At 73.5% G+C, this 57671-nt stretch carries 47 protein-coding genes and 1 tRNA gene (1 of these 48 running past the window's edge); 19 read left to right on the plus strand and 29 right to left on the minus strand.

Going from position 1 to position 57671, the window contains the following annotated elements; all coding sequences use genetic code 11:
- Positions 1–256 precede the first annotated feature (256 nt).
- Both IE170_RS17965 and IE170_RS17970 read right to left on the minus strand, forming a co-directional pair.
- Entirely contained in the window at positions 257–1756 is a 1500-nt protein-coding gene (locus IE170_RS17965; protein ID WP_308428414.1) for a serine/threonine-protein kinase, read from the minus strand.
- Positions 1753–2373 (minus strand): hypothetical protein, encoded by a 621-nt coding sequence (locus tag IE170_RS17970; RefSeq protein WP_189810405.1) that lies wholly within the window; start codon positions 2371–2373, stop codon positions 1753–1755. The genes IE170_RS17965 and IE170_RS17970 overlap by 4 nt, the downstream gene beginning before the upstream one ends.
- A 219-nt stretch (positions 2374–2592) precedes the next feature.
- On the opposite strand from IE170_RS17970, the gene IE170_RS17975 reads away from it, so the two are divergent.
- Positions 2593–3312 (plus strand): hypothetical protein, encoded by a 720-nt coding sequence (locus IE170_RS17975; protein WP_189810406.1) that lies wholly within the window; start codon positions 2593–2595, stop codon positions 3310–3312.
- 53 nt (positions 3313–3365) lie between these two features.
- Here the strand turns inward: IE170_RS17975 and mfd are convergent, their stop codons facing one another.
- From mfd to IE170_RS17990, 3 genes are all read right to left on the minus strand, one after another.
- Positions 3366–6896, minus strand: a complete 3531-nt coding sequence (mfd, locus tag IE170_RS17980) for a transcription-repair coupling factor (RefSeq protein ID WP_189810407.1) — start codon at positions 6894–6896, stop codon at positions 3366–3368.
- 221 nt (positions 6897–7117) lie between these two features.
- Entirely contained in the window at positions 7118–9643 is a 2526-nt protein-coding gene (locus tag IE170_RS17985; protein ID WP_189810519.1) for an ABC transporter permease, read from the minus strand.
- Positions 9644–9699: 56 nt separating this feature from the next.
- Complete coding sequence (locus IE170_RS17990; RefSeq protein WP_223856690.1) at positions 9700–10476, minus strand: ABC transporter ATP-binding protein; 777 nt, start codon at positions 10474–10476, stop codon at positions 9700–9702.
- Between the two features lie 310 nt (positions 10477–10786).
- Between IE170_RS17990 and IE170_RS17995 the strand changes: the two genes are divergently transcribed.
- Together IE170_RS17995 and IE170_RS18000 are read left to right on the plus strand one after the other, a co-directional pair.
- Positions 10787–12322, plus strand: a complete 1536-nt coding sequence (locus IE170_RS17995) for an MFS transporter (RefSeq protein WP_373299010.1) — start codon at positions 10787–10789, stop codon at positions 12320–12322.
- A 46-nt stretch (positions 12323–12368) separates the two neighbouring features.
- On the plus strand, positions 12369–13316 hold the full coding sequence (locus IE170_RS18000; protein ID WP_189810409.1) for a hypothetical protein: 948 nt from the start codon (positions 12369–12371) through the stop codon (positions 13314–13316).
- Positions 13317–13541: 225 nt separating this feature from the next.
- On the opposite strand, the gene IE170_RS18005 is transcribed toward IE170_RS18000, so the two are convergent.
- The 3 genes from IE170_RS18005 to IE170_RS18015 form a co-directional block, all read right to left on the minus strand.
- The gene (locus IE170_RS18005) at positions 13542–14423 is read right to left on the minus strand and encodes a DivIVA domain-containing protein (protein ID WP_189810410.1); all 882 of its coding nucleotides are present in this window, start codon (positions 14421–14423) and stop codon (positions 13542–13544) included.
- Positions 14424–14558: 135 nt separating this feature from the next.
- Positions 14559–16955, minus strand: a complete 2397-nt coding sequence (locus tag IE170_RS18010; RefSeq protein WP_189810411.1) for an SUKH-4 family immunity protein — start codon at positions 16953–16955, stop codon at positions 14559–14561.
- A 7-nt stretch (positions 16956–16962) separates the two neighbouring features.
- Entirely contained in the window at positions 16963–17958 is a 996-nt protein-coding gene (locus IE170_RS18015) for an SMI1/KNR4 family protein (RefSeq protein WP_189810412.1), read from the minus strand.
- Positions 17959–18196: 238 nt separating this feature from the next.
- On the opposite strand from IE170_RS18015, the gene IE170_RS18020 reads away from it, so the two are divergent.
- A complete protein-coding gene (locus IE170_RS18020; RefSeq protein WP_189810413.1) occupies positions 18197–18757 on the plus strand; it encodes a YwqJ-related putative deaminase in 561 nt (186 codons plus the stop codon).
- An 11-nt stretch (positions 18758–18768) separates the two neighbouring features.
- Entirely contained in the window at positions 18769–19281 is a 513-nt protein-coding gene (locus tag IE170_RS18025; RefSeq protein WP_189810414.1) for an SUKH-3 domain-containing protein, read from the plus strand.
- Positions 19282–19392: 111 nt separating this feature from the next.
- On the opposite strand, the gene IE170_RS18030 is transcribed toward IE170_RS18025, so the two are convergent.
- Entirely contained in the window at positions 19393–20670 is a 1278-nt protein-coding gene (locus tag IE170_RS18030; RefSeq protein WP_189810415.1) for a sensor histidine kinase, read from the minus strand.
- Between the two features lie 131 nt (positions 20671–20801).
- Between IE170_RS18030 and IE170_RS18035 the strand changes: the two genes are divergently transcribed.
- The 7 genes from IE170_RS18035 (at position 20802) to IE170_RS18065 (ending at position 26933) form a co-directional block, all read left to right on the plus strand.
- Complete coding sequence (locus tag IE170_RS18035) at positions 20802–21716, plus strand: hypothetical protein (protein ID WP_223856691.1); 915 nt, start codon at positions 20802–20804, stop codon at positions 21714–21716.
- A gap of 7 nt (positions 21717–21723) precedes the next feature.
- Positions 21724–21794 (plus strand) — tRNA-Gln (locus tag IE170_RS18040).
- Between the two features lie 109 nt (positions 21795–21903).
- Positions 21904–23352 (plus strand): bifunctional UDP-N-acetylglucosamine diphosphorylase/glucosamine-1-phosphate N-acetyltransferase GlmU, encoded by a 1449-nt coding sequence (gene glmU, locus IE170_RS18045; protein ID WP_189810416.1) that lies wholly within the window; start codon positions 21904–21906, stop codon positions 23350–23352.
- A gap of 146 nt (positions 23353–23498) precedes the next feature.
- On the plus strand, positions 23499–24476 hold the full coding sequence (locus tag IE170_RS18050; RefSeq protein WP_125546207.1) for a ribose-phosphate diphosphokinase: 978 nt from the start codon (positions 23499–23501) through the stop codon (positions 24474–24476).
- Positions 24477–24694: 218 nt separating this feature from the next.
- On the plus strand, positions 24695–25282 hold the full coding sequence (locus IE170_RS18055; protein WP_189810417.1) for a 50S ribosomal protein L25/general stress protein Ctc: 588 nt from the start codon (positions 24695–24697) through the stop codon (positions 25280–25282).
- Between the two features lie 94 nt (positions 25283–25376).
- The gene (gene pth / locus IE170_RS18060) at positions 25377–25967 is read left to right on the plus strand and encodes an aminoacyl-tRNA hydrolase (protein WP_189810418.1); all 591 of its coding nucleotides are present in this window, start codon (positions 25377–25379) and stop codon (positions 25965–25967) included.
- 201 nt (positions 25968–26168) lie between these two features.
- Positions 26169–26933 carry an LAVTG motif-containing sortase-dependent surface protein gene (locus IE170_RS18065; RefSeq protein WP_189810419.1) on the plus strand — a complete coding sequence of 255 codons (765 nt, stop codon included), beginning with the start codon at positions 26169–26171 and terminating at the stop codon, positions 26931–26933.
- A 99-nt stretch (positions 26934–27032) separates the two neighbouring features.
- Here the strand turns inward: IE170_RS18065 and ppc are convergent, their stop codons facing one another.
- The gene (gene ppc / locus IE170_RS18070) at positions 27033–29714 is read right to left on the minus strand and encodes a phosphoenolpyruvate carboxylase (RefSeq protein WP_189810522.1); all 2682 of its coding nucleotides are present in this window, start codon (positions 29712–29714) and stop codon (positions 27033–27035) included.
- Between the two features lie 457 nt (positions 29715–30171).
- On the opposite strand from ppc, the gene IE170_RS18075 reads away from it, so the two are divergent.
- Together IE170_RS18075 and IE170_RS18080 are read left to right on the plus strand one after the other, a co-directional pair.
- On the plus strand, positions 30172–31155 hold the full coding sequence (locus IE170_RS18075) for an acyl-CoA desaturase (protein WP_189810420.1): 984 nt from the start codon (positions 30172–30174) through the stop codon (positions 31153–31155).
- Positions 31152–31826: a TetR/AcrR family transcriptional regulator gene (locus tag IE170_RS18080; RefSeq protein ID WP_114057854.1), complete on the plus strand. Its 675-nt coding sequence runs from the start codon at positions 31152–31154 to the stop codon at positions 31824–31826. The genes IE170_RS18075 and IE170_RS18080 overlap by 4 nt, the downstream gene beginning before the upstream one ends.
- Positions 31827–31914: 88 nt before the next feature.
- On the opposite strand, the gene IE170_RS18085 is transcribed toward IE170_RS18080, so the two are convergent.
- Complete coding sequence (locus IE170_RS18085; RefSeq protein WP_189810421.1) at positions 31915–32775, minus strand: trans-aconitate 2-methyltransferase; 861 nt, start codon at positions 32773–32775, stop codon at positions 31915–31917.
- Positions 32776–32950: 175 nt separating this feature from the next.
- Between IE170_RS18085 and IE170_RS18090 the strand changes: the two genes are divergently transcribed.
- Entirely contained in the window at positions 32951–33448 is a 498-nt protein-coding gene (locus IE170_RS18090) for a MarR family winged helix-turn-helix transcriptional regulator (protein WP_189810422.1), read from the plus strand.
- Here IE170_RS18090 and IE170_RS18095 read toward each other — a convergent pair.
- The 13 genes from IE170_RS18095 to rsmI form a co-directional block, all read right to left on the minus strand.
- A complete protein-coding gene (locus tag IE170_RS18095) occupies positions 33407–34180 on the minus strand; it encodes a response regulator transcription factor (RefSeq protein ID WP_189810423.1) in 774 nt (257 codons plus the stop codon). The genes IE170_RS18090 and IE170_RS18095 overlap by 42 nt on opposite strands.
- 495 nt (positions 34181–34675) lie before the next feature.
- On the minus strand, positions 34676–35638 hold the full coding sequence (gene galE / locus IE170_RS18100) for a UDP-glucose 4-epimerase GalE (protein WP_189810424.1): 963 nt from the start codon (positions 35636–35638) through the stop codon (positions 34676–34678).
- Positions 35639–35709: 71 nt separating this feature from the next.
- Positions 35710–36408 carry a response regulator transcription factor gene (locus tag IE170_RS18105; protein ID WP_189810425.1) on the minus strand — a complete coding sequence of 233 codons (699 nt, stop codon included), beginning with the start codon at positions 36406–36408 and terminating at the stop codon, positions 35710–35712.
- A 134-nt stretch (positions 36409–36542) separates the two neighbouring features.
- Positions 36543–38345, minus strand: coding sequence for an outer membrane protein assembly factor BamB family protein (locus tag IE170_RS18110; RefSeq protein ID WP_189810426.1), 1803 nt, complete (start codon positions 38343–38345; stop codon positions 36543–36545).
- A 40-nt stretch (positions 38346–38385) separates the two neighbouring features.
- The gene (locus tag IE170_RS18115; protein WP_189810427.1) at positions 38386–40008 is read right to left on the minus strand and encodes an outer membrane protein assembly factor BamB family protein; all 1623 of its coding nucleotides are present in this window, start codon (positions 40006–40008) and stop codon (positions 38386–38388) included.
- Positions 40009–40164: 156 nt separating this feature from the next.
- On the minus strand, positions 40165–41961 hold the full coding sequence (locus IE170_RS18120; protein ID WP_189810428.1) for an ABC-F family ATP-binding cassette domain-containing protein: 1797 nt from the start codon (positions 41959–41961) through the stop codon (positions 40165–40167).
- A gap of 28 nt (positions 41962–41989) precedes the next feature.
- A complete protein-coding gene (locus IE170_RS18125; protein ID WP_189810429.1) occupies positions 41990–43324 on the minus strand; it encodes an acyltransferase family protein in 1335 nt (444 codons plus the stop codon).
- A 111-nt stretch (positions 43325–43435) separates the two neighbouring features.
- The gene (locus IE170_RS18130; RefSeq protein WP_189810430.1) at positions 43436–44353 is read right to left on the minus strand and encodes a 4-(cytidine 5'-diphospho)-2-C-methyl-D-erythritol kinase; all 918 of its coding nucleotides are present in this window, start codon (positions 44351–44353) and stop codon (positions 43436–43438) included.
- Positions 44350–45252, minus strand: a complete 903-nt coding sequence (gene rsmA, locus IE170_RS18135; protein ID WP_189810431.1) for a 16S rRNA (adenine(1518)-N(6)/adenine(1519)-N(6))-dimethyltransferase RsmA — start codon at positions 45250–45252, stop codon at positions 44350–44352. Before rsmA ends, IE170_RS18130 begins: the two co-directional genes overlap by 4 nt.
- On the minus strand, positions 45249–46712 hold the full coding sequence (locus IE170_RS18140) for a resuscitation-promoting factor (protein WP_189810432.1): 1464 nt from the start codon (positions 46710–46712) through the stop codon (positions 45249–45251). The genes rsmA and IE170_RS18140 overlap by 4 nt, the downstream gene beginning before the upstream one ends.
- A gap of 113 nt (positions 46713–46825) precedes the next feature.
- The gene (locus tag IE170_RS18145) at positions 46826–47698 is read right to left on the minus strand and encodes a TatD family hydrolase (protein ID WP_189810433.1); all 873 of its coding nucleotides are present in this window, start codon (positions 47696–47698) and stop codon (positions 46826–46828) included.
- Positions 47699–47708: 10 nt separating this feature from the next.
- Positions 47709–48221, minus strand: a complete 513-nt coding sequence (locus tag IE170_RS18150) for a hypothetical protein (protein WP_373299011.1) — start codon at positions 48219–48221, stop codon at positions 47709–47711.
- Positions 48222–48381: 160 nt separating this feature from the next.
- On the minus strand, positions 48382–49275 hold the full coding sequence (gene rsmI, locus IE170_RS18155) for a 16S rRNA (cytidine(1402)-2'-O)-methyltransferase (protein ID WP_189810434.1): 894 nt from the start codon (positions 49273–49275) through the stop codon (positions 48382–48384).
- Between the two features lie 113 nt (positions 49276–49388).
- Between rsmI and IE170_RS18160 the strand changes: the two genes are divergently transcribed.
- Both IE170_RS18160 and IE170_RS18165 read left to right on the plus strand, forming a co-directional pair.
- Positions 49389–51155 carry a dolichyl-phosphate-mannose--protein mannosyltransferase gene (locus tag IE170_RS18160; protein ID WP_189810435.1) on the plus strand — a complete coding sequence of 589 codons (1767 nt, stop codon included), beginning with the start codon at positions 49389–49391 and terminating at the stop codon, positions 51153–51155.
- A gap of 225 nt (positions 51156–51380) precedes the next feature.
- Positions 51381–53009, plus strand: coding sequence for a penicillin-binding transpeptidase domain-containing protein (locus tag IE170_RS18165; protein ID WP_189810524.1), 1629 nt, complete (start codon positions 51381–51383; stop codon positions 53007–53009).
- An 11-nt stretch (positions 53010–53020) separates the two neighbouring features.
- Here the strand turns inward: IE170_RS18165 and IE170_RS18170 are convergent, their stop codons facing one another.
- Positions 53021–53314 (minus strand): hypothetical protein, encoded by a 294-nt coding sequence (locus IE170_RS18170; protein WP_189810436.1) that lies wholly within the window; start codon positions 53312–53314, stop codon positions 53021–53023.
- On the minus strand, positions 53307–53627 hold the full coding sequence (locus IE170_RS18175) for a hypothetical protein (RefSeq protein ID WP_189810437.1): 321 nt from the start codon (positions 53625–53627) through the stop codon (positions 53307–53309). Before IE170_RS18175 ends, IE170_RS18170 begins: the two co-directional genes overlap by 8 nt.
- Before the next feature lie 109 nt (positions 53628–53736).
- Between IE170_RS18175 and IE170_RS18180 the strand changes: the two genes are divergently transcribed.
- Positions 53737–54498 carry a helix-turn-helix transcriptional regulator gene (locus tag IE170_RS18180; protein ID WP_189810438.1) on the plus strand — a complete coding sequence of 254 codons (762 nt, stop codon included), beginning with the start codon at positions 53737–53739 and terminating at the stop codon, positions 54496–54498.
- Positions 54485–54952 carry an NUDIX domain-containing protein gene (locus tag IE170_RS18185; protein ID WP_189810439.1) on the plus strand — a complete coding sequence of 156 codons (468 nt, stop codon included), beginning with the start codon at positions 54485–54487 and terminating at the stop codon, positions 54950–54952. Before IE170_RS18180 ends, IE170_RS18185 begins: the two co-directional genes overlap by 14 nt.
- A 41-nt stretch (positions 54953–54993) precedes the next feature.
- Here the strand turns inward: IE170_RS18185 and IE170_RS18190 are convergent, their stop codons facing one another.
- The 3 genes in view from IE170_RS18190 to cbiQ are tightly spaced (at most 28 nt apart) and all read right to left on the minus strand, a layout consistent with a single transcriptional unit that may run on beyond the window.
- Positions 54994–56157, minus strand: coding sequence for a serine hydrolase domain-containing protein (locus IE170_RS18190; RefSeq protein WP_189810440.1), 1164 nt, complete (start codon positions 56155–56157; stop codon positions 54994–54996).
- 28 nt (positions 56158–56185) lie between these two features.
- A complete protein-coding gene (locus IE170_RS18195; RefSeq protein ID WP_223857189.1) occupies positions 56186–56962 on the minus strand; it encodes an energy-coupling factor ABC transporter ATP-binding protein in 777 nt (258 codons plus the stop codon).
- Positions 56959–57671: the 3' portion of a cobalt ECF transporter T component CbiQ gene (cbiQ, locus tag IE170_RS18200; RefSeq protein ID WP_189810442.1), read on the minus strand. 49 nt of this gene lie beyond the right edge of the window; the window shows 713 of its 762 coding nt (coding positions 50–762); its start codon lies off the right edge, out of view; its stop codon occupies positions 56959–56961. Before cbiQ ends, IE170_RS18195 begins: the two co-directional genes overlap by 4 nt.

The raw sequence follows: 57671 nt of genomic DNA on the forward strand, positions 1-57671 counted from the left end.
GGCCGGGGCCCGCCAGAGCAGGCGGACAGCAGGGGGGCCGCGACGAGCAGGGCGGCGGAGACGGAGAGCGCTGTGCGACGGTGCAAAGGAGCCTCCAGGGCCGGGAGATTGTGCGTCGGTGCACAAAGGCCGTGCGGTGATCGATGGTATGCAGTCGGGGTGGTCCGGGCCACCCGTTCGACCAACGAGTCCCCTGGTGTCGCGGGTACGCCCCGCCGCCGGGCCCCGCCGCCGCCCCCGGCCGGGCGGCGCGCGGTCAGCGGACCCGGGTCAGCCACTCCAGGGTGCGCCGGACCTCCGTGGAGAAGGGGTGGCCGGGGCCGTGCACGCGCTCCGCGTCGAACAGCAGCCGGGCCAGGGTGTCGTGGGCGGCGGGCCGGTCGCCCAGCGACAGCAGCAGGTGCCCGATCCGCCGCCGCACCTCCAGCGGCAGCCCCGGGTCCGGGTTGGCGTAGTGGTTCTCGAACAGCGGCAGCAGCGACCGGTACTCCGCCAGCGCCGCCGCCGGCTCGCCGAGCTGCTCCAGGCACTGCGCGGCGTCGTAGCGGAACCGCAGCGACTGCGGGTCGCCCGCAGGGAACTCGTCCGCCAGGCGGCGCAGTTCGGGCAGGGCGCGGCGGTACTGGCCGTCGTCCATCAGCGTGGCCGCGTACTGCTTGCGCAGGGACCGCACCACCGGCGAGTGCTCGCCGTGCTGGGCGGCCGCGGCCGGGAGGATCCCGCCGAGGATGTCCACGGCCTGCGTGAGGCGGCCCTGGTCGAGCAGGCTGCGCGCCTCGTCGACCGCGGCCCCGATGTCCGGCCGCGGCGGGGCCGTCGGCTGCGGCGGGATCGCCGTGCTCCGGTCCGGCCACGGCGCGTGCGGCCGCAGGAAGGGCCGGCTCGGGTCCAGGGACGCCGACGGCGCGCCCTGCTTGGGCAGCAGCGGCGCGAGGGCCTCGTACACGGCCTGCGCGGAGGCGGGCCGGTCCTGCGGGTCCTTGGCCAGCATGTGGAGCAGTACGGCCTCCAGCTGGTGGGGGATCTCCGGGCGGCCCCGGCGCACGGGCACCGGGGGCTCGTACAGGTGGCGGTGGAGGACCCCGAGCGCGGTGGATCCGGCGAAGGGCACGTTCCCGCTGAGCAGTTCGTAGAGCAGGACCCCGAGCGCGTACAGGTCGGTGTACGGGCCGACCGCGCCGCCCATCGCCTGCTCGGGCGCCATGTACGCCGGGCTGCCGATCGGCGTGCCGGTGCTGGTGAGGCGGGTGGTGTCGGTGTCCATCACCGAGGCGACACCGAGGTCGAGGACGAGGACAGTGCCGTCCGGGCGGACCATCACGTTCCGCGGCTTCAGGTCGCGGTGGACGATCGGCACCGCGTGCACCGCGGACAGCACCCCGCACAGCTGCGCGACCACCGAGACAGCCCACGGCCACGGGTAGGGGTCGTGCGCGGCCAGGTGGTCGGCCAGGTTCTCGCCCTCGACGTAGCCCATGACCAGGAACAGCTCGTCGCCGTCGCTGCCCGCGTCGTGGACCGTGACCAGGCCCGGGTGGTCCACCTGCGCCGTCACCCGGCACTCGCGCACGAAGCGGCGCCGCAGCTCCTCGGCCACGGAGCCGGGCCCCGCCACCTTGTCCGGGCGCAGCAGCTTGACCGCGACGCGCCGGTCCAGGCGCTGGTCGTACGCCGTCCACACCTGGCCCATGCCGCCCTGGCCCAGCAGCGAGGCCAGCCGGTAGCGCTCGCCGATGATCCGGCCGTCGTCCGTCACCGGCCCGTGCCCTCACCGTCGGCCGGGGGCTGGTTGGGGTGCGGGGTCTCCTTGCGCAGCAGCTCGCTCAGCTCGTCGAGTTCGGCGCGGACCTGCCCGATGCGCGGCGGGGTGACGGGGCCGGGGCCGGGCTGCGCCGGGCGCGGCACCGGGGTCGGCGTGTGGTGCACCGGCTGGTGCGGCTGCGGGTAGCCGTACGTCGGCCCGGCCGCCTGCTGCGGCGGAACGTAGGGGGCGGCGGGCTGCGGCGGGTACCAGGCGGCGGAGCGGGCAGCGGCCTTGGCCTCGTGGTGCCGGATGTCGGCGACGAGGAAGTAGATGCAGGTGGCGACACCGGTCAGGATCGTGCCGAAGGCGCCGGTGTTGCCCTGCCAGCCGTCGGTGTTCGGGGTCGGGTCGGCACCGATCAGGGCGAGCCAGCCGACGGTGAGCCCGAAGTTGACGGCGAGGAGGATCCAGTCGGCGGACTTGCGGGTGACGACCGCGAGCCGCAGCATCGTCGCCCATCCCAGGAAGCCGCAGCTGAGGACGGGCAGCAGGGCGAACAGCACGCGCAACGCCACCGCACCCCCGGAACTGGGCTGGGGCTGCTGCGGCGGGAGGCCGGGGCCGTGCATCGCTGCTCCTGACGGACCGTGTCGACAAGTTCAGGTCTGAGGGTATACAGCGTTTCCGGCCGCCAGTGAGGGGATGCGCGCAACCGTTGCAGCCTCGCTGCACACAGCCCCGCCCCGCGCCCCCTCCGGACGGACCCCGAGGACCGCACCGGCCGCCGGCCCGACCGGAACACCGGGCTAGCCTCATCCCTCCGACCACACTCCCAGGGGGGAACAACCATGATCGTCAGCCGTTCCAGAGCGGTTGCCGCCGCCGTCGCCGGCGCGGCCCTGCTGGCCGGCACCACGGCCTGCGGTCCCACGGACCCGCTCGCGGGCCGGGATCCCGCCGACGTGCTCCGCCGCGCGTACGAGACGACGCAGCGGGCCCACTTCAAGCAGGGCACCGTGTCGATGAGCACGGGCGGCCGGGACATCCGCGCCGACCTGGGGGCGGCCGACCCCGACTTCTGCGAGGGGTCCGTCACCGTCTACAGGGCCGGGACGGCGCAGCTGCGGATGGAGCGCGGCACGCTCCTGCTCAACGGCGACTCCGGCTTCCTTAAGGACCACTTCCGGGACCGGCCCGAGGCAGAGGCGGAGAAGGCGGCGGAGCGGGCCGCCGGCCGCTGGCTGAAGCTGTCCGCCACCGACCGGGCAGCCGCCCACCTCGTCGCGCTCTGCACCGCCGGCGCCGCTCCGGCCACCGCCTTCTCCCTGGACCGCACCGGCATCCGGCGCGAGCCCGACACCGCCTTCAACGGCAGCGACGTGGCGGTCTTCACCTCCACCGACGCCAACGGCTCCAAGATCACCGACGAGGTGGTGCTCGCCGACAAGCCCTACCTCTTCAAACGCAACCAGCAGACCGGCAACGCCTTCGACGCCGCCGAGTACCGCATCGTGCACATACCGCCGCTGAAGACGCCCGTCGCCCCCGGCGACACCGTGGAGCCCTGAGAACGGCCCGCGGCCGGAACCCCGCCAAGGGGCCCCGGCCGCAGGCCCGCGGGTCAGGAGCCCAGGACCGTCGTCAGGAACTCGCCCGTCCAGGCCAGGAGTTCCCGGCCGACCAGCGGCTTCCCGCCGACCCGGGCCGTCTTCGGCCGCGGCACCAGCACCTGCGACGCCGCCGGCTTCAGCACCGACCCCGGGTAGAGCCGCTTCAGCCGCAGCTCCTGCGACTCCCGCAGCTCCACCGGCCCGAACCGCACGTTCGGCCCCTGCAGGGTGATGTCGCCGACACCGCAGGCCCGCGCCAGCATCCGCAGCCCCGCGACCAGCAGCAGGTTCTCCACCGGCTCCGGCAGCTTGCCGTAGCGGTCGGTGAGCTCCTCCCGGACCGCCTTGACGTCCTCCTCGGAGTTCACCGAGGCGATCGCCCGGTACGCCTGCAGGCGCAGCCGCTCCCCCGGCGCGTAGTCGTGCGGGACGTGCGCGTCGACCGGAAGCTCGATCTTCACCTCCAGCGGCGGCTCCTCCTCCACCCCGCCCTCGACGGCCGCCCGGTAGTCGGCCACCGCCTCGCCGACCATCCGGATGTACAGGTCGAAGCCGACGCCCGCGATGTGCCCGGACTGCTCCCCGCCGAGCAGGTTGCCCGCACCGCGGATCTCCAGGTCCTTCATCGCCACGTACATGCCGGCGCCCATCTCCGTGTGCTGGGCGATCGTCGCCAGCCGCTCGTGCGCCGTCTCCGTCAGCGGCTTCTCCGGCGGGTAGAGGAAGTACGCGTACCCCCGCTCCCGGCCGCGCCCGACCCGGCCGCGCAGCTGGTGCAGCTGCGACAGGCCGAAGTTGTCGCCGCGCTCCACGATCAGGGTGTTGGCGTTCGAGATGTCGATCCCGGACTCGACGATCGTCGTCGAGACGAGCACGTCGAACTTCTTCTCCCAGAAGTCGACGACGACCTGTTCGAGCGCCTGCTCCGACATCTGCCCGTGCGCCGTCGCGATCCGCGCCTCCGGCACGATCTCCCGCAGCCGGGCCGCCGCCCGGTCGATCGACTCGACCCGGTTGTGGATGTAGAAGCACTGGCCCTCGCGCAGCAGCTCCCGCCGGATCGCCGCCCCGATCTGCTTCTCCTCGTACGGGCCGACGAACGTCAGCACCGGGTGCCGCTCCTCCGGCGGCGTCGTGATCGTCGACATCTCGCGGATGCCCGTCACCGCCATCTCCAGGGTGCGCGGGATCGGCGTCGCCGACATCGTCAGCACGTCCACGTTCGCCCGCAGCTTCTTCAGCTGCTCCTTGTGCTCGACGCCGAACCGCTGCTCCTCGTCGACGATGACCAGGCCGAGGTCCTTGAACTTCGTCTCCTGCGAGAACAGCCGGTGCGTGCCGATCACGACGTCCACCGAGCCGTCCTTCAGGCCCTCCAGGGTGGCCTTGGCCTCGGTGTCGCTCTGGAACCGCGACAGCGCCCGCACGACCACCGGGAACTGGCTGTACCGCTCGGAGAACGTGCCGAAGTGCTGCTGCACCAGCAGCGTCGTCGGGACGAGCACGGCGACCTGCTTGCCGTCCTGCACCGCCTTGAACGCCGCCCGCACCGCGATCTCGGTCTTGCCGTAGCCGACGTCGCCGCACACCAGCCGGTCCATGGGCACGGACTTCTCCATGTCCTCCTTGACCTCGGCGATCGTCGTCAGCTGGTCGGGCGTCTCCGCGTACGGGAACGCGTCCTCCAGCTCGCGCTGCCAGGGCGTGTCCGGGCCGAAGGAGTGGCCGGGCGCCGCCATCCGCGCGCTGTACAGCTTGATCAGGTCGGCGGCGATCTCCTTGACCGCCTTCTTCGCGCGGGCCTTCGTCTTCGTCCAGTCGGCGCCGCCGAGCCGGTGCAGCGTCGGCGCCTCGCCGCCCACGTACTTGGTGACCTGCTCCAGCTGGTCCGTCGGGATGTACAGGCGGTCGCCGGGCTGGCCCCGCTTGGCGGGCGCGTACTCCACCAGCAGGTACTCGCGGGTGGCGCCCTGCACGGTGCGCTGCACCATCTCGATGTACCGGCCGACGCCGTGCTGCTCGTGGACGATGTAGTCGCCCGCCTCCAGCGTGAGCGGGTCGATGGACTTGCGGCGCCGCGTCGGCATCCGGCCCAGGTCCTTGGTGGCCGTCCGCTGCCCCGTCAGGTCCGTCTCCGTCAGGACCGCCAGCTGCAGCGCCGGATCGACGAAGCCGGTGGCGAGCGCCCCGCACGCCACCTGCACCAGACCGGTCGCCAGCTCGCCCAGCCCCGCCTCCAGGCGGGCCGCGATGCCCTCCCCGGACAGCACCTCGACGGTGCGGGCGGCGGGGCCGTGCCCCTCGGTCAGGTAGACGGTCCGCCAGCCGTCGGCGAGCCAGCCCTTGGTGTCGGCGAGCGCGCGGGCGATGTCGCCCCGGTAGGCCTCCGCGGCCTGCATGCCCAGCTTGAGGGTGTCGGCGGACAGCTCCTCGTCGGCGGCGAACGGCGAGACGGACCACCACATCATGCCGAGCTCGCGCGCCCGGTCGCGGACGTCGGCGATGCCGCGCAGCGAGGCGGCGCCGACGTCGATCGGCGCCTCGCCGCCGCCGGCGGTGGCCGCCCACGACGCCATCAGGAACTCCTGGCTGGTGGCGACGAGGTCCGCGGCCCGGGTGCGGACCCGCTCCGGGTCGCAGACGACGGCCATCGACCCGGCGGGCAGCACGTCGACGAGGAGCTCCATGTCGTCGACGAGGACCGGCGCGAGGGATTCCATGCCCTCCACCGCGATCCCCTCGGCGATCTTGCCGAGGAGTTCGCCGAGCTCGGGGTGGTCCTCGGCCAGGGCCGCGGCCCGCTCGCGGACCTCGGGCGTCAGCAGCAGCTCCCGGCAGGGCGGCGCCCACAGCCCGTGCTCGGCGATCTCCAGGGACCGCTGGTCGGCGACCTTGAAGTAGCGGACCTCCTCGACCTCGTCGCCCCAGAACTCGATGCGCAGCGGGTGCTCCTCGGTCGGCGGGAACACGTCGAGGATGCCGCCGCGGACGGCGAACTCGCCGCGCTTCTCCACCAGTTCCACCCGTGCGTACGCGGCCGCCGACAGCGCCTCGACGACCTCGCCGAGGTCGGTGCTCTCGCCCCGCCGCAGACTGACGGGCACCAGGTCGGCCAGGCCCTTGACCTGCGGCTGGAGCACCGACCGGATCGGCGCGACCACGACCGAGACGGGCCCGGCCGCCGGGTCGTCCTTGCTGGGGTGGACGAGCCGGCGCAGGACGGCCAGGCGGCGGCCGACGGTGTCGCTGCGCGGAGAGAGCCGCTCGTGCGGCAGCGTCTCCCACGACGGGAACTCCGCGACCTCGTCCGGCGGCAGGAAGGAGCGCAGAGCGGCGGCGAGGTCCTCGGCCTCCCGGCCGGTGGCGGTGACCGCGAGGACGGTCCGCCCGGTGCGGGCGGCCAGCGCGGCGATCGCGAGGGGCCGTGCGGCGGGCGGGCCGACGAGGTCCACGTGCATGCGGTTGCCGTCCCCGGCCGCGGTGACCGCCTCGGCGAGGGCGGCATCCCGGGTGACGGCGTCGAGCAGTCCGTGCAGGCTCATGAAGGAGGCTTTCCATCCGGTGTAGAGGGCAGCGCGAGGGGCCCGACACGCGTGCGGGCCGGGGGTTCCACCCTACGCCCGCTCCCCCGGCCCCGGCCTCCGCTGGCGCGCCCCGCACGCCGCCCGCCGCCGCCCGCCGGGGCCCCGTACACGGGCGCGGGCCCCGGCGCGCCCCCGTCGGGGACCGCCGGGGCCCGCGCCGCCCCCCGTACGACCGCCGGCTAGTCGCCGGCGATCGCGTCCAGGACGTTCATCCGCCCCGCCCGGAAGGCCGGGACCAGTGCGGCGAACAGGCCGACGAACGCGGAGGCGGCGAAGACGCCGATGATCGTCGGCCAGGGGATCTCCAGCACCTTCAGCCCCTCCAGCGCCAGCAGCTGCTGGGCGGCGGCCCCCCAGCCCATGCCCAGGCCGAGGCCGAGGAGGGCGCCGAAGAGGGCGATGACGACCGACTCCAGGCGGATCATGCGGCGCAGCTGGCGGCGGGAGAGGCCGATGGCGCGCATCAGGCCGATCTCGCGGGTCCGCTCGACCACGGAGAGGGCGAGGGTGTTCACGACGCCGAGCACGGCGACGACGATGGCGAGGCCGAGGAGCCCGTAGACCATGTTCAGCAGCTGGCCGACCTGGTCCTTCAGGTTCTCCTTGTAGTCGGTCTGGTTCAGCACCTGGTACTGCGGATACGGGGCGAGGGCCGCCTTGACCGCCGCGTACGCCGGCTCCGCCTTCCCGTCGGCGGCCTTGGCCAGCAGCATGAACGGCCGCGGCATCCTGTCGGCCGGCACGTACTGCCCGGCGGTCGCCGTGGACACGTACATGACGCCCTTGTCGAGGTTGCCGTCGTCGGAGGTGATCGCCGCGACCTTCAGCCGGGCGGTCTTGCCTCCGGTGAACGCGACGGTCAGCTCGTCCCCGACCTTCACCCCGTGCTCGGCGGCGTAGAGCGAGCCGACCGACATCGCCCCGGCGCCGTACGCCTGCGGGTGCTCGCCCGCGGTCATCTTGCGCCGCACGTCCTGCGCGTACGAGGGGTCGGTGACGCTGACCTCCTCGTCCACGGTGCGGCCGTTCGGGGCGGTGACCTTGGCGGGGACGCCGCGGTAGGCGGTGACGTGGTCGAGGCCCGCGGTGGCGCGCAGCGCCTGCTCGGCCTGCGGCACGACCGGCTGGCCGGCCGGGGACTGGACGATGTAGTCGGCGCCGACGGACCGGTCGAGCTCGTCGGTCGCGGAGGCGACCATCGAGGACCCGACGACCGACAGGCAGGCGACCAGCGCGAGCCCGATCATCAGCGCGGCGGCGGTGGCACCGGTGCGTCGCGGGTTGCGCAGCGCGTTCCGCTCGGCGAGCCGTCCCACGGCCCCGAACGGCCGCAGGACCGGCGCGGACAGCACCCGTACGACGATCCCGGCGAGCAGCGGGCCGATGACGACGAACCCGATCAGCGTGAACACCACGCCGAGCCCCAGCCAGGCCGACCCGGCCGCGGCCCGGTCGGCGGTGACGGCCAGGGCGAGCCCGGCGGCACCGGCACCGGTGAGGACGAGCCCGAGCACGGCCCGGATCCGGCCGGCCTTGCGGTCGCCGGGGGTGCCGGCGTCGCGGAGGGCGGCCATCGGCGAGACCTTCCCGGCCCGGCGGGCGGGGACGAACGCGGAGACGACGGTCACGACCACGCCGAGGACGAGACCGGTGACGGGCGTCGTCCACACGACCGTCAGGTCATCGGTGGAGAGGTTCATGCCCATCCGGCCCATCAGCTCCATCAGCCCGACGGCCAGCCCGATGCCCGCACCGATGCCGAGCGCGGAGCCGATGACGCCGAGCAGCAGGGCCTCGACGACCACGGACTTCAGCACCTGCCCGCTCTCGGCGCCGATGGCCCGCATCAGCCCGATCTCGCGGGTCCGCTGGGCGACCAGCATCGAGAACGTGTTGAAGATCAGGAAGATGCCGACCAGGAAGGCGATCCCGGCGAAGCCGAGCATCACGTACTTCATGACGTTCAGGAACGACGCGACGTCCTTGCGCCCGGCGTCCGCGGACTCCTTCGCGGTCTGCAGCTTGTACGTGTCCGCACCGACCGCGGCGGCGACGTTCCGCTTCAGCTGCTCGTCGCCGACGCCGTCCGCGGCGGTCACGGCGACGTGCGTGAACACACCGGGTGCCCCGAGGAGCTTCTCCTGCGCGGTCGCCGTGTCGAAGTAGACGACGGCCGCACCGGGGTTGGTGACGGTGAACGCGGCGATGCCGCTGATCCGCGCCCGGACGTCACCGATCACGGTGATGGCGCGCAGCTCCTGGCCCAGCTCCAGCCCGTGCTTGCGGGCGGTGTCGGCGTCGACCATCATCTCGCCCGGCCCGCTCGGCTCCCGGCCCGAGGCGATCTTCATCGACTTGAGCTCGCTCGCGGACCAGTTGGCGGCGATCGTCGGAGCGCCGGTGGTGGAGCCGAGGTTCTCGTTCTTGCCGTTGACCAGCGTGACGGACATCGAGAGCACCCCGCCCTGCACGTCCGCCACACCGTCGACCCGGCGCACCTGCTCCAGGACGGACCCCGCAAGCACCTCGGGCCGGCCGCTGCCCGGCAGGTCGTCGCCGTCCTCCGCCGCCTTCGGGCTGACGGTGACGTCGGCGCCCGTCACGGCGAACAGCTTGTCGAACGTCGTGTTCATGGTGTCGGTGAAGACCAACGTCCCGCAGACGAAGGCAACGGACAGCATCACGGCGACGGCGGACAGCAGCATCCGCCCCTTGTGCGCGACGAGGTTCCGCCGCGACGTCTTCAGCACCGCACCTGCGCTCACGAGGTCCGCCCCCGCGCGTCGAAGTCCTTCATCCGGTCCAGGACCTGGTCGGCGCTCGGCGCGTGCATCTCGTCCACGATCCGCCCGTCCGCGAGGAAGACGACCCGGTCGGCGTACGACGCGGCCACCGGGTCATGCGTGACCATGACAATGGTCTGGCCGAGCTCGTCGACCGAACGCCGCAGGAACCCCAGCACCTCGGCCCCCGCCCGGGAGTCCAGGTTCCCCGTCGGCTCGTCACCGAAGATGATCTGCGGCCGGGCGGCCAGCGCCCGCGCCACGGCGACCCGCTGCTGCTGCCCGCCGGAAAGCTCCGTCGGCCGGTGCTTCAACCGCCCCGCCAGCCCCACGGTCTCCACGACCCGCTCCAGCCACTCCCGATCGGGTTTCCGGCCGGCGATGTCCATCGGGAGCGTGATATTCTCCAGCGCGTTCAGCGTGGGCAGCAGGTTGAACGCCTGGAAGATGAACCCGATCCGGTCCCGCCGAAGCTGCGTCAGCTTCTTGTCCTTCAACCGCGTGATCTCGGTGTCGTCCAGGTGGATCTCCCCGCTGGTGACGGTGTCCAGCCCCGCCAGGCAGTGCATCAGCGTCGACTTCCCCGAACCGGACGGCCCCATGATGGCCGTGAACCGGCCGCGCACGATGTCCACGTCGACGTGGTCGAGAGCCACCACCCGCGTCTCGCCGGAGCCGTACGCCTTGACGACCTGGCGCGCCCGGGCCGCGACGGCTTCATGGCCTCCAGTACCCCCGTGCCTGGTTTCGGTCATAGCCGTTGTCACGGTGCTTCCCCTCGTTCGTTTGCCTGTGCGGTCGAGTGTCGGCCGCGCAGGGGCCCGGGCGCCCTGGTGCCCCTCGCCGTATCCACCGGGGGGTTAGCCCCACCCCGCGTATGAACCAGTTAAGGACTCCTCACGGCGCGCCACCTCCTCCGCCGGGACGAACGGCCCCTGGGCCGTTGTAAGGAGCAGTCCCCTAGGGGATCTGCACCTTTCGGCGGACCCGAGACGGGGGTTCCCCCGGAGAGACCGCGGTGAGAAGGTGTCCCCCGGCCAGTACGTGCACGGTGAAAGGATCCGGGTGGGCAGGCAGGAGAGCACCGACGGACACCCCGGGGACGCCGCCGCCGGGCACATACCCGCCGCCCCGGCCGCGGCCGCCGGCCGGCCCCCGGCCTCCGTCGTCGCCGCCCTGATGCTCACCATGGCGCTCGTCGCCCTGGACGCCTCGGTGGTCGCCACCGCCGTCCCCCAGATCGTCGGCGACCTCGGCGGCTTCTCCGTCTTCTCCTGGCTCTTCGCCGGCTACCTCCTCGCCATCACCGTCACCCTCCCCGTCTACGGCCGGCTCTCCGACACCTTCGGCCGCAAGCCCGTCCTCCTCTTCGGCACCGCCCTGTTCCTCCTCGGCTCCCTGCTCTGCGGCATCGCCTGGGACATGGCCTCGCTGATCGCGTTCCGCATCGTCCAGGGCCTCGGCGGCGGCGCCCTCCAGGGCACCGTCCAGACCCTCGCCGCCGACCTGTACCCGCTGAAGGACCGCCCGAGGATCCAGGCCCGCATGTCCTCCGTGTGGGCCGCCTCCGCCCTCGCCGGCCCGGCCCTCGGCGGCCTCCTCGCCGGATACGCCGACTGGCGGTGGATCTTCCTCGCCAACCTGCCGCCCGCCGGGCTCGCCCTCTGGCTGGCCGCCCGCCACCTCGCCGAACCCGCCCGCGCCCCCGGCCGCCGCGGCCCCGTCGACTGGGCCGGCGCCCTCACCATCGCCGCCTGCGGCAGCGTCCTGCTCTTCGCCCTCGTCCAGGGCGGCGTCGCCTGGCCGTGGCTGTCCTGGCCGTCCCTCGCCCTGCTGGCCGCCGGCGCCGCCCTCGCGGCCGCGGTCGTCGCCGTCGAACGCCGGGCCGCCGACCCGATCCTGCCCGGCTGGGTGTGGCGGCGGCGCACCACCGCCGCCGTGAACCTCGCCCTGGGCGCCCTCGGCCTCCTGATGGTCGCCCCGACCGCGTTCGTCCCCACGTACGCCCAGACGGTCCTCGGCCTCGACCCGGTCACCGCCGGGCTCGTCATGTCCGCGATGACCCTCAGCTGGCCTCTGTCCGCGGCCCTGAGCCAGCACGTCTACCGCCGCCTCGGCTTCCGCGACACCGCAGCCCTGGGCATGGCGGCCGCCGCCCTGACCCTCTTCACCTTCACCCGGCTCCCCTACCCGGGCAGCCCGTGGCAGCCGGCCCTCGTCATGCTGGCCCTGGGCGCAGCCCTGGGCCTGTTCCAACTCCCCCTGGTCGTCGGCGTCCAGTCAACGGTCGGCTGGGCGGAACGCGGCACCACCACCGCATCCGTCCTCTTCTGCCGCCAGGTCGGCCAGAGCCTGGGCGCGGCCCTCTTCGGAGCGGTGGCCAACGCCACCCTCACCACCCACCTGACCGGCGGCCACACCCTGGACGCACTCCCGGAAGCCCTGGACACCGAGGCGGCCGAACCCGTCCGCCGAGCAGTGGCCACGGCGGTGGACCACGTCTTCCTGGGCGCGACGGCCGCAGCAGCGGCAGCCCTGGCGGTCCTCCTCTTCCTGGCTCCCCGCCGCTTCCCGGTCCTCCCGGACCAGCAGTTGTCATGACCGCCGTCCCCCGAGTAGACCTGTCCGACAACCACACGGGGGAGACATGACCGCAACACTTCTCGCACTCGCGTTACTGATCGCCGCAGTGGGCCCCGCGGCCTGGCGCCTGCGCCGCAGCCCCGCCTTCATCACGGGCCGCGACGGCCGCCTCTCGACCTCCACCGCCCTGGCCCTCGCCTGGACGGTCATCCTCGTCTGGCTGCTCGTCGCGGTCCTCGCCCACGCCCTCACGACAGGCGACAGCACCCGCTACCTCAACGCCGACCCCGGCCCCCTGTCCCCCCTGGCCACGGTCTACCTCCCTCTCCTGGGCGGCCCGTACACGGCCCTCATCGGCGCCAAGGCCGTCGTCGGCATCCGCCTGCAACACGGCACCCTCGCCAAACCGGCCTCCGCCTCCCCCCACCGCCCCCTCCGCGAACTCATCGCGAACGACAGCGGCCGCACCGACCTGGTCGACCTCCAGTACGTCGCCCTGAACACCGTGACGATGCTCTACGTCGTCGCCGCGTTCCTCGCCGACGCAGAAGCGGGCCTCCCCGACCTCCCGCCCCAACTCTGGGCCCTGACCGGCGCCCCGGCAGGCGCGTACCTGCTCAACAAACTGGCGACCCGCCCCAACCCGGTCATCACGGCGGTGTCCCTCACGAACGACACCCTCACGGTCCGAGGCGGCGGCTTCACCCCGGACGCCCGCCTGGAACTGAACGGCACCCCGGTCCCCACCACAGCCCCCACCCCCGACACCCTGACAACCCCCCTCCCCCACCCCACCCACCCCCTCACCGCGGTGGTCACCTCCCACGGCCTCCGCAGCGACCCGTACACGCACACACCACCCACGCACACACCGGCCCCCCACACACCGACCACCCCCACACCGACGGAAGACGAACGCACACCGGCGGGGGACGAAGGCACACCGGCGGGGGACGAACGCACACCGGCGGGGGACGAACTCACACCCCCGGGGGCTCGGCCCGGCCGGTGACGGGGGTGGGGCGGGGTGCCGTCCGGGGTGTAAAACGTGATTTGTGGCCCCCACTCGGCATAACGACACAACTCCAGCCAAGGGGCCATAAATCATGCCTACCCCGGACGGCACCCCGCCCCGCCCCCGGCGCCGGCCCCACCCGAAGCCCCCGCCCCCCAGCCCCGCCGGCGCTTGAGGCGCGGGGGTGCGGGGGCGGAGCCCCCGCACCCACCACACCCCGCGTCAGCCCTCCGCCGGAGCCGGCCGACCCGTCAACGCCGCCAGACTCGCCCGCACATGACTCATGTGCGCCCGCATCTCGTCCTCGGCCTCCGCATGCTCCCGCAGGATCCGCTCGGTCTCCCGCCCGATCCGCTCCTCCCGCACACGCGCCTGCGCCAGCAGCTCGGCGGCCTGCGCCTCGGCGTCCTCCTGCCCGTGCCGGGCGGCTTCCTCCGCCTCGGCGAGCCCGCGCCGCGCCTCGGCGAGCCGCCCCTCGACGTGCCGCTCCAGCTCGGCGAGCCGGTCGTCGAGCCCGTTCTCCCGTACGGCGAGGGCCCGTTCGGCGGCCTCCCACCGCTCGGCCTGTTCCTGCTCCTGCTCGGCGAGCAGCTCGTGCGCCCGCCGCCGCGTCTGCGCGAGCACGGCCTGCGCCTGGTCGCGCCACCCGGCGGCGTCCTCGCGGGCCGCGGCCCGCAGCGCGTCCGCTTCCCGTTCGGCGGCGAGCAGCCCCTGCCGGGCCCGGACCTCGGTCTGCTCGCGCACGGCCTGCGCGTCCTGCCGGGCCAGCTCGGCGACCCGCTCGGCGTGCGCCTCGGCGGCGGCCAGCGCATCGGCGGCGTCGGCCTGCGCGTCGGCCCGTACGGCCTCGGCCTCCTCCTGGGCGAGCGCCAGGATCTGCCGGGCCCGCTCGCTCAGTTCGTCGTAGGTCTGCGGCGGCAGCGCGGCGACGACCTCCCGCAGCCGTTCCGCCTCCGCTTCCATCTGCTTGGCGAGGACGGTCAGCCGCGCCACCCGCTCCCAGGCCTCGTCCCGGCCGCCGGAGAGCCGCGCGAGGTAGCGGTCGACCTGGTCCGTGCGGTAGCCGCGGCGTACGGTCGTGAAACCCTGTCCGTGAGGTGACATGCGTGCAGCCATCCTGGAAGCGCCTCTCTCGCGGGGATTGCTGTCAAGGATGCGGCATGTGCCCCCTGAAGCCCGAATGGCCGGGCCGGGACCCCCGGCAAGGGTCCCGGCCCGGCCATGCCGGTGATCATCCGATCAGAGCAGTCCGTCCCACATCTGCTCCAGCAGCACGGACCACCAGCTCTCCGGCGAGGTCAGCGCGGCACTGTCGAGGCCGGCCAGATTCGCCTGGAAATCGACCGTCCAGCGCCCCGCCTGCTCGGGCGTCAGATGCTGCCGCAGCCGCCACATGTGCCCCAGCATGGCGATCGACCGTGCGAACTGCGGCAGGCTGGAGTTCACGAACTGCGGCGGTACGGGCGCCCCGCCCGGCCCGCCTTCGACGGGCACGGCGACGATGTGCGCGGTCCCGTACTGCACGCACAGCGCCTTGCCGAAGTCGCTGCCGATGACCAGGTACGAGCCGGCGTCCGACGCGGGCTGCACCTGCCGCTGCAAAGCCAGCTCGGCCAGCGTCGGCACCGGCTGCCCGGGCACGGCCTGCGCCCAGAAGAACGGCCCGAAGTCCGTCGGCAGTCCGGCCCACATCAGCGTCTGCGCCACGATGTCGGGCACGCCCTGCCGGGAAACGGCCCGCTGGTCGAAGCGGAACACGCCCTGCGGCCCGAACGCCCCGGCGAGTTCCGCGCCGATCGCGTCGAGCGGGATCGCCGGCTGAAGCGGCACCTGCGGCAGCGGCGCCCGTACCGGAGCGGGGCGCGCCGGCCCGTCGGCCACCTGGTGCAGTTCGCCCTGGTGGGTGAGGAGGTGCCGCATGCCGGCCTGCCGCCCGGCGTGGTCCTTCCCGTAGGGGGCGACGCTGGTGATCCGCACCTGCGGCCAGGTCTCGCGGATCATCCGGGCGCAGTAGCCGCCGGGAAGTTCGCAGGACTCCAGCTCGGTGTGGAGTTCCAGCACCTGCTGCGGCGGCACGTTCATGGCGCGCAGCTCGTGCAGGATCTGCCACTCCGGGTGCGGGGTACCGGGCGCCGAGCGGCGGATGATCTGCTGCTCGGAGCCGTCGTTGCCGCGGTAGCGGAGTACGGCCTGGTAGCCGGGGCCCACGGTGGGCGTGCCGGAGGCGGCGGGCGCGGGCGGCGGCGCCGACGGGCCGGCCACGACGGCGGGCCCCGCCAGCATCGTCGCGGCGTGCTCGATGCCGCCGGGCGGCGTACCGGGTCCACCCGGAGCGGCGGGCGGCGCGGGCGGCTGCGCACCCGGCGCCGGCGGCGGACCAGGAGGCGCAGGCGGCCCACCCACCACGGCAGGCCCCGCCAGCATCGTCGCGGCATGGTCCAGCCCACGCCCCATCGACCCCGGAGCCCCAGGAGGCCCGGGAGGCACAGGCGGCTGCCCCGCACCCGGCGCACCAGGAGCACCCGGCGCCGGCGGCGGACCAGGAGGCGCAGGCGGCCCACCCACCACGGCAGGCCCCGCCAGCATCGTCGCGGCATGGTCCAGCCCACGCCCCATCGACCCCGGAGCCCCAGGCGGCCCGGGAGGCGCAGGCGGCTGCCCCGCACCCGGCGCACCGGGAGCGGCAGGGGGCGCGGGCGGCGCGACGGGCGCCTTGCCCGTGGGCTCCTGCGCCAGCGCCTCGGGAGACCCCGGCGCCGCAGCGGGCGCGGGCGGCGCCCCGCCCAGGTCGAGCGCGGGCGCGATCGCGGTCTTCGGCAGCGCACTGCCCGCGGGCATGAGCTGCGTCCGGGCCTCAGGCGACACCGACGGCGCCGCGGAGGCATCGTCCAGGTCCGACCCGGACAGCGGTGGCGCGAACACGGTCGCGGGCAGCGGCACCGAGGCGTCGTCCGCACCCGGCGTCACATCCGTCCCCGCCCACGGCGTCGCCCCGACGGGCACCCCGCCCTCGGCGGTCGGCTCGTACGGCACCTCGCGCCGCAGCGGCACCGGCTCGGGCACCTCGGCGGCCACCGCCGGCGACACGTCCGCAGCGCCGGAACCGGCAGCCGCACCCGAAGCCGCATCCCCGTCCCCGGAAGCGGCAGCACCCGCACCCGCAGACGCACCGGCAAGACCATCGGCAGCCGCAGCCGGACCCGGAACGGACTCCGCAGCCGGAACGGACTCCGCCACCGGCACCGGAGCCGGCGCCGGCGGAATCCCCGCCCGGTCCGCAGCCTCCTGCAACCACTCCGGAGGACTCAGCATGAACGACGTCTGCTCCGAGTCGATCCGCGGCGCCGGCACCGACGGCTCCGCCGCCTGCACGGCCGCGGCCCCGTACTCCTCCTCGTACCGGCGGATGACCTCACCCACCGGCAACCCCGGCCACAACGTCACCTCACCGCTGTCCCGCGCGATCACCAGCCGCTGCCGGCCACCGCCGGCCACCGGCCCGCCCGCACGGTCCTCGGCCCACACCACGAAGCCGAGCCCGAACTCCCGCACCCGCACCTCGCGGTGCTGGTACGGCGGCACGCCCCCGTTGATCCACTCCTCGGCGCGCTCCTGCGCCTGCGCAAACGTCACCATCGCGCCGTCACCCTTCCACCGGCGCCGCACCCGGCACCGGAACCGAACGCGCGAATCCGCCGTCCACCATCAGACCGGCCACCGTCTCCAACTCAGGGGGATTTCCCGCCAACTTCTCGAGAAAGGCATCGAAATCCGCACCGCACGGCAGCAACAGCCGCTCCACGCGCTCCTGCACCGACCAACCGTCCCGGTCACGCCCGTCGTCGTACGGGGAGAACCACACGGAGCCGATGCCCTCGCCCTTGACCTTCACCGCCAGCAGACCGCCCTGCGCGAACGCCACGCACAGGTAGTCCTTCGTCAGGTGGTCCCGCAGGCACTTGTTCACGTACACCAGGTCGTTGACGGCAGCCTCCTCACGCACCGTGAAGAACGGCTGGTCGACCAGCACACCCAGGTCCACGTCCAGACCCGCGCCGACCGGCGCGCACCCGCCCGCGGCCTTCAGGAACGCCCGGTACGCCTCCGGCAGCCGGTAGCCGAGGTCCTCCTCGACCCCCTGCACCTGCTCCTCGCCCACCGACACCGCGGCCTTCGGCAGCGCCAGGTGCACCGGGCGCACCTCCTGCAGCGGACGCGTACCCCGCTTCTCGTGGTCCACGGGAGCCGTCGCCAGCCCGGCATGGTGCCGCAGCAGCGCCTTCACCTCGACCGGGACCAGCTCCATGCGCCGGGTCCCCGCCACGTGGTGCCACGTCCAGCCGTGCGGCGTCGCCACCGGCCCGACCGTGTCCCACAGGGGATGGCCGGCGGCCTGCATGGCAGCGTTCGCCGACACGTAGTCCGTCAACCGCAGCTCGTCCACACCGAACCCCTCCGGGGGCTCGGCGATCTCCACGGCCGCACGCGCGTACGGCGAGAAGTCCGGATGTCCCTGCGCACCCATCCGCACGCCCTGGGGATGCCGAGCGGCCCGGACCGGGTCCGGGAAGTGCACGACCTGCCCCGAATACGCGGCGTTGGGTGGCGCGGCCTGCTCGCCGAGCCGACCTGTCGTCATGGCAGTAGCCCCCTGCTGGATCTGGCTGGTTCACCACAGCCTATGCGGTGGGGCAAGACCGGCCCCGCCCACGACCCGGTCCGTCCCACCCACCCCCACCATGACCGCAAACATCCGAATTGATACGAATATTCGACCCAGGTTCCACACCCCGGACGACATTTGACAGGCTGTCCCGCAAGCACGGGGGCGTGCGCACCAGCGGCCACCACCGCAGCCACGGGAGGGAAGACGCGACATGCAGAACACAGCGGCACGCGCAGCCGCGGGCACACGAGCCACGGCCGAGACCGGCCCGGGAACCCCCGGCCCCGCCGGAGACCCCCGCCTGCGCTGGAGCACCGCCGACCGCACCGCGGTACCCGTACCGCGCTTCCGCCGCGACGGCATCCTGCCCACCGTCGCCGCCGCCCTCTCCGCCCGCGGCGAAATCCTCACCAGCACCGCCGGCAAGGCCGACCAGCCGCCCGCGCTCCACCCGCTCGTCCAGGACTTCCTCGACACCCTCACCAGCGGCCAGCGCGAACGCTTCACCGGCCGCTGCCCCGAGGCCATCCTCCTCTCCCGACACCTCACCGCCACCGAAGGCGCCCGCAGCAAACGCGCCTCCCGCAAGCCCCTCACCGCCAACGAGGCCCGCCGCTCCCTCAAGAACTCCAAGATCACCGCACGCCGCATCCGGGAGGACGGCGACCCCCTCCACGGCACCTACGCACCTCCCTGCCGCTCCTGCGAGGCCCTCCTCGCCCACTTCGGCGTACGCCACGTCGACCTCACACCCGCGTCAGAGAAGGCCTGAACCCCACCACCATGACCACCCCCTCCGCCTCCTACGACCGCTCCTCCGCCACCCGCTTCCCCACCGCCGTCGACCACGCACTGCGCACCGCCGGCTGGGAACCGGGCCGCTGGGACATCAAGCAGGCCGAATACTGGGCCGACGCCCTCCGCGACCACACCACCCCGGCCGGCCACCGCCACACCGTCTTCCCCGCCGCCGTCGAGGCCTGGGCCGAATTCGGCGGCCTCACCATCACCGCCCCGGGCCCCGGCCGGCAGATAGCGCCCGTCCCCGTCCGGCTCGACCCCCTCACGGGCCTCCACCTCGCCCGCACCTTCGCCGACCTCGGACGCGCCCTCAACACCCACCTCTGCCCCCTCGGCACCGACTCCGACGGCGACTCCCACCTCGCCATCGACCAGGAAGGCCGCGTCTACGCCATCGACCACACCGGCGACTGGTACCTCGGCCCCCGCATGGACGAAGCCCTCACCCTCCTCCTGACCGGCCTCCAGCCGGCCCGGCTCATCAGCGCCCCCTGACCACCCGGGCACCGCCCGCCCCGCGGCGGCCGCCGGCACGGCATACCGCCCCCGCCCGCGTCCGTGCAGCGGGCGGCCCCCAGGGCCTGTCGTCACCGCAGCGGGCCGCCCTCACCCCCGCGGCACCCCCGGCAGCACCGCCGACACCCGGAACCCGCCCGCTTCCGTCGGACCGGACACGAACACCCCGCCCAGCCCCACCACCCGCTCACGCATCCCCACCAGCCCGTTCCCCCCGCTCGGCAGCCCCGGCAGAGCCGCACCCGCCGCCCCCGGCCCGTTCTCCACCTGCATCGCCACCTCCCCCTCCCGATGCGCCAGCCGCACCACCACACGCGCACCCGGCGCATGCTTGTGGCAGTTCGTGAGCGCCTCCTGCACCACCCGGTACGCCGTCCGCTCCACCACCGCCGGATACGCCCCCGCCGCACCCCGCACATCCAGCTCGACGACCATCCCCGCCGCCCGCGACTCCCCCACCAGCGCCTCCAGCCCCGCCAGCCCCGGCCCCTCCTCCCCACCCGAAGACACCGCCACCGCCACTGCCGGCGCCTGCTCCACCACCCGCTCCGGCCGATCCGGCCGCGGCGACCGCAGCACCCCGAGCATCTCCCGCAACTCCGTCAACGCCTGCCGGCCCATGTCCCCCACCAGCGCCGCGTTCTGCGCCGCCTTCACCGGATCCTTCGCCGCCACCGCCTGCAACGCCGCCGCATGCACCACCATCAGCGACACCCGGTGCGCCACCACGTCGTGCATCTCCCGCGCAATGCGCGTCCGCTCCTCCGTACGGGCCCACTCCGCCCGCTCCTCCGCCCGGTCCGCAAGCAGCGACAGCTCCCGCTCCAGCGAATCCGCCCGCTCCTGCAGGCTCTCCATCAGCCGACGCCGCGCCCCCACGTACATGCCCAGCAGCACCGGCGGCACCGTCAGCGCCACCGCCATGAACAGCGACAGCCCGACCACCAGCGTCCGCCCGGCCTCCTCCTCGCCGACCGTGCGCACGTACGTCACGACGAACGTGGCGACGAAGGACATCACGGAGAGCGTCGCCGTGATCCGCCGCGGAACCTCGCAGGCGGCGAGCGTGTACAGCCCCACCAGGCTGAGCAGGAAGCCCATCTCCGCCGGCGTGACGGCGATGCCGACGAGCACCACCGCGACCGGCACCCGCCGCCGCAGCACGACGACGGCCCCGGTCAACACCCCGAACAGCACTCCCAGCGCCACGGGCACACCGGCGTCACGGGCGAAGACCACCCCCTCCGCGGCACACTCGGCGACCGACACCCCCGCCAGCGACACGTCCAGCACGGCGGCCCGCCGCCGGTCCCACCACAGGGGCCCGTCCCGCCCGTCCCCACCCTGCTCTTCCCCCGAAACGGCCATGCGCCCCACCCTACGCAGCGCCCCCAGCACACCGGCGACGGGAATTCCCGCGAACCACCGGTATTCGCACGTACGACTGAATCGCCCACCCCTCAAGACCTGAATCCCACATTCCGGACGACAGTGGAGGCATGACCGAAACCCGACAGGCGCACGGCGACGACACCGGCGGCCTGCGCAACGGCACGACCACCTTCGAGGCCCTCCGCGACCAGGCCGTCGCCCTCCGCCGCCAGGGCCTCAGCCGCCGCCAGATCCGCGACCACCTCCACGTCCACAACAACGACATCCTGACCCGCCTCCTGGAAGGCGAGCCCCCACCCGACTGGACCCGCCGCCCCAACGCCAAGGACGACCTCCGCGCCCGCGCCCGCGAGCTCCGCCTCCAGGGCATGACCTACGACCGGATCCAGCTCGAACTGGGCTGCTCGAAGAGCTCGATCTCCCTCTGGGTCCGCGACCTCCCGAAACCGGACAGCCGCTCGCCGCAGGAGCAAGGACGCGAGGGGGCGTACAAGCGCTGGTCCCTGGAGGCCCCCCGCAGGGAAGCCGAGCGCAGCGCCGTGATCGACGCCGCGAGGGACGAGGTTGGCGCGATGTCCGAGCGCGAGCTGTTCCTCGCAGGCGTCGCCCTGTACTGGGCGGAAGGGAGCAAGAGCAAGCCGTACCGCCGGGATGAGAGCGTGATCTTCGTGAACAGCGATCCGGGCATCATCCGGGTGCACCTGGCATGGCTGAAGCTCCTGGAGGTGGACCCGGCCCGGCTGCGTTTCCGTGTGATGGTGCACGAGACGGCGGACGTACAGGGCGCCGAGTCGTATTGGGCCGCCGTTGCCGGAGTAAAGCCGACGGAACTTCAGAGGACGACGCTCAAGAAGCACAACCCGAAGACCGTTCGCAAGAACACCGGCGAGAACTACCGGGGCTGTCTGGTCGTCCGGGTGTCCGCAGCACGCGACTTGTACCGTCGCATCGAAGGCACTTGGTGCGGCATAGTAGGTGCCGTCGACCCGGGCAGGAATAACCAAATGTCCGATTCGGGTTGATTTATTATCCCCTGTGGTGTAAAGGCAGCACTGAGGTTTTTGGTACCTTATGTCCGGGTTCGAATCCTGGCAGGGGAGCAATAGCGGTTCGGGTCCTGACCGGAAGGTCGGGACCCGCCCTCGTTTACGGCGTCTGGCCCCCCGGTATCCTTCGGGGGTCCACCACCCGAAGCCGAAGGGCACACCCGTGAGCGCCAACCGCCCGGCAGCCGTCGTCGTACTCGCAGCGGGTGAGGGCACCCGCATGAAGTCGGCCACTCCCAAGGTCCTCCACGAGATCTGCGGGCGGTCGCTCGTCGGACACGTCGTCGCCGCCGCGCGCGAGCTGGACCCCGAGCACCTCGTGGTGGTCGTCGGCCACGCCCGTGAGCAGGTCGCGGCCCACCTCGCCGAGATCGACGCGGACGTCCGCACCGCCGTCCAGTACGAGCAGAACGGCACCGGCCACGCCGTCCGCATGGCGCTGCAGGAGCTCGGCGGGTCCGTCGACGGGACCGTCGTCGTCGTGTGCGGTGACACTCCGCTGCTGACCGGTGAGACGCTCGGCGCCCTGGTCGCGACGCACAGCGCCGACGGCAACGCCGTGACGGTGCTGACGGCGGAGGTCCCGGACTCCACCGGGTACGGCCGCATCGTGCGCGACGCGGAGACCGGCGCGGTCACCGCGATCGTGGAGCACAAGGACGCGACCGACGCGCAGCGCGCGATCCGGGAGATCAACTCGGGGGTGTTCGCGTTCGACGGCGCGCTGCTGGCGGACGCCCTGGGCAAGGTCCGGACGGACAACAGCCAGGGCGAGGAGTACCTGACGGACGTGCTGGGGATCCTGCGGGAGGCCGGCCACCGGGTGGGTGCGTCGGTGGGGAGCGACCACCGGCAGATCCTGGGGATCAACAACCGCGTGCAGTTGGCGGAGGCGCGGGCGCTGCTGAACGGGCGGCTGCTGGAGCGGGCGATGCTGGCGGGCGTGACGGTGGTGGATCCGGGGAGCACGTTCGTCGACGTGTCGGTGACTTTCGGCCAGGACGCGCTGGTGCATCCGGGGACGCAGCTGCTGGGGGCCACGCATGTCGGCGAGGGTGCCGAGGTGGGTCCGAACACGCGGCTGCGGGACACGCAGGTGGGTGCGGGTGCGCGGGTGGACAACACGGTGGCGGAGTCGGCGGTGATCGGTGCGTCGGCGTCGGTGGGTCCGTACGCGTACCTGCGGCCGGGGACGAACCTGGGTGTGAAGGCGAAGGCCGGCACGTACGTGGAGATGAAGAACGCGACGATCGGCGAGGGCACGAAGGTGCCGCACCTGTCGTACGTGGGTGACGCGACGATCGGGGAGTACACGAACATCGGTGCGGCGAGCGTGTTCGTGAACTACGACGGTGAGCACAAGCACCACACGGTGGTGGGCTCACATTGCAAGACGGGTTCGGACAACATGTTTGTGGCGCCCGTCACGATCGGGGACGGTGCCTACACGGCCGCGGGGTCGGTGATCACGAAGGACGTGCCGGCGGGTGCGTTGGCCGTGGCGCGGGGCCAGCAGCGGAATATCGAGGGCTGGGTGGCTCGGAAGCGGCCGGGGAGTGCGGCTGCTTCGGCGGCGCAGTCGGCGGCCGGTGAGGGGTCCTCGGGGGCCTGAGCGGCTCTTCCGGGTGAACTGTCCGGAAACAGGTGCGCCGGGGACGGCGTACCGTGATAGGTGCACGCAATTCGGCTGGCTCACCGTGTGCGGGACGGACGCACATGGGGGCGAGCAGCTTTCAACACGTCTGAGGAGACTGTGCTGTGACCGGGATCAAGACGACCGGCGAGAAGAAGCTGATGCTCTTCTCCGGCCGCGCCCACCCCGAGCTGGCCGAGGAGGTTGCGCACCAGCTGGGCGTCCAGCTCGTGCCGACCAAGGCTTTCGACTTCGCCAACGGTGAGATCTACGTCCGCTTCCAGGAGTCGGCGCGTGGTGCGGACTGCTTCCTGATCCAGAGCCACACGGCTCCGATCAACAAGTGGATCATGGAGCAGCTGATCATGCTGGACGCGCTGAAGCGCGCGTCGGCCCGTTCCATCACGGTGATCATCCCGTCGTACGGGTACGCCCGCCAGGACAAGAAGCACAAGGGCCGCGAGCCGATCTCGGCGCGTCTGGTCGCGGACCTGCTGAAGACGGCGGGTGCGGACCGCATCCTGACGGTGGACCTGCACACGGACCAGATCCAGGGCTTCTTCGACGGCCCGGTCGACCACCTGTCGGCGCTGCCGGTCCTGGCGGACTACGTGGGTGCCAAGGTGGACCGCACGAAGCTGACGATCGTCTCTCCGGATGCCGGCCGCGTGCGGGTGGCGGACCGCTGGTGCGACCGTCTGGACGCCCCGCTGGCGATCGTGCACAAGCGGCGTGACAAGGACGTCGCCAACCAGGTGACGGTCCACGAGGTGGTCGGCGAGGTCAAGGGCCGGGTGTGCGTCCTGGTCGACGACATGATCGACACGGGTGGCACGATCTGCGCGGCGGCCGAGGCGCTGTTCGCGCACGGTGCGGAGGACGTGATCGTGACGGCGACGCACGGCATCCTGTCGGGGCCGGCGGCGGACCGTCTGAAGAACTCGAAGGTGAGCGAGTTCGTGTTCACGAACACGCTGCCGGATCCCTCGGACCTGGAGCTGGACAAGATCACGGTGCTGTCGATCGCGCCGACGATCGCGCGTGCGGTCCGCGAGGTGTTCGAGGACGGTTCGGTGACGAGCCTGTTCGAAGAGCAGCAGTAGAGCAGGAGCGGGACGCCCCGGGGGCGTCGGCCGTGGTGGCCGGCGCCCTGGGGGAGATCCTTTTGGGTGCGGCCTCCGCGCCGGGTAGACTCTCAGGGTTGCTCGGCGAGGGAGGCCGCACTTGTGTGCGGGTGCTCCGTTATCGACGCGCTCTTCGTAGCAGGCCGTTTCGTGGCCGGGTGACCGTTGTCCGTTCCGTCACCCCACGAGGAGTGAACATGTCCGAGGTCAAGCTTTCCGCTGAGCTCCGCACCGTCTTCGGCAAGGGCGCCGCCCGTGCCACCCGCCGCAACAAGCAGATCCCCGCGGTCATCTACGGCCACGGCGAGGCCCCGAAGCACGTGGCGGTCGAGGGTCACGCGCTGACCATGGCGCTGAAGACCCCGAACGTCCTGATCTCCCTGGACATCGCGGGCGACGGCACCGAGCTGGTCATCCCGAAGGCCGTCCAGAAGGACCCGATCAAGCGCACCGTCGACCACGTGGACTTCCTCGCGGTCAAGAAGGGCGAGAAGGTCACGGTCGAGGTTCCGGTCCACACCGAGGGTGACCTGGCCGCCGGCGGCAACCTGCTGGAGCACGTCCTCGCCTCCGTGTCGGTCGAGGCCGAGGCCACCCACCTGCCCGAGGCGCTGACCGTGTCGGTCGAGGGCCTGGAGGCCGGCGCGTCCGTCCTGGCGAAGGACGTCACCCTGCCGTCCGGCGTGTCCCTGGTGACGGACGCGGACGCGGTCGTCCTGCAGGTCGTCGCGGCTCAGGCCGAGGAGCCGGCCGCCGAGGCCGAGGGCGAGGGCGCGGAGGCCTGAGCCTCCCCCTTTTCCCGTCGCACCGGTTGCGCACCCGACCGCCGTCCGGCTCCACTGGAGCAGGACGGCGGTCGTCCATGTTGAGGAGCTAGTGATGTCGGACGACGCAGCGCCCTGGCTGATCGTCGGCCTCGGGAACCCCGGGGCGGAGTATGCGGGCAACCGCCACAATGTCGGGTTCATGGTGGTGGACCTGCTGGCCGAGCGGATGCGGGGGAAGTTCAAGGCGCACAAGGCGCGGGCGCAGGTGGTGGAGGGGCGTGTCGGTCCTCCGGGGCCGGCGAACCGGCGGGTGGTGCTGGCGAAGCCGATGTCCTTCATGAACCTGTCGGGCGGGCCGGTGACGGCCCTGCGGGACTTCTACAAGGTGCCGGTGGACCGGATCGTGGCGGTCCACGACGAGCTGGACATCGACTACGCGACGCTGCGGCTGAAGGTGGGCGGCGGCGACAACGGGCACAACGGGCTGAAGTCGATGACGAAGTCGCTGGGCCCGGACTACCACCGGGTGCGGTGCGGCATCGGGCGGCCGCCGGGCCGGATGCAGGTCGCGGATTTCGTGCTGAAGGACTTCTCCTCCACTGAGCGCAAGGAGCTGGACTGGTTCGTGGACCGGGCCGCGGATGCGGTGGAGTGCCTGGTGACGGAGGGGTTGGAGCGGGCGCAGTCCGCGTACAACTCCTGATGGTCTGACGGGTTTTGCGGTGGGCGGGGGCCGGGTGTTCACGGCTCCCGCCCACTGATCGTTGCTACGGACATAAGGCGCGCTCGCGTCTGGTTCGTACAAATGCTGACGACTGCCTCTTGACCCGGACGGGTCGCGGTCAGCATGCTGGGCCGCCACCTCCCACGGCACGCTTCCCTCATATGCGCCAGAGGTATCCCCATGCCCATATCCCCCAAGCGCTGGGCGGTCGCCGCGGTTCCCGCCGCCGCCTCCCTGCTGCTCGCCGCGGGTGCCGCCCCCGCTTTCGCCGACGGGTCGTACACGATCCCGATCCACCAGAAGCTTCCGCTGACGGCCACGTCCCAGGGCGTCGAGAACCAGAAGAAGTGCGCGGACATCCCGTCCTCGCAGGACGGCTGGCACTTCGTGCTGCCCGGCAACTCGACGACGTTCGTCGAGCTGAAGGTGACCTTCGAGCCGGGTGGCGAGAAGACCGTGACGGTCTTCGGCCCGCCGACCGACAAGCACGCGTACGTCGCGTCCGAGCCGGGTGCCAAGCTGACGGCCGCTTCGGCGAAGGTCACGGGCGGCTCGGTCGAGTGGTTCAACCTGTCGCACACTTGCCCGTCCTCTGCGACGGTGTCGCCGTCGCCGTCGGTGTCGTCCGGCGCGCCGTCCCCGTCGGGCAGCCCGTCCTCCTCGGCGTCGGCGTCGGCGTCGAGCAGCCCGTCTTCGTCGGCTTCGCCGTCCGCCAGTGCGTCGTCGTCGGTGTCGCCGTCCGGTACGCCGTCGGGTACGCCGTCGGGTTCCCCGGCCCCGTCGGGCTCCGCTTCGGCTCCGGCCACGGGCGGTACGACGGGCGGCGGTCTGGCGAGCACCGGCTCGGACGCCCCGGTCGGGCTGATCGCGGGCATGGCGGCCGCGCTGGTCGGCGCGGGCGCGTTCCTGGTGGTGCGCCGCCGCAGGGCGGGTGCCGAGGGCTGAGTCCTCGTGAGCCGGGGGCCGGGTGCCCGCGGTGATGCGGCGGGGCCCCCGCACCGTGGTCGGTGCGGGGGCCCCGTCGTGTTCCGGGCGGGCGGCGGGTCAGCCGGTGTTGCGCAGGCCGGCGGCGACGCCGTTGACGGTGAGGAGCAGGGCCCGGGACAGCAGCGGGTCGGGTGCTTCGCCGCGGGCGGCGGCGGCGCGCTGGCGGGCCAGGAGGGAGACCTGGAGGTAGGAGATGGGGTCGAGGTAGGCGTCGCGGACGGCGAAGGTCTGCTGGAGGACGGGCTGGGAGTCGAGGAGTTCCTCGCCTCCGGTGATGCGCAGGACTTCGCGGACGGTCAGCTCGTGTTCGGCGCGGATGCGGTCGAAGACGTGCTTGAGGTCGTCGGGGACGAGGGTGTCGACGTAGTGGCGGGCGATCCGCAGGTCGGTCTTGGCGAGGGTCATCTCGACGTTGGACAGGAAGTTGCGGAAGAAGTGCCAGCGTTCGCCCATCTCGGTGAGGGCGTCCTCCTGGCCGGCCTCTCGGAGGGCCTTGAGGCCGGAGCCGACGCCGTACCAGCCGGGGACGATCTGCCGGGACTGGGTCCAGCCGAAGACCCAGGGGATGGCGCGGAGGCCGTCGAGGCCGGCGCCGGAGTCGGGGCGGCGGGAGGGCCGGGAGCCGAGGTGGAGGTCGGCGAGCTGGTCGACGGGGGTGGAGGCGAAGAAGTAGGCGGGGAGGTCGGGGTCTTCGACGAGTGCGCGGTAGGCGGCGTGCGCGGCGTCGGAGACGATGTCCATGGCGGCGTCCCAGCGGGCGAGGGACTCGTCGGACTGGCGGGGGGCGGTGTGCAGGGCGGAGGCCTGCAGGGTGGCCGCGACGGTGAGTTCGAGGTTCTCGCGGGCCAGGGACGGGACGAGGTACTTGTCGGAGATGACCTCGCCCTGCTCGGTGACCTTGATCTCGCCTTCGAGGGTGCCCCACGGCTGGGCGAGGATCGCGTCGTGGGAGGGGCCGCCGCCGCGGCCGACGGTGCCGCCGCGGCCGTGGAAGAGGCGCAGGCGGACGCCGTGGCGGTGGGCGACGTCGCGGAGGCGGCGCTGGGCGCGGTGGATTTCCCACTGGCTGGTGGTGATGCCGCCGAACTTGGAGGAGTCGGAGTAGCCGAGCATGACCTCCTGGACGTCGCCGCGGAGGGAGACGAGGCGGCGGTAGGAGGGGTCGGCGAGCATGTCGTCGAGGATGACGTCGGCGGCGCGGAGTTCGTCGGTGGTCTCCAGCAGCGGCACGATGCCGATCTTGGCCCAGCCGGCGTGGAGGTCGAGGAGGCCGGCCTCGCGGGCGAGGACGGCGGCGGCGAAGACGTCGTCGGCGCCCTGGCACATGGAGATGATGTAGGACTCGATGACCTCGGGTCCGAACTTCTCGAAGGCGTCCTTGACGGCGAGGAAGACGCCGAGGGTCTTCTCTCCGGCGGCGTCGAGGGGGGCGGGGGTGGGGGCGAGGGGGCGGCGGGAGCGGAGTTCCTTCGCGAGGAGCTTCTGCCGGTACTCGCGGGGCATGTCGGCGTAGCGCCAGGATTCCTCGCCGAGGCGGTCGAACAGCTGGCCGAGGGCGTGGTGGTGGGCGTCGGCGTGTTCGCGGACGTCCATGGTGGCGAGCTGGAGGCCGAACGCGGCGAGGGTGCGGATGGTGCGGTCCATGCGGCCGTCGGCGAAGAGGGCGCCGCGGTGTTCGCGCAGGGAGGTCTGGATGAGGGTGAGGTCGGTGAGGAGCTCGGCGGTGCCGAGGTAGTCGCGGCCTTCCTCGTGGGGGGTGCCCTTGGCGAGGCGCTCGCGGGTGTTGAGGAGCTTCTGCCGGATGCAGGTGGCCTTGAGGCGGTAGGGCTCTTCGGCGTTGAGGCGCTTGTAGCGGGGGCTGATCTCGGGGAGGCGTTCGAGGTCGGCCTGGAGGGAGGAGAGGAGCTCCTCGGTGGCGCCGGTGTAGCGGATGGAGTTGGAGAGCAGGCCGCGCAGGTAGTCGATGAGTTCCAGGGCGTCGGTGATGCCGTGTTCGTGCTGGAGGATCAGGACGTCGCGGGTGACGTCGGGGGTGACGTTGGGGTTGCCGTCGCGGTCGCCGCCGATCCAGGTGCCGAAGGTGAGGGGGCGGGTGCCGGGGGGCAGTTCGACGCCGACGCGCTGGAGTTCGGCGGCGAGGTCCTCCAGGACGTCGCCGACGGCGCCGGCGTGGAGTTCGTCGAGGTAGTAGATGGCGTTGCGGGCCTCGTCGGCGGGCTCGGGGCGGACGACGCGGAGCTCGTCGGTCTGCCAGACGAGGTCGATGTTCTCGGCGAGGCGGAGGTCCTGGCGGCGGCGGTCGCCGGCGCCGGTGGCGGGCTCCTCCAGGAGGGTCGCGATGCGGCGGAGCTTGTTGAGGACGCTGCGGCGGGCGGCCTCGGTGGGGTGTGCGGTGAAGACGGGGCGGACGTTGAGGTTGCGGACCGTTTCGCGCAGGTGGTCGGGGTCGGCGTCCTTCAGCATGTCGGCGGTGCGGGCCAGGAGGCCGCCTTCGGCGGCGCGGTGGGCGCGCAGTTCGCGGCCGCGGTGGACCTGCTCGGTGACGTTCGCGAGGTGGAAGTAGGTGGAGAAGGCGCGCACCAGCTTGGCGGCGGTCTCCAGGTCGGTGTCGCCGAGGAGGGCGGCGGCTGCCTCCCCGTCGGTGCGGGTGAGGGCGCGGACGCGCTCGACGAGGTCGAGGAGGTCCCGGCCTTCCTGGCGGACGAGGGTTTCGCCGAGGAGTTCGCCGAGGCGGCGGATGTCCGCGCGGAGTTCCGCGTTGGCGGCGGCGACGGCGGGGGACGGGGCCCGGCCCGGGGTGGGGGCGGAGGAGGCCTGGTCGGCACTGCTCACGGGTGCGGCTCCTTGCAGTGGTCGAGCGCTACGGGGAGGTGGGCTCCGGCGTGCGCGCGGGGTGACCGTCCCGGACGCGTCCGAGGGGTACCGCCGTCCTGGTGCGCAGCTCGGCTGCCCGTGCGGACCGCGCTGTCCGACGACACCAGGATAGGTGTCCGTGCCTCGTGCCTCGGTAAACGTCTCATCAGGCGGGCGGGGGGTGGCGCGGCGGGGTGGGGCGGGTGTGTTGCGGGGGGTTCGGCGGGTAGGCGCGGTCGACCGCGGCTCCCCTTGTTGCCGGGCCGGGCTTTGCAATACTTACGTCGCCGTAGGTTACGCATCCGTAGGGTGCGGGCCTTCTCCTCATCCTCCAGGGGCCACCATGACCACCAGTCCCGATCTCGTCGAAGGCGCGTCGGTGCCTTCCCCTTCCGTCCCACCCGAGTCCGCGACGCTGGGCGGCGAGAGCAAGCGCTCCGTCGAGCAGGTCGCGCTGCTGTTCTTCATCGTCGTTCCGTTCGCGGCGCTGCTGGCCGCCGTGCCGCTGGCCTGGGGGTGGGGGGTGAGCTGGCTGGACCTGGGGCTGATGGTGTTCATGTACTTCCTGACGTGCCACGGGATCACGATCGGCTTCCACCGCCATTTCACGCACGGGTCCTTCAAGGCGAAGCGGCCGCTGCGGATCGCGCTGGCCGTGGTGGGGTCGATGGCGGTGGAGGGGCCGCTGGTGCGGTGGGTGGCGGACCACCGCAAGCACCACAGGTTCTCGGACCACGAGGGGGACCCGCATTCGCCGTGGCGGTACGGGGAGTCGGTGCCGGCGCTGTTGAAGGGGCTGTGCTGGGCGCACATGGGGTGGCTGTTCGACGAGGAGCAGACGGACCAGCGGAAGTACGCGCCGGATCTGGTGAAGGATCCGGTGATCCGGGGGATCTCGCGGGGGTTCGTGGGGTGGACGGTGCTGTCGCTGGCGCTGCCGCCGCTGGTGGGCGGTCTGGTGACGATGTCGTGGTGGGGGGCGTTCACGGCGTTCTTCTGGGGGTCGCTGGTGCGGGTGGCGCTGTTGCACCACGTGACGTGGTCGATCAATTCGATCTGCCACGCGGTGGGGAAGCGGCCGTTCCGTTCGCGGGACCGGTCGGGGAACGTGTGGTGGCTGGCGGTGCTGTCGTGCGGTGAGTCCTGGCACAACCTGCACCACGCCGACCCGACGTCGGCGCGGCACGGGGTGCTGCGGGGGCAGATCGACTCCAGTGCGCGGCTGATCCGCTGGTTCGAGCTGGCGGGGTGGGCGACGGACGTGCGGTGGCCGTCCGGGGCGCGGATCGACTCCCGGCGCAGGGAAAACGCGGCGAACCCGGCATGATGGGGGGCGTGGCGATCGACGGCAGCATTTCCAGCAGCGACAAGCCCCGGCGGGGCCGCCGGGTCCGGATGACGGGCGCCGAGCGGCGCCAGCAACTGCTGGACATCGGCCGTGCCCTGTTCGCGGAGAAAGGTTTCGAGGGCACGTCGGTGGAGGAGATCGCCGCGAAGGCGGGGGTGTCCAAGCCGGTGGTGTACGAGCACTTCGGCGGCAAGGAGGGCCTGTACGCGGTCGTCGTGGACCGGGAGATGCGCCAGTTGCTGGACATGGTGACGGGGGCGCTGACCGCGGGGCATCCGCGGGAGCTGCTGGAGCAGGCGGCGTTCGCGCTGCTGGACTACATCGAGACGTATACGGACGGGTTCCGGATCCTGGTGCGGGATTCGCCGGTGGCGCAGTCGACGGGGACGTTCGCGTCGCTGATCAGCGACATCGCCACGCAGGTGGAGGACATCCTGGGGCTTGAGTTCAAGGCGCGGGGGTTCGATCCGAAGCTGGCGCCGCTGTACGCGCAGGCGCTGGTGGGGATGGTCGCGCTGACGGGGCAGTGGTGGCTGGACGTGCGCAAGCCGAAGAAGGCGGAGGTCGCGGCGCACCTGGTGAACCTGGCGTGGCACGGGCTGGACGGTCTGGAGTCCAAGCCGCGGCTGGTGGGCCACCGCAAGAGCTGACGAGGGGGCCGGGCCGGTGGGCCCGGGCGGGACGCCCCGCCGCCGCGGACTGCCGCGGCGGCGGGGCGTCGTCGTACGGGTGCTGCGGTCAGTCCTCCTTGACGGCGACGGCGAAGATCCGCCGGAAGGGGAAGACGGTGCCGCGGGGGCCGGGGGGATAGGCCTCGCGGAGCAGGTCGCGGTATTCGGCGAGAAAGGTTTCGGCTGCGTCGCGGTCGTCGCCGAGGGCGGTGAGGACGGGGCGCAGGGCGGTTCCCTTGACCCAGTCGAGGACGGGGTCGGGGCCGGTCAGCAGCTGGTGGTAGGTGGTTTCCCAGGTGTCGGCGGTGCAGCCGAGTTCGGTGAGGCGGTCGAGGTACTCGGCGGGGTCGAGGACGTGGACGTAGCGGGAGCCGTGGCCGGCGAGGCGGTCGCGCCAGCGGGGGCTTTCGCAGAGGGCTGCGAGGAGGGCGTGGCTGGGGGCCGTGTGGTTGCCGGGGACCTGGAAGGCGAAGGTGCCGCCGGGGCGGAGGGCGGCGATCCAGGCGGCGAAGGAGCCGGGGTGGGCGGGGACCCATTGGAGGGCGGCGTTGGAGGTGATCAGGTCGTAGGTGTCGTCGGGGAGCCAGTCGGCGATGTCGGCGCGGCGGAAGTCGAGGGTGCCGCCGCCGGGGGTGGGGCCTGCGTGGTCGGCTTCGGCGCGGGCGAGCATGTCGGGCGAGAGGTCGAAGCCGGTGATGCGGGCGTCGGGCCAGCGGTCGGCGAGGAGGGCGGTGACGTTGCCCGGGCCGCAGCCGAGGTCGGCGATGCGGGCGGGCCGGCTGGGGAGGGCGGGTATGCGGGCCAGGAGGTCGAGAAAGGGGCGGGTGCGGTGTCCTGAGTGGCGCAGGTACTGCTGGGGGTCCCATCCGGGGGCGGTGGGCGGGGCGGCCGTGCGGGTCCGTGCAGCGGGGTCGACGTCGGAATGCATGTTCGAGCCTCCTTGCTGGGTGCGCGGGCGGAAGCGGAAGCGCCTCGGCCCCGTCCATGCCCAGCACCGCCCGCGAATATATCTCGACATCAAGAATAACCACATCAAGATATACCCGTCCGAGACTCTCGCATTCAAGAGACTTCACATCGACAGACCCCTTACACTGATCGGCATGGAGGACGAGGTCGACCGATTGGTCGCGGCATGGCGTCGGGAGCGCCCTGACCTCGACGTGGAACCGCTCGAAGTGCTGAGCCGCGTGAGCCGGCTCGCCCGCCACCTCGACCGCGCCCGCAGGCTGGCCTTCTCCGAGCACGGCCTGGAGCCCTGGGAGTTCGACGTCCTCACGTCGCTGCGGCGTGCCGGCTCCCCCTACCAGCTCTCCCCCGGCCAGCTCCTGACCCAGACCCTGGTCACCTCGGGCACCATGACGAACCGCATCGACCGGCTCGCCAAGAAGGGCCTCGTGGAGCGCCTGCCCGACCCCAGCGACCGGCGCGGCGTCCTGGTCCGCCTCACCCCCGAGGGCCGCGACCGCGCGGACGAGGCCCTCGCGGGGCTGCTGGCCCAGGAGCGGGCCATCCTGGCCCGCCTCTCGCAGGCCCAGCGCGCCGACCTGGCGGCCCTGCTACGCCAGTTGACCGCTCCGTTCGACAACATCCCCGGCTAGGTCGGCCGGCCGCACCCCCGCCCGCCGGGCCAGCGCCACGGCCGCCAGCGTGGAGTGCACGCCCAGCTTGCCCAGCACGTTCTGCATGTGCGTGCGGACGGTGTGCGGGGACAGGAACAGCCGGGCGGCGACGTCCTTGCGGCCCAGCCCGGCCACCATGCACCGCAGCACCTCGTGCTCGCGCGGCGTCAGCGACTCGACGAGCCGCTCGCTGTCGCTGCGGTGCTTGCGCGCCGCGGTCAGCTCCCGCAGCACCCCGGTCAGCAGCGCGGGCGGCAGGTGCGTCTCCTCCCGCAGCACGCCCCGTACGACGGCGAGCAGCCGGGAGAGCGAGCAGTCCTTCGCCACCCAGCCCGACGCGCCCGCCTGCAGGGCGAACGCGGCCCGGCGCGGGTCGTCGCGCTCGGCGAGGACGACGGTGCGCACGGCCGGATGGGCCGCCCGTACGCCCGCGACCAGCGCGATGCCGTCCGCCGTGTGCGGCGCCTGCCCCGCGGCGGTGCCCGCCTCGCGCTGGGCGGGCACGCCGCCGGCGGCGGTGCCGAGGTCGGCGTCCACCAGGAGCACGTCGAACCGGCGCCCCTCCGCGACGGCCCGCTCCAGGCAGCGCAGCGCGGCCGGGCCGCTGCCGGCGGCGGACACGTCGACGTCGGGCTCGGCGGCGAGTGCCGCGGCGAGCGATTCGGCGAAGATGCGGTGGTCGTCGACCACGAGAACTCGGATGCGAACCACAAAACCCCCAAGGGTCGGGGAACGGACGGCGGCGGGTACGGCGTCAGGACCGGGCGATCCGCGGGCGCCGCGGCCGCCGCCGAGACACCTCTGCATTACCCCGGACCGGACGCCGTACCCGGCGCGTCTCGACCCCTGAATCAACACCGGCCCCCACCGGCGTCACGCATCAGCGTAGAGCGGGCGGGGGGCGGCAGTTGGCCGAATAGCAGAAGTTTTCCGAGCGATTTCCGGAGGGCGCCGCCTCGAACCGGCGCTTCCATGGCGGGATTTCACCGGTCTCGGAGGCGGGGGCCGCCGGCGTCCGCCCGGACGTGCCGCGGGCAGGTGCACGGGGGGCATGCCACCCCGGCGTGCGCGCGCCGGGCGCCAGCGCACCGCACCGCTCCACGGCGCGCCGACTCCCCCGCGCGCTCCCCGGCACCGGTGCCCCGGACGCGCCGCGCCCCCGGCACCGCGAGGGTGCCGGGGGCGCGGAAAGCGCGGCGGGGGCGGTCAGACGCCGCGCAGGGCGCGCGTGAACTCCCAGGCGTCCCCGATGATTCCGGCGAGGTCCGGCCGGGACGGCGTCCAGCCGAGCCGGGCGCGGGCGTTCTCCGCGGAGGCGACGAGGACGGCCGGGTCGCCGGCGCGGCGCGGCGCGAGGACCTCCGGGATGTCCTTGCCGGTGACCTTGCGGACGGCCTCGACGACCTCGCGGACCGAGAAGCCGTTGCCGTTGCCCAGGTTGCAGATCAGGTGCTCGCCGGGGACGGCCGCGCCGAGCGCCGCGAGGTGGGCCTCCGCCAGGTCGGCGACGTGGATGTAGTCGCGCACGCAGGTGCCGTCCGCGGTGGGGTAGTCCTCGCCGAACACCGAGATCGCCTCCCGTTCGCCCAGCGCGACCTGGAGCACGAGCGGGATCAGGTGGGTCTCGGGGTCGTGGCGCTCGCCGAACTCCTTGTAGGCGCCCGCGACGTTGAAGTACCGCAGCGAGACCGCCGCGACGCCGTGGGCCGCGCACTCGCCGGTGATCATGTGGTCGACGGCGAGCTTGGTGGCGCCGTAGGGGTTGGTCGGCTTGGTGGGGGACTCCTCGGTGAGCAGAGGCTCGGTCGGCTCGCCGTAGGTGGCGGCCGTCGAGGAGAAGACCAGCTTGCGGACGCCGGCCCCGCGCATGGCCGCGAGCAGGGCGAGGGAGCCGCCGACGTTGTTCTCCCAGTACTTGCCCGGGTTCGTGACGGACTCGCCGACCTGGGAGGAGGCCGCGAAGTGCAGCACCGCCTCGTAGGAGGGGTCCAGGTGGCGGGCGGCGTCCTGGATGCGGCCCTCGATGAACGCGGCGCCGGCCGGGACGCCCTCGCGGAAGCCGGTGGAGAGGTCGTCGAGGACGGTCACCTCGTGGCCCGCTTCCAGCAGGTGGGCCGCGACGACGCTGCCGACGTAACCGGCACCGCCGGTGACCAGGTACTTACTCACTCGCCTACTACCTCTCGCGGGGGAACGCACGCGCGGTGCGTGCTCGTGCTGCCGCCCTCTGGCTTACCGGATTACGGGCGTCCGGGGAAATCGGGGGCCTGTCCGGGCAGTGCCGCCCGGTCCAGCAGGCCGGTCCGGGCGGCGAGCGCGGCCGCCTCCAGGCGGGAGCCGACGCCGAGTTTCATCAGCACCCGCTGGACGTGGGTGCGGGCGGTGCTCGGGGCGATCTCCATGCCGGCGGCGATGAGGCGGGTGTCCTCGCCCTCCGCGACCCGCACCAGGACCTCGATCTCGCGGGGGGTGAGCAGCCTGAGCAGCCGGCTGCCCTCGTCGTCGGGCGGGGCGGCCGGGTTCAGCAGCTCCGCGAACGCGCCCTGGAGCAGCTGCGGGGAGACGGCGGGCTCGCCGGCCCGGGCCTTGGCCAGGGCCCGCTCGACTCCCTCGATGCGCTCGTCGTGGCGTACGTACCCGCAGGCGCCGGCGGCGAAGGCGGCGGCGATGCCGCGCGGGCTGGGCACCGGCCCGAGCACCACCACCGCGATCTGCGGCCGCTCGCGCCTGATGCGGACGACGGGCTCGAAGACGCCGGGCTCGGCCGGGGAGGCCGTCCCCAGCAGGCAGACCTCCGGCGCCCGGCTGATGACGAGTTCGGCCGCACCGGAGGCCGGCGCCGCCGCGGCGAGCACGCGGTGCCCGCGCAGCTTCAGGGCCGAGGCGAGCGCCTCGGCCAGCAGCCGGTGCTCGTCGACCACCATGACCCGTACGCCCATCGGGCTCCCGCCCCCTCCCCTTATGCCCCGGCAAGCTACACGCTTGTTCGACGGCGCGCGGCGGTTACCGCGCGAAAGCCCCCGGAAAGGCGGACCTTCCGGGGGCTCCGTGCGGCCGTGGGGACGGCCGGGGGTCAGCTGGCGGTGTAGGACACGAAGAGGTAGTCCGGGTCGCCGCCGGAGATCGAGCTCTTCCGCGCGCTGGTGCGGGACATGAAGAGCTTGCCGTTGTGGTAGCGGAACTCGGAGAACTCGGGGGAGAAGGCGATCTCGGCCTTCTTGGCGGCCCGGTCGCCGGGCGTCTCCATCAGGAGGGTCTGCTTCATCGTCGTGCCGTCGATGGAGACGACCTGGCCGCCCTTGTCGTAGGGGCCGGCCTTGTAGGCGATGATGTTCGACCCGTCCATGCGGAGCGGGTACATGGTGTAGCGCTCGCCGGCGTCGGAGCGGTCGGTGGTCTGCTTTCCGGTCTCCAGCTCGAAGGAGAGCAGCTCGTTGGTGCGGCTGCTGTCCTGGCCCTGGTGCTCGATCGAGGGCAGGTAGACCTTGCCGTTGCCGACGACGATGTTGGAGCACATCTCGACCTCGGTGCTGCGGCACTTGCCGCCGAAGTTGCCGGAGGCCAGGGAGATGCGCGACTTCAGCTCGCCCTTGGGGTCGACGACGAAGAGGTCGCTGATGCCGGTGGCGTTCTTGGCGGTCTTGCCGACGTCGGCGGCGACGACGAGGGGCTTGGTGGAGATGATCGAGGCCCACTCGATGCCGTCGGACAGCTTGTACGAGGACGTGGGCGCGCCCGTGGCCGGGTCCAGGGTCTGGGCCTGGAGGGTCTGGTTCGGGGAGCGGCCGCACTTGCGGATGACGGCGAGGGCCTCGCCGCCGGCGTAGCCGGAGTCGTAGCAGCCCTCGGCGTCGGCCTTGGGGGTCCACAGGGACTTGCCGTCGGCGAGGTTCCAGGCGGCGCCGCCGCTGGTGCCGGCCGCGGCGACGGTGTTGCCGCTGATGGTGACTTCGTCGAAGTTCGCGGGCCGGTCGCCGGTGGCGCTGCCCTTGGCGTTGCCGGACCAGAGGAGCTTGCCCGAGGTGAGGTCGAGGACGCCGACCTCGGTGCACGGCGGGTACTTCACCTCCGGCGTGGGCTGGCTCGCGCGGAAGAGGAACGCCGTCTTGTTGTCGCTGACGTGCTTGGTGGCGCCGCAGATCTCGCCGGGGAGGGGCAGCTCCCACTTCTTGCCGCCGTCGACGAGGTTGTAGCCGACGATCTTGCCGATGTCCGACTTCGCGTACACGCTGTCGGTCAGCCAGGAGCCCTTGACGGAGGTGCTCTCCTCGGGGGCCGGGCTCGGGTGGTTGTAGAGCACCCGGGCCTTGGGGTTGGCGGGCGCCTTCTCGGAGCCGGGCGTGCCGGCCGGGGCGGCGCCGGTGCTCGCGCTCGGGCCGGCCTGGGGCTCGCCGTCGTCGCCGCTGCCTGAGGCGTACCAGAAGCCGCCGGCCACGATGAGGACGATGGCCAGCGCGGCCGCGCCGACGATCATGAGCTGGGTGCGCTTGTCGCCGCCCGAGGGGCCCTGCGGGGTGCCCGGCAGCGGCTGGGCCGCCTGCATGGGGGCCGTGGGCGCGCCGTACGGGTTGGGGGCGGCCGGGCCGCCGGGGGCGCCCTGCTGCGGGTAGCCGTAGCCCTGCTGGGGGTAGCCGTACGCGGGCTGCGCCGGCGCCTGCTGCGGGACGGTCGGCGGCTGCTGCGGGGCGGGCGGCTGCTGCGGGGCGCCGGCCGGCGGTGCGGGCGGCGCGGCCGGCGGTGCGGGCGGCTGCTGCGGGACGGGCGGCTGCATGGCCGGCTGGGTCGGCGGGGGTGCGCCGAAGCCTCCGGGCGGCGGGTCCGTCGGCGCTCCGAAGCCGCCGGCGGGCGGCTGGTTGGGGGGCGGCGGGGTACTCATCGGTTGCTACTGCCTCTCGGTGGGCGGCTCGGGGACACGTTCACTTGCCGAAGACCATCAGGAGCTTCTCGTCCGTGCCCTGGGCGCGCAGGAGCGCGGTGGAGAGGTAGAGGCGGCCGCCGACGTAGTCGATCTTCGGCTTGTAGAAGGCGGCCTCGACCGGTGCCGCGGTGCCCGACGGGCTGCGCAGCAGCGCGGTGGGGTTGCCGCCGGCGGCGGGGAAGGCGACGACCTCGCCGCCCTGGTCGGGGGTGGCCCGGCGGTAGGCGATCAGCTGGCCGTTCTCGGCGCGGATCGGGGTGAGGGTGCGGCCGTCGCCCGCGGGGGTGCGCCACTTGGCCTTGCCGGTGGCGAGGTCGAAGGCGACGATCTCGTTGGCCTTGCCGATTCCGGGCGAGGTCGGCATGTAGAGGGTGTTCTGGTCGACGACGGAGGTCTCGCAGACCTCGACGGACCGGAAGAGGCCGTTGGTGCACTCGGTTTCGAAGGTGCCCTCGCCGCTGACGGTGGTGCGCTGCTTGCCGTCGGGTCCGAGGACGACGATGGCGCGCTCCTTCTTCTCCTCGTTGCCGACGTCGAGGATGACGGGGTCGAGGGAGTGGACGCTGGTGACCTTGTGCTTGGCGGGGAGCCGGTAGGTCCAGGTCTTCTTGCCGGTGACCGGGTCGGCGTCGGAGACCTCGGTGGTGAGGTTGTCGTCGTAGCAGGTCGCGATGGCGATCATCTTGGTGCGGTGGGCGACGTACGCGCCGGGCTTGCAGCCCTCGGCGCCGTCGCTGCCGAACAGCTTGTCGCCGGTGCTGATCCTGAAGGCGCTGGCGGTGCCGCTGCGGCTGACGGCGACGGTGTCGCCGGCGATGCCGAGGGTGGGGCTGGTCATGATGTCGAAGAGGCCCTCCTTGGGCACCTCCTTGGACCAGCCCTCCTTGCCCGCCTTGAGGTCGACGAGCCGCATCTGGTTGCAGACGGCGCTCTCGGACTCGCCGTCCTTGTACATGACGACGGTCTTGGCGTCTGCGGTGGTCTGGCGGGTGACGGAGCAGATCTGCGTCGGGAAGGAGAGCTTCCACTTCTCCTTGCCGTCCGAGGCCCCGTAGGCGACGAGATCCTTCCAGATGCTCTTGACGACGGTGTCGCCGACGACCCACTGGCCGCCGGAGTCCACGCCCGAGCCGGGGCCGTCGATCTTGACGGTCTTCAGCCAGAGGGCCTTGTCCTCGCCCTGCTTGCGCCCGGCGTTGAGGTCCTCGGCCGCGCCGGAGCCGTTGCCGCTGCCGTCGCCCTTGTCCGGGGTGCCGGTCGGCTGCGGGGCGGCGGGCGGCGCGCTCTGCGCGGCGGGCTTGGGGTCGTCGCCGCCGTCCCCGGCGAACACGAAGAACGCGCCGGCGCCGGCGAGGAGCACGCCGGCCGCGGCGGCCGCGGCGATGACGGCCGTGCGGCGGCCGCGCGGGCCGCCGGGGACCGGGCCCTGCGGGGCGCCGGGGGCGGGCGGAACGGGCGGCGGGTAGCCGTAGCCGGGCTGCGCCATCGGCTGCGTCGGCGGCTGGGCGTAGGGGTTGGCGCCCTGCGGGGGCGTCCCGTAGCCGGGCTGGGGCGGGCCGGGCAGGTGGCTGTAACCGGACGGCGCGGGCGGCTGGTTCGGCGGCTGGGGCGGCTCGGTCATCAGCGCGTACCTTCGGCGTCGGGCGATCGGGGGGATCACCTTTCTACCACTGACGCGATTGCGCCAACCGGCCGGTCGCACCCCTGTTCCCAAGGGCGGACCGGCCCGTGACAGCGCCGTTATCCGACCGTTCGGCGGCCCCCCGCCGGGCCCGTGTCAGGCCTCCTCGGCCAGCTCCAGCCAGCGCATCTCCAACTCGTCCCGCTCGGAGATGAGTTCGCGCAGCTCCGCGTCGAGCTTGGCCACCTGCTCGAAGTCGGTGGCGTTCTCGGCGATCTTGGCGTGCAGGCTCGTCTCGCGGTCGGCCATCTTGTTGAGCTGCCGCTCGATCTTCTGCAGCTCCTTCTTCGCGGCCCTGGCGTCGCCGGCGGACGCCGACTTCGCGGGGGCCGGGGCGGGCGCCGGGGCGGCCGCCTCGACCATCCGCTGCCGGCGCTCCAGGTACTCGTCGACGCCGCGCGGCAGCATCCGCAGCGCCCCGTCGCCGAGCAGCGCCATCACGGTGTCGGTGGTGCGCTCGATGAAGAACCGGTCGTGGGAGATGACGATCATCGAGCCGGGCCAGCCGTCGAGGAGGTCCTCCAGCTGGGTCAGGGTCTCGATGTCCAGGTCGTTGGTGGGCTCGTCGAGGAAGAGGACGTTCGGCTCGTCCATCAGCAGGCGCAGGATCTGCAGGCGGCGGCGCTCGCCGCCGGAGAGGTCGCCGACGGGCGTCCACTGCTTCTCCTTGGTGAAGCCGAACTGCTCGCACAGCTGACCCGCCGTCATCTCGCGGCCCTTGCCGAGGTCGACGCGGTCCCGTACGCGCTGCACGGCCTCCAGGACGCGCAGCGACGGGTCGAGTTCGCCGACCTCCTGCGACAGGTAGGCCAGCCGGACCGTCTTGCCGACGGTGACGGTTCCGGCCGCGGGCTGGACGTCGCCCTGGGTGCGGGCGGCCTCGGCGAGGGCGCGCAGCAGCGAGGTCTTGCCGGCTCCGTTGACGCCGACGAGGCCGATGCGGTCGCCGGGGCCCAGGTGCCAGGTGAGGTGCTTGAGCAGGGTCTTGGGGCCGGCCTGGACGGTGACGTCCTCGAGGTCGAAGACGGTCCTGCCGAGGCGGGCGTTGGCGAAGCGCATCAGCTCGGAGGTGTCGCGGGGCGGCGGCACGTCCGCGATGAGGGCGTTCGCCGCCTCGATGCGGAAGCGCGGCTTGGAGGTGCGGGCGGGGGCGCCGCGGCGCAGCCAGGCCAGCTCCTTGCGCATCAGGTTCTGCCGCTTGGCCTCTTCGGTGGCGGCGATGCGCTCGCGCTCGGCGCGGGCGAAGACGTAGTCGCTGTAGCCGCCCTCGTACTCGAAGACGGAGCCGCGCTGGACGTCCCACATGCGGGTGCAGACCTGGTCGAGGAACCAGCGGTCGTGGGTGACGCACACCAGGGCGGAGCGGCGCTCGCGCAGGTGGCCGGCGAGCCAGGAGATGCCCTCGACGTCGAGGTGGTTGGTGGGCTCGTCGAGGACGATCAGGTCCTGTTCGTCGATGAGGAGCTTGGCGAGGGCGATGCGGCGGCGCTCGCCGCCGGAGAGCGGGCCGATGACCGTGTCGAGGCCGTGGGTGAAGCCGGGCAGGTCCAGGCTGCCGAACAGGCCGGTGATGATGTCGCGGACCTTGGCGTTGCCGGCCCACTCGTGGTCGGCCATGTCGCCGATGATCTCGTGGCGGATCGTCGCGGCCGGGTCGAGGGAGTCGTGCTGGGTGAGGATGCCCATGCGCAGGCCGCCGCTCTGGGTGACGCGCCCGGTGTCGGGCTCCTCCAGGCGGGCCAGGATGCGGATGAGGGTGGTCTTGCCGTCGCCGTTGCGGCCCACGACGCCGATCCGGTCCCCCTCGGAGACGCCGAGGGAGACGCCGTCCAGCAGGGCACGGGTGCCGTACACCTTGCCGACTGCCTCGACATTGACCAAGTTGACGGCCATCAGACGCGCTCCAGGGAAGGGATGGGGATCAGCCCCTCAGCCTAACGCTCCGCGAAGTGCCCGAACGTTCCACCAGGAGCCACCCGCCGAGTGCCATCGCGAGCGCGGCGGGCGCGGTGACGGGCAGGGCGACGAGGGTCGCCGTGTGGCCCTCCAGGAGGCCGCCGAGTCCGGTCGTCGACAGCCCGAGGACGCCGAACAGGCACAGGACGGTGCCGGCGGCGGCCCGCGGCCCCGACCCGGCGGCCGGGGCCCCGGCGTCGGCCGGGGCGGCGGGGGACTCGAAGCGCCGGAAGACGGCGACGAGCAGCCCGGTCACGGCGGCGGCCGCGGCCAGCCGCAGCGGGACCTGCGCCCACCAGGCCGCCGAGGCGGGCTCGGGGAGCCGTACGCCGAGCGCGAGCTGGGCGGCGTACACGCCGAGCATCGCGGTGAGGTGCCACAGGAAGGCGGTCATGGCGATGCCGTTCGCTGCGACGACGGCCCGCCAGGCGCGGGGCCGGGCCAGCAGCCGCTCGGCGGGCCGCTGCAGCAGCTGGACGGCTCCGACGAGCCACAGCCCGTGGCAGAGCAGGGCCGCGGTGGGCGGAGCCATGTTGGACACCTTCTCGCCGGGCATCCCGACCATGGACAGCGGGTACGGCCCGTACGCGACCAGCAGCGCGGCGCCGGCGAGGCCGGCGGCGGCGAGCACGGCTGGGCGGCGCAGGCGGCCGTCGGCGCGCAGGAAGCCCAGCTGGTGCACGGCGAGCCAGACGAAGGCGAAGTTCAGGAACTCCGCGTACGGCACCCCGGCCGCGAAGCGGAGCACGTCGACGGCGGCGGCCGCGCCGGCGAGCGCGGCGAAGGCCCCCCACCCCCACCGGTGGTGCAGCCGCAGCAGCGGCGGGGTCAGGGCGACCATCGCCAGGTAGATCCCGATGAACCACAGCGGCTGGGTGACGATCCGCAGCGCAGCCCCGGTCAGCGGGCCGCCGCCGTGCCCGGCGGCCTGGACGGCGAGGGCGGCGGCGGTCCAGACGAGGACGAAGGCGAGCGTCGGCCGCAGCAGGCGGCGCAGCCGGGCCCGCAGGAAGGCGGCGTAGACGGGGGCGCCGCCGGCCCGGCGCTCCAGGGAGCGGTGGGACAGGGCGTGGGAGAAGCCGCCGACGAAGAAGAACACCGGCATGACCTGGAGGACCCAGGTGAGCCCCTGGAGCCCTGGGACGACCGCGAGGAGGTTGCCCATCCCTTCGGCGGTGACGGCGGCCATCAGCCAGTGGCCGAGGACGACGGTGCCGAGGGAGGCGACGCGGAGCAGGTCGACGTACCGGTCGCGCGTGGCGGGGGTGGCGTCGGCGAGCCGGCGGGCGGTGGTTTCCATGCGCCCACGGTCGCGGCCGCGGCGGGCCGCCCGCCAGAGTGCGCGTACTCATCCCGTGCCTGGGTACCCCGGCCCGGCCGGCTGGGAGCCGGGCCGGGCCGGGCGGCCGGGTCAGATGCGGGTGGCCCCCGCGGTCGGGCTGGTGGCGATCCGCGTCGTGCGGCAGGTGCCGGACGCCTCCAGGGCGGCGGCGACCTTCGCGGCGGCCTCCGCGTCCCGGACGAGGAACGCGGTGGTCGGTCCGGAGCCGGAGACGATCCCGGCCAGCGCCCCGGCCGCGGTCCCGGCGGCCAGGGTCCTCTCCAGCTCCGGGCGCAGCGACAGCGCGGCCGGCTGGAGGTCGTTGGCCAGCGCGCCGGCCAGCGCGTCGGGGTCGCCTGAGGCGAGGGCGGCCAGCAGCGCCGGGGAGGCCTGCGGCTCGGGGATCTCACGGCCCGCGGTGAGCCGGTCGAACTCGCGGAAGACGGCCGGGGTGGACAGTCCGCCGTCGGCGACGGCGAACACCCAGTGGAAGGAGCCGGCGTCGAGGGGGGTCAGCAGCTCGCCCCGGCCCGTGCCGAGGGCGGCCCCGCCGAGCAGGCTGAACGGGACGTCGCTGCCGAGCTCCGCGCACATCCCGAGCAGCTCGGCGACGGGTGTGTCGAGTCCCCACAGCCGGTCGCAGGCGAGGAGCGCGCCGGCCCCGTCGGCGCTGCCGCCGGCCATGCCGCCGGCGACGGGGATGTTCTTCGCGATGTGGAGGTGGACGGCTGCCCCGCCGGGGCGTCCGCTGCGGGCGGCGAGGAGCTCGGCCGCGCGGGCGGCGAGGTTCGTCCGGTCCAGGGGCACCTGGTCGGAGTCGGGCCCGGAGCAGGTCACCGTCAGGGTGTCGGCGGGGGTGGCGGTGACCTCGTCGTACAGGGAGACGGCGAGGAAGACGTTGGCGAGGTCGTGGAAGCCGTCGGGCCGGGCGGCGCCGACCGCGAGCCGGACGTTGACCTTGGCGGGGACGCGTACGGTGACGCCGCCTGCGGCGGGCGCGGTGCTCACAGGGCGGGCCTCTCGGCTGCGGCGGGCTTGTGCTCGGCGATCGCGGCGAACTCCTCGACGGTAAGGGACTCGCCGCGGGCCTGCGGGGAGATCCCGGCGGCGGTGAGGGCCGCTTCGGCGGCGGCCGCGGAGCCGGCCCAGCCGGCGAGCGCGGCGCGGAGGGTCTTGCGGCGCTGGGCGAACGCGGCGTCGACGACGGCGAAGACCTCGGTCCGGCTCGCGGCGGTCGGGATCGGCTCGGCCCGCCGGACGAGGGAGACGAGCCCGGAGTCGACGTTCGGCGCGGGCCAGAAGACGTTGCGGCCGATGGCGCCGGCCCGCTTGACCTCGGCGTACCAGTTCGCCTTGACGGAGGGGACGCCGTACACCTTGCTGCCGGGCTTGGCGGCGAGCCGGTCGGCGACCTCCGACTGGACCATGACGAGGGTCCGCCGGATGCTGGGGAAGCGCTCCAGCATGGTCAGCAGCACGGGTACGGCCACGTTGTAGGGCAGGTTCGCGACGAGCGCGGTGGGCGGGGGGCCGGGGAGCTCCTCGACGAGCAGGGCGTCGGAGTGGACGAGGGCGAAGCGGTCCTTGCGGTCCGGCATGCGGGCCTCGATGGTGGCGGGCAGCGCCGCGGCGAGGACGTCGTCGATCTCGACGGCGGTGACCCGGTCGGCGGCTTCGAGCAGCGCCAGCGTCAGCGAGCCGAGGCCGGGGCCGACCTCGACGACGACGTCGTCGGGCCGGACGTCGGCGGTGCGCACGATGCGGCGCACCGTGTTGGCGTCGATGACGAAGTTCTGGCCCTTCTGCTTCGTCGGGCGCACGCCGAGCGCGGCCGCGAGTTCGCGGATGTCGGCCGCGCCGAGGAGGGCGTCGCTGGTTCTGTCGGGCTGCTGCTCTGCGGTGCTCACCGGTAAAGCCTACGGCCGCAGTGGGGCCACGGACTCGCCCCCCGCTGCACGTACAGCTTCTTGGCCCGGTAGGTCTGCTCGCCGCTGGTGGCGTCCTGGGGGCGGCCGCTGCCGCCGAGGCCCTGCCAGGTGCGGACGTCGAACTGGTACAGGCCGCCGTACGTGCCGGAGGGGTCGGTGGCGTCGGGGCGGCCGCCGGACTCGCACTGGGCGAGGGCCGCCCAGTTCAGGCCCTCGGCTCCGGCGACGGAGGCGGGCAGGGGCCTGGTGCCGACGCGGACGACCTGGGTGACGGGTTCGCGGACGGTCTCCTCGGTGACGCGGCGGGGCTTCTGCGCGACGCCGTTGACGGTGCGCAGGGCGTAGGTGACGCGGCGGGCTCCGGGGCGGCCGGCCCGTTCGACGACTTCGGTGCCGGCGAAGAGGTCGGCGTCCCGGATGCGCTCGGTCTCGAAGGGGATGTGCTCCTCGCGGACCTCGCGGGTGCCGGTGATGCGGAGCACGGTGACGGTCTGCCCGTCGCGGGGGAAGGACTCGGGCGGGACGGAGGTGGTGTCCTGTCCGGCGAGGGTGATGCCGGCCTGGCCGAGGGCCTCGCGGACGGTGGCGGCGTTGGTGCGGACGGTGGTCTCGCCGCCGTCGGCGAGGAAGGTGACGCTGCGTTCGGTGCGGACGGCGAGGTCGAGGCCGGAGCGGGGCACGGCGGCGGTGCGGGGGACGGACAGGTGGGCGCCTTCGACGCGGACGCCGAGTTGGCGCAGGGCGGCTTCGACGGTGCGGGCGGTGGTCCACACCTGGCTGCTGCGCCCGTCGAGGGTGAGGCGTACGGGGCGGCCGTAGCGGACGGTGATCTCGTCGCCGTCGCCGAGGGCGGCGGTGCGGGCGGGGGCGACGAGGTCGTGGGCGCCGACGCCGAGGCCTTCGGCGGCGAGGAGTTCGCCGACGTCGCCGGCGAAGGTGTGCAGGGTGCGGGAGCGGCCGTCGACGGTGAGGCGTACGGCCTTGTCGGCGGCGACGAAGGCGGTGGTGCCGCCGGCGAGGAAGGCGACGACGAGGGCCTGCGGGATGATCCGCCGCCAGGCGGCGGGGCCGGCTGAGGGGGCCGCGGGCGGGGTGGCGGCGGGGGTCGGCGGGCGGCGGCGCCGTCCGGTGCCGGGGGTGCCGGGGGGCTCGGCGGGTCTGCGGCGGTGGCCGGCGCGGCGCCCGCCGGGCGCGCGGGGGGCGGGGACGGCCCGGTCGGGGGCGTGCGGGGCGGCGGCGGCCGGGTCGGCGGGGTGGGGGTACGGGTCGGCCGGGTCGGCGCCGGGGTGCGGCGCGGTGCCGGCGGGCGGGAACCCGTACGGGTCGAGCGCGGTGCCGGTCGCGGCGGTGTGGGCGGCCGGGTCGGCGTACGCGGACGGCCCGTACGGGCGGGGGTCGGGATCGGCCCCGTGGCCCCCGGTGAAAGGTTTCTCGCTCACGCCGCTCGCTCCCCTGGTCCGGCCCGGCTTCGGTTGGGCACGGCACCCTAGCGGAGTGTCCGTCACTCTCCAAAGCCGGGCGGACACGCAGCGTGTCGGTTCGGTGGCGGGGGTCAGTAGGCGAAGGCGCGCGCCGTGTTCGCGGCGATGGCCGTGGCCATCGCGTCCTCGTCGATGCCGCGGACGGCGGCCATCGCGCGGACCGTCAGCGGAATGAGGTACGGGGCGTTCGGCCGTCCGCGGTACGGCGCGGGGGTGAGGTAGGGGGCGTCGGTCTCGACGAGGACGAGCTCCGCCGGGGCCGCGGCGAGGGCGTCGCGCAGCGGCTGGGCGTTCTTGAAGGTGACGGTGCCGGCGAAGGACATGTAATAGCCGGCGGCGGCGCACTCCCGGGCCATGTCGGCGTCGCCGGAGTAGCAGTGGAAGACGGTCCGCTCGGGGGCGCCCTCCTCGCGCAGGATGCGCAGGACGTCGGCGTGGGCGTCGCGGTCGTGGATGACGAGGGCCTTGCCGCGGCGCTTGGCGATCTCGATGTGGGCGCGGAAGGACAGCTCCTGGGCGGCCATGCCCTCGGGGCCGGTGCGGAAGTGGTCGAGGCCGGTCTCGCCGACGGCCTTGACGTGGTCGAGCGCGGCGAGGGCGTCGATCTCGGCGAGGGCGTCGTCCAGGGCGGCCTGCCCGCCGCCGGGGCGGGCGCCCTGCCGCGACCAGCCGTCGGGGTCTCCCAGGACGATGCGGGGAGCCTCGTTCGGGTGGAGGGCGACGGCGGCGTGGACGTTGTCGTACGCGGCGGCCGTCTCGGCGGCCCAGCGGGAGCCCTTCACGTCGCAGCCCACCTGCACGACGGTCGCCACGCCGACCGAGGCGGCCTTGGCGAGGCCCTCCTCGACGGTTCCGGCCTGCATGTCGAGGTGGGTGTGCGAGTCCGCCACGGCGACCCGGAGCGGTTCGGGCAGCGGCGGCGGGGTGTCCTTGGAGGCGCTCATACGGCCGATCTTATGACCGGCGGCGCCGCCCCAGCAGTCGGGCGAAGAGGCCGCGGCGCTCCTCGCCGTCGTCGACCGGCACCGGTCCGGGGGCGTCGTGCCGGGGGGCGGTGCGGTGGGCGGCGCGCGGCGGGTTCGCGCCGGCCGGGACGGGTCCGGCGATGCCGGGCGAGACGGGGTGGTGGTAGATGCTGTCCATGGTGCCGCGGACCGTGGACACCTGCCCCTCCCGCATGATCCGCACGACGTGGCTGCCGCAGTTGTGGCAGGTCGGGTTGGACAGCGGGGAGGGGACGCGCTCGCCGCCCGCCCGGTGGACGATGAAGGGGCGGCCCTGCCCGTCGGTGTGGTGCTCGATCTCGTAGGCCTGCTCCCAGCCGTAGCCGCACCGCATGCAGGCGAAGGAGTACGCCTCGTGCGCGACGTGGACGCCGGGAGCGGCGGCGCGGGCCGGCGAGGGCGAGGGGACGGGGGCGGGCGTCGGGGCGGGGGCGGATGCGGGGGTGTCTGCTATCTCACTCATGCCAGCTCCTCTTTTTCCACTGGTGCCGTTGCCAGTGGACGCCTCGCCGGGCGGGAGCGCATCAGGCCATGTCGAGAATTGGACGGTCCTTGGGCGACTCATGCCCGAGGCGCCCGGTGCGCGGTCCGAGCTTTGCTTTTCAGGTTATCCCTTTACCCTCTTACGGCATCTTTTCGGCCGCGTTCTTTGCCGCGACGACGGCGTCGAACACCTCCCGCTTGGGTACGCCGGCTTCGGCGGCGACCGCCGCAATGGCCTCCTTGCGCCGCTCCCCCGCCTCCTCCCGCACCCGCACCCGGCGCACCAGCTCCGCGGCGTCCAGGTCGGCGGGCCCGGCCTCGGGGGCGCCCTCGACGACGACGGTGATCTCACCGCGCACCCCTTCGGCGGCCCAGGCGGCGAGGTCGCCGAGCCCGCCGCGCTTGACCTCCTCGTACGTCTTCGTCAGCTCCCGGCAGACCGCGGCCCGGCGGTCGGCTCCGAAGACCTCGGCCATCGCGGCGAGGGTGTCGTCGAGCCGGTGCGGGGCCTCGAAGTAGACGAGGGTGCGCCGCTCGGCCGCGACCTCGCGGAGCCGGGCGAGCCGCTCCCCCGCCTTGCGCGGCAGGAAGCCCTCGAAGCAGAAGCGGTCCACGGGCAGCCCGGACAGGGCGAGCGCGGTGAGCACCGCGGACGGCCCGGGCACCGCGGTGACCTTGATGTCCTGCTCGACGGCGGCGGCGACGAGCCGGTAGCCGGGGTCGGAGACGGACGGCATGCCGGCGTCGGTGACGAGCAGCACCCGGCTGCCGTCCTGCAGCGCCTCGACGAGCTCGGGCGTGCGCTGCGACTCGTTGCCCTCGAAGTACGACACGACCCGGCCGGAGGTGTGCACGCCGAGCCCCTGGGTCAGCCGGCGCAGCCGGCGGGTGTCCTCGGCGGCGACCACGTCGGCCCGCTCCAGCTCGGCCGCGAGGCGGGGCGGGGCGTCGGCGAGGTCGCCGATCGGGGTGCCGGCGAGGACGAGCACGCCGTCTGCGGCGGCTCCGGTGCGGGTGGGCTGGTCGGTCGTCACCCGTCCATCCTCTCAGCCGTCCCGCCCGGCACACGCTCCGGCGGCGGGCAGCACTCGGGAGCGCACTGCCACGGCACTGTGGATCGCGACCGGGCGTTCCCTACGATGACCCGGTGACCAGTACCGCGACGCCGCCGCCCAGCCCCGCGGGGGCCCCGACCGCCCCGCCGGCGGGCCGGGCAGAAGAGCCGTCCCCCTGGCTGCGCCGGCTGCGCGGCTTCGGCTACGCGCCGCCCGCCGGAGCGCGCCCGGCGGACGTGCGCGCCCGCCTGGTGCCCCCGTACGCCCGCCCGTCCGGGCAGTTGTGGGCCGCGCTCGGCTTCTCCCCGGCCGCGGCGGCGGTCTGGCAGCGCGTCATGGCATGGGCCGGTCCGATCGCGGTGGCGCTGGTCGCCGGGGTGATGCGGTTCTGGCAGCTGGGCAGCCCGAAGGCCGTGATATTCGACGAGACGTACTACGCGAAGGACGCGTGGGCGACGATCCGGCAGGGCTACGAGGCCAGTTGGCCCAAGGACATCGACAAGTCGATCCTGGCCAACCCGGACGGCGTCTCCCTGCCGGCGGACCCCGGGTACGTGGTGCACCCGCCGGTCGGGAAGTGGGTCATCGGGCTCGGCGAGTGGATGTTCGGCTTCGACCCGTTCGGCTGGCGGTTCATGACGGCCGTGCTCGGCACGCTGTCGGTGCTGCTGCTGTGCCGGATCGGGCGCCGCCTGTTCCGCTCCACGTTCCTGGGCTGCCTGGCGGGCGGGCTGCTCGCCGTCGACGGCCTGCACCTGGTGATGAGCCGGGCAGCGCTGCTCGACCTGGTGCTGATGTTCTTCGTGCTGGCCGCGTTCGGGGCGCTGCTCGTCGACCGCGACCGGGCAAGGGAACGGCTCGCGGCGGCGCTCCCCGTGGACGCGGAGGGCCGCACCCGGCCCGACGCGGTGATCGCCGAGACGCTGCGGCTGGGCGTGCGCCCGTACCGGATCCTCGCGGGCGTCTGCCTGGGCCTGGCGTTCGGGACGAAGTGGAACGGCCTGATCACGCTGGCGTTCTTCGGGATCCTGACGGTCCTGTGGGATGCGGCGGCCCGCCGCACCGCGGGCGCGGCCGCCCCGTACGCGGCGATGCTGCGCCGCGACGCCCTGCCGGGCTTCGTCTCGACGGTGCCGGTGGCGGTCGCGGTGTACGTCGCCTCCTGGCTGGGCTGGATCCTCAGCCCGGACGACGGCCGCGGCGGCTACTTCCGCGACTGGGCGGCGAAGCAGGACCGCAGCAGCTCCCTGTCGTTCCTGCCGGAGTGGCTGCGCAGCCTGTGGCACTACGAGACGGAGGTCTACAACTTCCACGTGGGCCTGACCTCGGGGCACACGTACGACTCGAACCCGTGGAGCTGGCTGGTCGTCGGCCGGCCGGTGTCGTACTTCTACGAGTCCCCGGAACCGGGCGCGGACGGCTGCCCGGCGACGGAGGCGGGCAAGTGCGCCCGCGAGGTGCTGGCCCTCGGGACACCGCTGCTGTGGTGGGCGGGCTGCTTCGCGCTGCTGTACGTGCTGTGGCGGTGGTTCTTCCGCCGCGACTGGCGCGCGGGCGCCATCGCGTGCGCGGTGGGCGCCGGCCTGCTCCCCTGGTTCAACTACCAGGAGCGCACCATCTTCTACTTCTACGCGGTGGTGTTCGTCCCGTACCTGTGCCTGGCACTGGCGATGACGGTGGGCGCCCTCCTGGGCCCGCGGAACTCGACGGAACGCCGCCGCACCCTCGGCGCGGTGGCGGCGGGCGTCCTCGTCCTGCTGATCATCTGGAACTTCATCTACTTCTGGCCGATCTACACGGGCCAGGCGATCCCGATGGACTCCTGGCGCAGCCGCATGTGGCTGGACACCTGGGTCTGAGGGGTCGGGGGCCGGCGGCCGGCCATTCGCTGCCGTAGTGGCCGAAGACGTCGACGACAGGTCGGCGCGGTCTCGGGCGCTGCGGGGTGCTGCCCGCTCGCCTTGAACCGGAATGTCCGGCTCCCGCAACAACATGCACCGGGCACCCGGACAGCCCGTAAGGTCGTCTGCCGGAAGGAGCCTTGAACGCGTTCAAGGCGACGCATGTCCTGGGGAGGGGCGCGGATGAACGGGGCGGCCAAGGGCGCGGTCATAGGCGGGGCGTTCCTCGCGATGGTCGGCGGCACCGCATACGGGGTGTACACGCTGGTCGACGACGCCGGCAGCGGCGGGAAGACGGCCACCGCATCCGCGCCCGGAAAGGGCAGCGGGCCGGTCACGAGCGAGGAGGCCGCCCGGACGGCGAAGGCGTTCCTCGACGCCTGGGCCGCCGGGAAGGACCGCGCGGCCGCCGAGCTGACGAACAACGCCGCCGCCGCGCAGGCCGCGCTGGCCGGCTACCGGGACAAGGCGCACATCGGCAGGGCCGCGTTCACGCCCGGCGCCCCGGAAGGGACGACCGTCCCGTTCGCGGTGGCCGCGGAGGTCGCCCACGGGGGCGCGGCCAAGCCCCTCGCGTACGCCTCGAAGCTGACGGTGGTGCGCGGGGAGACGAGCGGGAAGCCGCTCGTCGACTGGCAGCCCTCGGTGGTCCACCCCGAGCTGGGGCGGGGCGAGGAGCTGCGGGCCGGCCCGCCGCCCGCGCCGCCCGTCAAGGCCGTCGACCGGCGCGGCGAGGAGCTCGACCCGCAGCGCCACCCGTCGCTGCGGCCCGTCCTGGACCAGCTGCGCAGCACGTACGGCAGGAAGGCGGGCGGCCGGCCCGGCGCCGAGCTGTGGATCGAGCCGGCCCTCCCGGACACGCCGCGGCGCACGCTGCTGACGCTGGCCGAGGGCGAGCCGGCGAAGCTGGAGACCACCCTGGACGCCCGGGTGCAGGCGGCGGCCGAGAAGGCGGTGGCCCGCTACCCCGAGGCGTCGGTCGTGGCGATCCAGCCGAGCACGGGGCACGTCCTGGCGGTCGCCAACCACCGCAAGGACGGCTTCAACGCGGCCATGGAGGGCGCCCGCGCCCCCGGCTCGACGTGGAAGATCGTCACGGCGGCGATGCTGATGGACCGCGGCGCGGCGGCGGCCGACCAGCCGGCGCAGTGCACGAAGGAGGTCTCGTGGGGCGGCCGCCCCTTCCACAACCTCCGCGGCTTCGACCTGCCCGGCGGGGCGGACTTCGCGACGGCGTTCGCCCGGTCCTGCAACACCTCGTTCATCAAGCGCATCAAGGCCGTGGACGACGACGGGGCGCTGGCGAAGGAGGCGCGCGAGGTCTTCGGGATCGGCCTCGACTGGAAGACCGGCGTCCGCTCCGTCGACGGCAGCGTGCCCGAGGCGACCGGCGCCGCGGCGGCGGCCGCGTACATCGGGCAGGGCCGGATCACGATGAACCCGCTCACCATCGCGTCGGTGACGGCCACGGCGCGCACCGGGGTGTTCCGGCAGCCGGTGCTGGTCGCGCCGGACCTGGACGGGCGGCCCATCGCCCGGGCCGAGCGGCCGATGAAGCCGGCGGTGGCGCGGCAGCTCGCGGGCATGATGCGGAAGACGGCCGCAGAGGGCACGGCGGCGCAGGCGATGGCGGGCGTACGCGGTTCGGACAAGGGCGCGAAGACGGGCTCCGCGGAGGTCGACGGCGCGGGCAGCCCGGACAGCTGGTTCACGGGCTACAGCGGCGATGTCGCAGCGGCGGCCATGGTGGAGGCCGGCGGCCACGGCGGCGACGCGGCGGGCCCGATCGTGGCGGCGGTCCTGAACCACTGACGGCGATGCCCTTACGGTGCCGCGTCCGGGTCGTGCCCCGCGTACAGCGGGCAGGCGCCCCCGGCGTGCGGCTCCCGGCAGTCCGCCAGCTCGACCAGCTCGGGGGCGGCCGCGCGCGACCACCGCACCCACACCGTGGCCGCGCGGCGGCCACCCACCGCGAACAGGGGCGCGAGGTGCGGACCGTCATGGCAGATCAGGTCCATGCACAGGGCGTTGACGCGGTCGTCGTTCCCCGGTTGGCGCCGCGCGATCTCGGCGACCAGCGCCGCCGGGAACCTCACGTAGTCCAGACACTCAGCCATGCACCCCACCCCCGGCACGAGGAGACGCAGACACCCGACCGTCGTCCGGGTGGCCGAACCACATGTGCGCGAGCATGCACTCGGTGATCTCCGCGATGCCGTACCCGCAGGCGGCCGCCGTCCGCAGCTCCTCGCGAAGCTGCCCGCACTGCAGGCACGTTGCGGGGTCGACCGGTCCCGGCCGCGGCATCGTCAGCCATGCCCACTCCGCCAAGAGGCCCTGCGGGCCGAACGCCGCCCCGAGCCCGGCGCCCGGCGCGGTGTCGACCGGCTCGCCCAGCCGTCGTTCACGCTTCGGAAGCTGTTGTCCCATGGACCGATGGTGCGACGTCGAAGGGGGCGTTCCCACCTCGTTCTCAGGACGTTTGGGACGTTTCATGGCTAGCGTTTCACCCAAGGCTTCACGTCCTTGGAGGCGACTCATGAACCAGGCCCTGCGCCGAGCCATGGCCGATGCGAACATGACAGAGGCGCGGCTCGCAGAGCGCTGCGGGGTCGACGTCAAAACGGTGGCGCGTTGGATCACCGAGCCCAGCCGCATCCCTCACGCCCGGCACCGGTGGGCGGCCTGCGAGGCTTTAGGTGAGGAGGAACAGAACTTGTGGCCCACAGCGATTCGTTCGGCTCTCACGACGGGGCCGAACCGCGAACTCGTCCAGGTTTACCCCTACCGCTCGGCAGCACCCGCGAGCCTCTGGCGTTCCCTGATCACCAAGGCGCAACGTGAACTCGTCTTCGGCGGATACACCAACTACTTCCTGTGGCTGGAGCAGGCGAACTTGAGCGGTGCACTGCGGCGGAAAGCACAGGCCGGATGCCGAATCCGCTTCCTGATCGGTGACCCTGAGAGCCCGGTGACGGCCGTACGCGAGGAAGAGGAAGGCGTGCCGCTCACCCTGTCGACGCGGATCGCCGTCACTCTCGCCGAGCTGGCGAAGCTACGAGACGTACCCGAAATCGAGGGGCGCTTCGAAACCGGCCACGTCAGTCTCTCGGTCTTCCGCTTCGACAACGAGATGATCGTGACTCCGCACCTGGCCCGCAAGGTCGGGCACGACTCACCGATGATGCACCTGCGTCGCTACCAGGCGGACGGCATGTTCGACCGCTTCGCCGCGCACGTCGAAGAGCTGTGGAGCCGCGGACGGGACATTCGGGAGGGTGACGGCGATGCCCAGGCGTGACTACGAGGACGACCCCGACGCCCCCAAGGCGAACAGCCTGGTGCCGGCCGCGTCGGCGGTCGTCGTGGACGGCGCCGGGCGGGTCCTGTTGCAGCGGCGCGCGGACAACGGGATGTGGGCGCTGCCCGGCGGGGTGATGGAGCTCGGGGAGTCCCTCGCGCAGTGCGCGGCCCGGGAGACGCTGGAGGAAACCGGCATCAGCGTGGAGATCACGGGGATCGTGGGGACGTACACCGACCCGGGGCACGTGTTCGCGTACGACGACGGCGAGGTGCGGCAGGAGTTCTCCATCTGCCTGCTGGCCCGCCCCACGGGCGGCACCCTGCGCGCCTCGGACGAGTCCTTCGAGGTGGCCTGGTTCGCCCCCGAGGCGGTCGACGACCTCCCGATGGTCCCGAGCATCCGCAAGCGCATCGACGACTGGCGGGCCGGCCGCGGCCCCGTCGTCCGGTGACGGCCGGTGCACCGGTCGTACGCGGGCGCGGCCCCCGCCCCTCAGAGGGCCGTGCGCAGGGCGCGGAGGAGGGACTGGGCTCGGGGGTCCGCCGTGACCGAGGGGGCCAGGGCGTTCGTGACGTAGCCGAAGGCCGTGCCCGATTCCGGGTCGGCGAGGGCCAGGGAGCCGCCGCGGCCCGGGTGGCCGAAGGAGGTGGGGGACAGCATCGGGGAGGCGGGGCTGTGGAGCATGTGGCCGGGGCCGAAGCGGGTGTTCACGACGAGGACCCGGTCGGGGCCGGAGGACAGCTCGGTGCCCGCGAGGGCGGTCGTCTCGGGGGTGAACAGGCGGGGGCCGTCCTCGGTGTCGCCGAGCAGGGACGCGTACAGACCGGCCAGGGCGCGCGCCGTGCCGATGCCGGCGGAGGCGGGGAGTTCGGCGGCCCGGTAGGCGGGGGCGTTCTCGTCGGCGAGCGGGGTGATCGCGGCGAAGGCGCGCCGGGTGAGGGAGGCGGGGTCGGCGTACGCTTCCGAAACGTTTCGCCGCGGCCGGGTGCGCAGCGTCCCCGCCGACTGCGGCGGCGGGGCGGCGCCGATCCGGCCGACCCGCCCCGACTCGGCGACCGCCTGCGGCAGCCCGATCCAGAAGTCCAGGCCGCGCGGGCCGGTGACCTCCTGGGCGAGCCAGGAGCCCAGTGAGGCGCCGGTCACCCGCAGCACCAGCTCGGACAGGAGCCAGCTGAAGGTCTGCGCGTGGTAGCCGTGCTGCGTGCCCGGCTCCCAGAACGGCCGCTGCGCGGCGACCGCCCGCGCGCCGGAGAGCCCGTCCGCGGCCTGTTCCGGGGTCAGCGGAACGTCCAGGGCGGGTACGCCGGCCCGGTGCGCGAGCAGGTCGCGGACGAGGGCGCCCTCCTTGCCGCCGGCCTTGAACTCGGGCCAGTAGTCGCCGACGGGCGCGTCCAGGTCGAGCAGCCCGCGCTGGTGCAGCAGCAGCGGGACGACGGCCGCGACGCCCTTGGTGGCCGAGCGGACCACCTGCGCCGTGCCCGCCGTCCACGGGTCGGTGCCGTCGGCGTCGTGCGTGCCGCCCCACAGGTCGACGACCCGCCGCCCGTCCCGGTACACGGCCACGGCCGCGCCCCGGTCGCCGAGCACCTCGAAGTTGCGTACGAAGGCGTCGCGGACGGCCTCGTAGCCCTCCGCCACCTCACCCTGGATGTTCACGTGCGGTCCAACCCTCGCCTGCGCCTGCTTATGCCCGCGACTGTGCCACCCGCACCGACCGCGGGTCGAACCCGAAGGGAAGCTCCAGGCGGTGGGCGCGCATCAGCTCCTCGTCGCACAGCAGCTCCTGCGTGGGGCCGTCGGCGGCGATGGCGCCCTCGCTGAGGACGACCGCGCGGGGGCACAGCTCCAGGGCGTACGGCAGGTCGTGGGTGACCATGAGGACGGTCACGTCGAGGGAGCGGAGGATGTCGGCGAGCTCGCGGCGGGAGGCCGGGTCGAGGTTGGAGGAAGGCTCGTCCAGGACGAGGATCTCCGGCCGCATGGCGAGGACGGTCGCGACGGCGACGCGGCGGCGCTGCCCGAAGGAGAGGTGGTGCGGGGGCCGGTCGGCGAAGCCGGCCATGCCGACGCGCTCCAGCGCCTCGCGGACGCGTTCCTCCAGCTCGGCGCCGCGCAGGCCGGCGGCGGCCGGCCCGAAGGCGACGTCCTCGCGGACGGTCGGCATGAACAGCTGGTCGTCGGGGTCCTGGAAGACGATGCCGACGCGGCGGCGGATCTCGGCGAGGTGCTGTTTGGCGACGGGCAGCCCGGCGACGCGGACGGTGCCGACGCCGCCGGCGAGGATGCCGTTGAGGTGGAGGACGAGGGTGGTCTTGCCGGCGCCGTTGGGTCCGAGGAGGGCGACGCGCTCGCCGCGGCCGATGGTGAGGTCGACGCCGAAGAGGGCCTGGTGGCCGTCGGGGTAGGCGTACGCGAGGCCGGCGACCTCCAGCGAGGGGGCGGCGGCGGTGGCGGGGGTCATAGGGTCCATCCGATCAGGCAGACGGCGAGGGCCGCCGTCGGGAGTACGGCCGCGCGGGCCCATTGGGCGCGGGTGGCCGTGACGTCGTCGATGACCGGCATGGTGCCGGTGTAGCCGCGGCTGACCATCGCGAGGTGGACGCGTTCGCCGCGTTCGTAGGAGCGGATGAACAGCGCGCCGGCGGTCTTGGCGAGGACGCCCCAGTGCCGGATGCCGCGGGCCTCGAAGCCGCGCGAGCGGCGGGCGATCGACATCCGGCGCAGCTCGTCGGCGATGACGTCCCCGTAGCGGATCATGAAGGTGGCGATCTGCACGAGGAGCGGCGGCAGCTTCAGCCGCTGGAGGCCGAGCAGCAGGGCCCGCAGCTCGGTGGTGGCGGCGAGCAGGACGGAGGCGGCGACGCCGAGGGTGCCCTTGGCGAGGACGTTCCAGGCGCCCCACAGCCCGGAGACGGAAAGGGACATGCCGAGCACCTCGACGCGCTCGCCCTCCGCGACGAACGGCATGAGGACGGCGAACGCGACGAACGGCACCTCGACCAGCATCCGGCGCAGGACGAACCCGGGCGGGATGCGGGCCGCCGCGGCGACGGCGGCGAGGAGGAGGGCGTACAGGCCGAAGGCCCACACCGCCTCGCGCGGGGTGGACACGACGACCAGGACGAACGCGAACGCCGCGACGATCTTGCAGTGCGGGGGCAGTGCGTGGA

This window comes from Streptomyces toxytricini (genome assembly GCF_014649915.1).
GTDB classification, from domain to species: domain Bacteria; phylum Actinomycetota; class Actinomycetes; order Streptomycetales; family Streptomycetaceae; genus Streptomyces; species Streptomyces toxytricini.

Excerpts from the sequence above, each read along its gene's own strand:
- IE170_RS18010 (WP_189810411.1), bottom strand. The coding sequence starts at position 16,955 with ATGGTGACGTTTGCGCAGGCGCAGGAGCGCGCCGAGGAGTGGATCAAC.
- IE170_RS18175 (WP_189810437.1), bottom strand. The coding sequence starts at position 53,627 with ATGGGACAACAGCTTCCGAAGCGTGAACGACGGCTGGGCGAGCCGGTC.
- IE170_RS18105 (WP_189810425.1), bottom strand. The coding sequence starts at position 36,408 with ATGGGCGTACGGGTCATGGTGGTCGACGAGCACCGGCTGCTGGCCGAG.
- IE170_RS18000 (WP_189810409.1), top strand. The coding sequence starts at position 12,369 with ATGACCGCAACACTTCTCGCACTCGCGTTACTGATCGCCGCAGTGGGC.
- IE170_RS18055 (WP_189810417.1), top strand. The coding sequence starts at position 24,695 with ATGTCCGAGGTCAAGCTTTCCGCTGAGCTCCGCACCGTCTTCGGCAAG.
- IE170_RS18090 (WP_189810422.1), top strand. The coding sequence starts at position 32,951 with ATGGAGGACGAGGTCGACCGATTGGTCGCGGCATGGCGTCGGGAGCGC.
- IE170_RS18015 (WP_189810412.1), bottom strand. The coding sequence starts at position 17,958 with ATGACGACAGGTCGGCTCGGCGAGCAGGCCGCGCCACCCAACGCCGCG.
- IE170_RS18180 (WP_189810438.1), top strand. The coding sequence starts at position 53,737 with ATGAACCAGGCCCTGCGCCGAGCCATGGCCGATGCGAACATGACAGAG.
- IE170_RS18150 (WP_373299011.1), bottom strand. The coding sequence starts at position 48,221 with ATGAGTGAGATAGCAGACACCCCCGCATCCGCCCCCGCCCCGACGCCC.
- IE170_RS18075 (WP_189810420.1), top strand. The coding sequence starts at position 30,172 with ATGACCACCAGTCCCGATCTCGTCGAAGGCGCGTCGGTGCCTTCCCCT.
- IE170_RS18125 (WP_189810429.1), bottom strand. The coding sequence starts at position 43,324 with ATGGAAACCACCGCCCGCCGGCTCGCCGACGCCACCCCCGCCACGCGC.
- IE170_RS18025 (WP_189810414.1), top strand. The coding sequence starts at position 18,769 with ATGACCACCCCCTCCGCCTCCTACGACCGCTCCTCCGCCACCCGCTTC.
- IE170_RS18030 (WP_189810415.1), bottom strand. The coding sequence starts at position 20,670 with ATGGCCGTTTCGGGGGAAGAGCAGGGTGGGGACGGGCGGGACGGGCCC.
- IE170_RS18080 (WP_114057854.1), top strand. The coding sequence starts at position 31,152 with ATGATGGGGGGCGTGGCGATCGACGGCAGCATTTCCAGCAGCGACAAG.
- pth (WP_189810418.1), top strand. The coding sequence starts at position 25,377 with ATGTCGGACGACGCAGCGCCCTGGCTGATCGTCGGCCTCGGGAACCCC.
- IE170_RS18085 (WP_189810421.1), bottom strand. The coding sequence starts at position 32,775 with ATGCATTCCGACGTCGACCCCGCTGCACGGACCCGCACGGCCGCCCCG.
- IE170_RS18065 (WP_189810419.1), top strand. The coding sequence starts at position 26,169 with ATGCCCATATCCCCCAAGCGCTGGGCGGTCGCCGCGGTTCCCGCCGCC.
- IE170_RS18005 (WP_189810410.1), bottom strand. The coding sequence starts at position 14,423 with ATGTCACCTCACGGACAGGGTTTCACGACCGTACGCCGCGGCTACCGC.
- IE170_RS17985 (WP_189810519.1), bottom strand. The coding sequence starts at position 9,643 with ATGCTGCTGTCCGCCGTCGCCGTGATGCTGTCCGTTGCCTTCGTCTGC.
- IE170_RS18110 (WP_189810426.1), bottom strand. The coding sequence starts at position 38,345 with ATGAGTACCCCGCCGCCCCCCAACCAGCCGCCCGCCGGCGGCTTCGGA.
- mfd (WP_189810407.1), bottom strand. The coding sequence starts at position 6,896 with ATGAGCCTGCACGGACTGCTCGACGCCGTCACCCGGGATGCCGCCCTC.
- IE170_RS18120 (WP_189810428.1), bottom strand. The coding sequence starts at position 41,961 with ATGGCCGTCAACTTGGTCAATGTCGAGGCAGTCGGCAAGGTGTACGGC.
- IE170_RS17970 (WP_189810405.1), bottom strand. The coding sequence starts at position 2,373 with ATGCACGGCCCCGGCCTCCCGCCGCAGCAGCCCCAGCCCAGTTCCGGG.
- IE170_RS18170 (WP_189810436.1), bottom strand. The coding sequence starts at position 53,314 with ATGGCTGAGTGTCTGGACTACGTGAGGTTCCCGGCGGCGCTGGTCGCC.
- IE170_RS18035 (WP_223856691.1), top strand. The coding sequence starts at position 20,802 with ATGACCGAAACCCGACAGGCGCACGGCGACGACACCGGCGGCCTGCGC.
- IE170_RS18115 (WP_189810427.1), bottom strand. The coding sequence starts at position 40,008 with ATGACCGAGCCGCCCCAGCCGCCGAACCAGCCGCCCGCGCCGTCCGGT.
- IE170_RS18145 (WP_189810433.1), bottom strand. The coding sequence starts at position 47,698 with ATGAGCGCCTCCAAGGACACCCCGCCGCCGCTGCCCGAACCGCTCCGG.
- IE170_RS17990 (WP_223856690.1), bottom strand. The coding sequence starts at position 10,476 with ATGACCGAAACCAGGCACGGGGGTACTGGAGGCCATGAAGCCGTCGCG.
- IE170_RS17975 (WP_189810406.1), top strand. The coding sequence starts at position 2,593 with ATGATCGTCAGCCGTTCCAGAGCGGTTGCCGCCGCCGTCGCCGGCGCG.
- IE170_RS18020 (WP_189810413.1), top strand. The coding sequence starts at position 18,197 with ATGCAGAACACAGCGGCACGCGCAGCCGCGGGCACACGAGCCACGGCC.
- IE170_RS18195 (WP_223857189.1), bottom strand. The coding sequence starts at position 56,962 with ATGACCCCCGCCACCGCCGCCGCCCCCTCGCTGGAGGTCGCCGGCCTC.
- IE170_RS18185 (WP_189810439.1), top strand. The coding sequence starts at position 54,485 with ATGCCCAGGCGTGACTACGAGGACGACCCCGACGCCCCCAAGGCGAAC.
- IE170_RS18165 (WP_189810524.1), top strand. The coding sequence starts at position 51,381 with ATGAACGGGGCGGCCAAGGGCGCGGTCATAGGCGGGGCGTTCCTCGCG.